Source organism: Thermochromatium tepidum ATCC 43061, from assembly GCF_009664085.1.
Lineage (GTDB): Bacteria > Pseudomonadota > Gammaproteobacteria > Chromatiales > Chromatiaceae > Thermochromatium > Thermochromatium tepidum.
Genome location: NZ_CP039268.1, coordinates 703,530 through 761,200 on the forward strand (window position 1 = coordinate 703,530; position 57,671 = coordinate 761,200).

At 63.5% G+C, this 57,671-nt stretch carries 45 protein-coding genes and 1 CRISPR repeat array (2 of these 46 cut by a window edge); of the genes, 27 read left to right on the forward strand and 18 right to left on the reverse strand.

Translation table 11 applies throughout. The features are described 5' to 3' along the window. From ubiV to E6P07_RS03235, 7 genes are all read left to right on the forward strand, one after another. A protein-coding gene (gene ubiV / locus E6P07_RS03210) for a ubiquinone anaerobic biosynthesis protein UbiV (RefSeq protein ID WP_153974281.1) crosses the window boundary here: on the forward strand, positions 1–456 show its final stretch. The gene continues 480 nt to the left of window position 1, outside the view; only the last 456 of its 936 coding nucleotides appear in the window; the start codon falls outside the window, past its left edge; its stop codon occupies positions 454–456. 605 nt (positions 457–1,061) lie between these two features. Continuing rightward, the gene (locus tag E6P07_RS13830; RefSeq protein ID WP_246172908.1) at positions 1,062–2,408 is read left to right on the forward strand and encodes a methyl-accepting chemotaxis protein; all 1,347 of its coding nucleotides are present in this window, start codon (positions 1,062–1,064) and stop codon (positions 2,406–2,408) included. A 45-nt stretch (positions 2,409–2,453) separates the two neighbouring features. Next, positions 2,454–3,167, forward strand: a complete 714-nt coding sequence (locus tag E6P07_RS13835) for a methyl-accepting chemotaxis protein (RefSeq protein WP_246172909.1) — start codon at positions 2,454–2,456, stop codon at positions 3,165–3,167. A 4-nt stretch (positions 3,168–3,171) separates the two neighbouring features. Continuing rightward, positions 3,172–3,909, forward strand: coding sequence for a TorF family putative porin (locus tag E6P07_RS03220; RefSeq protein WP_153974282.1), 738 nt, complete (start codon positions 3,172–3,174; stop codon positions 3,907–3,909). 12 nt (positions 3,910–3,921) lie between these two features. After that, the gene (locus E6P07_RS03225; RefSeq protein ID WP_153974283.1) at positions 3,922–6,519 is read left to right on the forward strand and encodes a transporter substrate-binding domain-containing protein; all 2,598 of its coding nucleotides are present in this window, start codon (positions 3,922–3,924) and stop codon (positions 6,517–6,519) included. After that, a complete protein-coding gene (locus E6P07_RS03230) occupies positions 6,512–8,755 on the forward strand; it encodes a two-component system response regulator (RefSeq protein ID WP_153974284.1) in 2,244 nt (747 codons plus the stop codon). The genes E6P07_RS03225 and E6P07_RS03230 overlap by 8 nt, the downstream gene beginning before the upstream one ends. Before the next feature lie 242 nt (positions 8,756–8,997). Next, positions 8,998–12,846 carry a DUF3683 domain-containing protein gene (locus E6P07_RS03235; protein WP_153974285.1) on the forward strand — a complete coding sequence of 1,283 codons (3,849 nt, stop codon included), beginning with the start codon at positions 8,998–9,000 and terminating at the stop codon, positions 12,844–12,846. A 130-nt stretch (positions 12,847–12,976) separates the two neighbouring features. Here E6P07_RS03235 and E6P07_RS03240 read toward each other — a convergent pair whose 3' ends face one another. Next, positions 12,977–13,912: a LysR substrate-binding domain-containing protein gene (locus tag E6P07_RS03240; protein WP_153974286.1), complete on the reverse strand. Its 936-nt coding sequence runs from the start codon at positions 13,910–13,912 to the stop codon at positions 12,977–12,979. A gap of 305 nt (positions 13,913–14,217) precedes the next feature. On the opposite strand from E6P07_RS03240, the gene clpB reads away from it, so the two are divergent. From clpB to mgtE, 4 genes are all read left to right on the forward strand, one after another. Beyond that, positions 14,218–16,815 carry an ATP-dependent chaperone ClpB gene (clpB, locus tag E6P07_RS03245; protein WP_153974287.1) on the forward strand — a complete coding sequence of 866 codons (2,598 nt, stop codon included), beginning with the start codon at positions 14,218–14,220 and terminating at the stop codon, positions 16,813–16,815. A gap of 179 nt (positions 16,816–16,994) precedes the next feature. Then, a complete protein-coding gene (locus E6P07_RS03250; protein ID WP_153974288.1) occupies positions 16,995–18,773 on the forward strand; it encodes an ExeA family protein in 1,779 nt (592 codons plus the stop codon). Next, positions 18,770–19,600 (forward strand): general secretion pathway protein GspB, encoded by an 831-nt coding sequence (locus E6P07_RS03255; protein ID WP_153974289.1) that lies wholly within the window; start codon positions 18,770–18,772, stop codon positions 19,598–19,600. The genes E6P07_RS03250 and E6P07_RS03255 overlap by 4 nt, the downstream gene beginning before the upstream one ends. An 81-nt stretch (positions 19,601–19,681) precedes the next feature. After that, positions 19,682–21,124 carry a magnesium transporter gene (gene mgtE / locus E6P07_RS03260; RefSeq protein ID WP_153974290.1) on the forward strand — a complete coding sequence of 481 codons (1,443 nt, stop codon included), beginning with the start codon at positions 19,682–19,684 and terminating at the stop codon, positions 21,122–21,124. Positions 21,125–21,273: 149 nt separating this feature from the next. On the opposite strand, the gene E6P07_RS03265 is transcribed toward mgtE, so the two are convergent. Together E6P07_RS03265 and E6P07_RS03270 are read right to left on the reverse strand one after the other, a co-directional pair. Then, positions 21,274–21,759 carry a peptidylprolyl isomerase gene (locus tag E6P07_RS03265; protein ID WP_153974291.1) on the reverse strand — a complete coding sequence of 162 codons (486 nt, stop codon included), beginning with the start codon at positions 21,757–21,759 and terminating at the stop codon, positions 21,274–21,276. 170 nt (positions 21,760–21,929) lie between these two features. Next, entirely contained in the window at positions 21,930–22,847 is a 918-nt protein-coding gene (locus E6P07_RS03270) for a LysR family transcriptional regulator (protein ID WP_153974292.1), read from the reverse strand. Between the two features lie 229 nt (positions 22,848–23,076). Between E6P07_RS03270 and E6P07_RS03275 the strand changes: the two genes are divergently transcribed. From E6P07_RS03275 to E6P07_RS03290, 4 genes are all read left to right on the forward strand, one after another. Further along, positions 23,077–24,495 (forward strand): form I ribulose bisphosphate carboxylase large subunit, encoded by a 1,419-nt coding sequence (locus E6P07_RS03275; protein ID WP_153974293.1) that lies wholly within the window; start codon positions 23,077–23,079, stop codon positions 24,493–24,495. Positions 24,496–24,611: 116 nt separating this feature from the next. After that, entirely contained in the window at positions 24,612–24,968 is a 357-nt protein-coding gene (locus E6P07_RS03280) for a ribulose bisphosphate carboxylase small subunit (protein ID WP_153974294.1), read from the forward strand. A 176-nt stretch (positions 24,969–25,144) separates the two neighbouring features. After that, positions 25,145–25,951 (forward strand): CbbQ/NirQ/NorQ/GpvN family protein, encoded by an 807-nt coding sequence (locus E6P07_RS03285; protein WP_153974295.1) that lies wholly within the window; start codon positions 25,145–25,147, stop codon positions 25,949–25,951. A 41-nt stretch (positions 25,952–25,992) separates the two neighbouring features. Continuing rightward, entirely contained in the window at positions 25,993–28,368 is a 2,376-nt protein-coding gene (locus tag E6P07_RS03290) for a nitric oxide reductase activation protein NorD (RefSeq protein ID WP_153974296.1), read from the forward strand. 16 nt (positions 28,369–28,384) lie between these two features. On the opposite strand, the gene amrS is transcribed toward E6P07_RS03290, so the two are convergent. Then, positions 28,385–29,479 carry an AmmeMemoRadiSam system radical SAM enzyme gene (gene amrS / locus E6P07_RS03295; RefSeq protein WP_153974297.1) on the reverse strand — a complete coding sequence of 365 codons (1,095 nt, stop codon included), beginning with the start codon at positions 29,477–29,479 and terminating at the stop codon, positions 28,385–28,387. A gap of 86 nt (positions 29,480–29,565) precedes the next feature. On the opposite strand from amrS, the gene tnpA reads away from it, so the two are divergent. Together tnpA and E6P07_RS03305 are read left to right on the forward strand one after the other, a co-directional pair. Further along, positions 29,566–29,979 carry an IS200/IS605 family transposase gene (tnpA, locus tag E6P07_RS03300; protein WP_153974298.1) on the forward strand — a complete coding sequence of 138 codons (414 nt, stop codon included), beginning with the start codon at positions 29,566–29,568 and terminating at the stop codon, positions 29,977–29,979. A 3-nt stretch (positions 29,980–29,982) separates the two neighbouring features. Next, the gene (locus E6P07_RS03305) at positions 29,983–31,128 is read left to right on the forward strand and encodes an RNA-guided endonuclease InsQ/TnpB family protein (RefSeq protein WP_153974299.1); all 1,146 of its coding nucleotides are present in this window, start codon (positions 29,983–29,985) and stop codon (positions 31,126–31,128) included. An 84-nt stretch (positions 31,129–31,212) separates the two neighbouring features. On the opposite strand, the gene E6P07_RS03310 is transcribed toward E6P07_RS03305, so the two are convergent. Beyond that, on the reverse strand, positions 31,213–32,160 hold the full coding sequence (locus tag E6P07_RS03310; RefSeq protein WP_153974300.1) for a DUF808 domain-containing protein: 948 nt from the start codon (positions 32,158–32,160) through the stop codon (positions 31,213–31,215). A gap of 132 nt (positions 32,161–32,292) precedes the next feature. Here E6P07_RS03310 and ubiT point away from each other — a divergent pair, with 132 nt between their 5' ends. After that, positions 32,293–32,763 carry a ubiquinone anaerobic biosynthesis accessory factor UbiT gene (ubiT, locus tag E6P07_RS03315; protein ID WP_153974301.1) on the forward strand — a complete coding sequence of 157 codons (471 nt, stop codon included), beginning with the start codon at positions 32,293–32,295 and terminating at the stop codon, positions 32,761–32,763. 84 nt (positions 32,764–32,847) lie between these two features. Here the strand turns inward: ubiT and E6P07_RS03320 are convergent, their stop codons facing one another. Together E6P07_RS03320 and E6P07_RS03325 are read right to left on the reverse strand one after the other, a co-directional pair. After that, positions 32,848–33,501, reverse strand: a complete 654-nt coding sequence (locus E6P07_RS03320) for a cytochrome b/b6 domain-containing protein (RefSeq protein ID WP_153974302.1) — start codon at positions 33,499–33,501, stop codon at positions 32,848–32,850. Continuing rightward, positions 33,498–35,141 carry a tetrathionate reductase family octaheme c-type cytochrome gene (locus E6P07_RS03325; protein ID WP_153974303.1) on the reverse strand — a complete coding sequence of 548 codons (1,644 nt, stop codon included), beginning with the start codon at positions 35,139–35,141 and terminating at the stop codon, positions 33,498–33,500. Before E6P07_RS03325 ends, E6P07_RS03320 begins: the two co-directional genes overlap by 4 nt. Positions 35,142–35,356: 215 nt before the next feature. Here E6P07_RS03325 and E6P07_RS03330 point away from each other — a divergent pair, with 215 nt between their 5' ends. After that, entirely contained in the window at positions 35,357–35,875 is a 519-nt protein-coding gene (locus E6P07_RS03330; protein ID WP_153974304.1) for a TIGR00645 family protein, read from the forward strand. A 51-nt stretch (positions 35,876–35,926) separates the two neighbouring features. Here the strand turns inward: E6P07_RS03330 and E6P07_RS03335 are convergent, their stop codons facing one another. Further along, a complete protein-coding gene (locus E6P07_RS03335) occupies positions 35,927–37,054 on the reverse strand; it encodes a GGDEF domain-containing protein (protein WP_153974305.1) in 1,128 nt (375 codons plus the stop codon). A 14-nt stretch (positions 37,055–37,068) separates the two neighbouring features. Continuing rightward, positions 37,069–38,184, reverse strand: coding sequence for a Holliday junction branch migration DNA helicase RuvB (gene ruvB / locus E6P07_RS03340; RefSeq protein ID WP_153974306.1), 1,116 nt, complete (start codon positions 38,182–38,184; stop codon positions 37,069–37,071). Between the two features lie 126 nt (positions 38,185–38,310). Here ruvB and E6P07_RS03345 point away from each other — a divergent pair, with 126 nt between their 5' ends. The 3 genes from E6P07_RS03345 (at position 38,311) to E6P07_RS03355 (ending at position 41,153) form a co-directional block, all read left to right on the forward strand. Beyond that, positions 38,311–39,834, forward strand: coding sequence for a DUF2491 family protein (locus tag E6P07_RS03345; protein WP_162008593.1), 1,524 nt, complete (start codon positions 38,311–38,313; stop codon positions 39,832–39,834). Between the two features lie 51 nt (positions 39,835–39,885). Next, complete coding sequence (locus E6P07_RS03350; protein ID WP_153974308.1) at positions 39,886–40,311, forward strand: DUF350 domain-containing protein; 426 nt, start codon at positions 39,886–39,888, stop codon at positions 40,309–40,311. Positions 40,312–40,376: 65 nt separating this feature from the next. Then, the gene (locus tag E6P07_RS03355; protein ID WP_153974309.1) at positions 40,377–41,153 is read left to right on the forward strand and encodes a hypothetical protein; all 777 of its coding nucleotides are present in this window, start codon (positions 40,377–40,379) and stop codon (positions 41,151–41,153) included. Between the two features lie 515 nt (positions 41,154–41,668). After that, positions 41,669–41,986: direct repeats of the CRISPR family, unit length 36 nt; unit sequence GTCTTAATCCCCTCAAAAGCGGGTCTCGATGCGAAC. Between the two features lie 202 nt (positions 41,987–42,188). Here the strand turns inward: E6P07_RS03355 and cas1 are convergent. The 4 genes from cas1 to csx16 all read right to left on the reverse strand — a co-directional run bounded on the left by cas1 (position 42,189) and on the right by csx16 (position 44,316). Beyond that, positions 42,189–43,226: a CRISPR-associated endonuclease Cas1 gene (gene cas1, locus E6P07_RS03360; protein ID WP_153974310.1), complete on the reverse strand. Its 1,038-nt coding sequence runs from the start codon at positions 43,224–43,226 to the stop codon at positions 42,189–42,191. Beyond that, positions 43,223–43,597 carry a CRISPR-associated endonuclease Cas2 gene (gene cas2, locus E6P07_RS03365; RefSeq protein WP_153974311.1) on the reverse strand — a complete coding sequence of 125 codons (375 nt, stop codon included), beginning with the start codon at positions 43,595–43,597 and terminating at the stop codon, positions 43,223–43,225. The genes cas1 and cas2 overlap by 4 nt, the downstream gene beginning before the upstream one ends. A gap of 26 nt (positions 43,598–43,623) precedes the next feature. Next, positions 43,624–43,908, reverse strand: a complete 285-nt coding sequence (locus tag E6P07_RS03370; protein WP_153974312.1) for a CRISPR-associated endonuclease Cas2 — start codon at positions 43,906–43,908, stop codon at positions 43,624–43,626. A 78-nt stretch (positions 43,909–43,986) separates the two neighbouring features. Beyond that, positions 43,987–44,316, reverse strand: a complete 330-nt coding sequence (gene csx16 / locus E6P07_RS03375) for a CRISPR-associated protein Csx16 (RefSeq protein WP_153974313.1) — start codon at positions 44,314–44,316, stop codon at positions 43,987–43,989. 448 nt (positions 44,317–44,764) lie between these two features. Here csx16 and E6P07_RS03380 point away from each other — a divergent pair, with 448 nt between their 5' ends. The 4 genes from E6P07_RS03380 (at position 44,765) to soeC (ending at position 49,838) form a co-directional block, all read left to right on the forward strand. After that, positions 44,765–45,040: a hypothetical protein gene (locus E6P07_RS03380; protein WP_153974314.1), complete on the forward strand. Its 276-nt coding sequence runs from the start codon at positions 44,765–44,767 to the stop codon at positions 45,038–45,040. 173 nt (positions 45,041–45,213) lie between these two features. Further along, complete coding sequence (soeA, locus tag E6P07_RS03385; protein ID WP_153974315.1) at positions 45,214–48,117, forward strand: sulfite dehydrogenase subunit SoeA; 2,904 nt, start codon at positions 45,214–45,216, stop codon at positions 48,115–48,117. After that, entirely contained in the window at positions 48,114–48,836 is a 723-nt protein-coding gene (soeB, locus tag E6P07_RS03390) for a sulfite dehydrogenase subunit SoeB (protein ID WP_153974316.1), read from the forward strand. Before soeA ends, soeB begins: the two co-directional genes overlap by 4 nt. 24 nt (positions 48,837–48,860) lie before the next feature. Continuing rightward, positions 48,861–49,838, forward strand: a complete 978-nt coding sequence (gene soeC / locus E6P07_RS03395) for a sulfite dehydrogenase subunit SoeC (RefSeq protein WP_153974317.1) — start codon at positions 48,861–48,863, stop codon at positions 49,836–49,838. A 17-nt stretch (positions 49,839–49,855) separates the two neighbouring features. Here the strand turns inward: soeC and E6P07_RS03400 are convergent, their stop codons facing one another. Continuing rightward, positions 49,856–51,997 carry a M1 family metallopeptidase gene (locus E6P07_RS03400; RefSeq protein ID WP_246172910.1) on the reverse strand — a complete coding sequence of 714 codons (2,142 nt, stop codon included), beginning with the start codon at positions 51,995–51,997 and terminating at the stop codon, positions 49,856–49,858. Between the two features lie 89 nt (positions 51,998–52,086). Here E6P07_RS03400 and E6P07_RS03405 point away from each other — a divergent pair, with 89 nt between their 5' ends. Continuing rightward, a complete protein-coding gene (locus E6P07_RS03405) occupies positions 52,087–53,040 on the forward strand; it encodes a 2-dehydropantoate 2-reductase (protein WP_153974318.1) in 954 nt (317 codons plus the stop codon). A 52-nt stretch (positions 53,041–53,092) separates the two neighbouring features. On the opposite strand, the gene E6P07_RS03410 is transcribed toward E6P07_RS03405, so the two are convergent. The 4 genes in view from E6P07_RS03410 to E6P07_RS03425 are tightly spaced (at most 38 nt apart) and all read right to left on the reverse strand, a layout consistent with a single transcriptional unit that may run on beyond the window. Next, entirely contained in the window at positions 53,093–55,603 is a 2,511-nt protein-coding gene (locus E6P07_RS03410) for a glycogen/starch/alpha-glucan phosphorylase (RefSeq protein WP_153974319.1), read from the reverse strand. A 38-nt stretch (positions 55,604–55,641) separates the two neighbouring features. Next, positions 55,642–55,944 (reverse strand): hypothetical protein, encoded by a 303-nt coding sequence (locus tag E6P07_RS03415; RefSeq protein WP_153974320.1) that lies wholly within the window; start codon positions 55,942–55,944, stop codon positions 55,642–55,644. A gap of 7 nt (positions 55,945–55,951) precedes the next feature. Then, positions 55,952–56,521 carry a DUF2939 domain-containing protein gene (locus E6P07_RS03420; RefSeq protein WP_153974321.1) on the reverse strand — a complete coding sequence of 190 codons (570 nt, stop codon included), beginning with the start codon at positions 56,519–56,521 and terminating at the stop codon, positions 55,952–55,954. Next, positions 56,514–57,671, reverse strand: the 3' portion of a protein-coding gene (locus E6P07_RS03425) for an ATP-binding cassette domain-containing protein (RefSeq protein ID WP_153974322.1). It continues 750 nt past the right edge of the window; 1,158 of the gene's 1,908 nt are visible here — the last part of the coding sequence; its start codon lies off the right edge, out of view; it ends in the stop codon at positions 56,514–56,516. The genes E6P07_RS03420 and E6P07_RS03425 overlap by 8 nt, the downstream gene beginning before the upstream one ends.

A 57,671-nucleotide genomic window follows, 5' to 3' on the forward strand; every position in this document is an offset into this window, starting at 1 on the left:
CGTCCACCGGGGGTCGAGTGCGAGCTCTTTGCCTTCGGTCGTCTGCCGCTGGCCTATTCGGCGCGCTGTTTTACGGCCTACAACCGGGGGCTGGGCAAGGACAACTGCGCGTTCTGCTGTGGCGACTATCCAGACGGACTGCTGGTCACGACCCAGGAGGGCCAAGAGTTCCTGAGCCTCAACGGCATCCAGACCCAGTCGGCCGGCACCCATAATCTGCTTCCAGCACTCGAGGAGGTACGCGCCCTGGGTGTGGATCTACTGAGGATCAGCCCCCAATCCAAACACACCGCCGCGATCGTCCGTACCTTCGCAGACTGTCTGAACGGGGATCTCGACCTGGCCGAGGGTACGGCGCGTCTGCGCAGCTGGGCACCGTCCGGCCTGTGCGACGGCTACTGGACCGGCGAGTCGGGCTACAGGGTCGGGATGTCGGTCCGGGGCCGGCTCGGCTAAAGAAACTCTGAATCAATCGCGTCTCACCGAATCGCGGCTAAGGCCGCTCCGACACAATCAATGGGTTGCAGGAGCAACTTTGGCCGCGAACAGAATCAATCAGCATCTCCCTAGAACACCCACAGACACGGCCCCTGAGCGTCACGCCTCAGACCGACACCTGCCGGGCGCGCGACAGGGTGTTGCGCGAGACGGGATCAGACCCTCCGCTCTATGACCTGGCGCGACCTGGGTTATCGCCTCGATCCATTGAACTTGCCATTCCAATGGGGCCCGCGTCGAACAGGGGGCTCGAAGACCAGGTTTAATATGGCCTTCATACTCGACGGCTAGACTCTGCCAGCGCAATCGACTGCGTTCGGTCAATGGGCCTGAGTCAGAGATCCCATCCTGTTCTTAGGCGATGACAGGGACCTGAACTCTACCTGTAGATCCCCGCTCTCCCTGTTTACAGGGGGGCGGGTGAGGCTGGGCGAAATCAATCGCTTATTGCCTTCAATCCGACCCTTTCCTTCCTTAGGGAAGTGCTGAATAAATCGCGTGCCTCTCAATCGCGGCTAAAGCCTCTCCTACAAAATCAATGGGTTACGTGAGAAAGTATCGCTATGCGGACACTCAGCCTACGCCTGAAATTGCTGCTGGCAACGGGGATGATCCTGGTGCTGACGGCAGGCACCATCATCCTGCTCGCGACCCGGATCTTTAGCGGGGCGATCCAGACCGCCACCGACTCCATGACCCTCAACCTCGCGCGACAGGCCGAGGCGCTCATGCACGAGACCGCGCTCGGCACCGGTCAGGAGATCCAGCGGCTCTTGGCCTCGGCCATCGCGAGCGCCTCGGTCCTGCAACACCAGATCGCAAGCTCTGCCCTCGGTGCAGGCGAGACTGCCCCCTATGGACGGGACCAATTGAAACAGATGGTGCGCGCTACCCTGGAGAGCAATCCCACCATCAGCTCTGCCTACGCCCAATTCGAACCAAACGGCTATGACGGCCGGGACAGCGAATACGCAGGCACCCTCGCCCACAGCTCCAAGACCGGCACCATCGAGCTCTATTTCACCCGCGAGGGCGACTCACTCACCTTCCATGAAACCCCAGACCCGGGCGAGAAATATCTCGAGACACGCAACGAATATGGACAGCGTGAGTCCGAGTGGTATCTCTGTCCCAAGGAGCGTCTGCAGACCTGTATCACCAACCCCTATCTCTATGAGATCAGCCCTGGTTACAAGGAGCTGATGATCAGTCTCACCCTGCCGCTCATCGTCAACCGGACCTTCATCGGCGTGGTGGGGCACGACATCAACCTCTCGGTGCTCCAGACCGCGTCCGCCGCGATCGCCAAACGGCTGTTTCGCGGTCAGGGCGATCTGATGCTGGTCAGTCAGCAGGGGTTGATCGTTGCGGCGACCCGCTTCCCGGATCAGCTCGGCAAGCGTCTGAGCGATGTCGCGCCCAAACTGGCGACCGCCGTCACGACCCCTGGCCAGAGCAAGAGCGGTGACCTCTGGCTGCACGTCCTGAGGATCCCGATCGCGAACGCCTCCTGGACCCTGGTCATCTCGGTCCCTGAGGCGGAGATCCTGGCAGCGGTCAGGGATCTGGAGCGCGACCTGCGTTCCGGTACCGGCCTGGCGACCCTGGGGCTGATTGCCGGTACCCTGGTCATGACCCTGCTCGGCCTGATCGTCATGGTGGTCCTGATCCGGACCATCACCCATCCATTGGCACAGCTCGCCCAGGGCATGCAGTCCTTGGCCTCAGCAGAAGGCGATCTGACCGTCAAGGTCAGGGTACAGCATCACCTCGAACTGATCGAATTGGGTAAGAACATCAACCGCTTCATCGATAAGCTGCGGCAGATGATCCTGGTCATGAAGGAACACAGCCGGACCCTGGCCCAGCGTTCTACCGACCTGAGCGACTATGCCCGTCGGGTCGGATAGGCCAGCGCGACCCAGAATGCCCAGATCGACAGCGTGGCGACCGCCATGACCCAGATGGCAAGCGCCTCCAGCGAGGTGGCCAATCTGGCCCACCAGACGGCGGATACCGCGCACGAGGCGGCGGACCATATCGATCGCACCCAACAGGCGCTCAATAGCACCAAAGACAAGGTCGGTCTGCTGTCGCAGTCGGTCGAGGAGGCCTCCAGTCAGATGCATCAGGTCGTCGAGCGCAGTCGGGCGATCGATGGGATCCTGGTGACGATTCGCGAGATCGCCGGGCGCACCAATCTGTTGGCGCTCAATGCCGCGATCGAGGCCGCGCGCGCCGGTGAACAGGGGCGGGGATTTGCCGTAGTCGCCGAGGAGGTCCGCCACCTGGCCATGCGTACCCAGGAGTCGACCAAGGACGTCGATGACCTGATCAAGGGGTTACAGGGCGATGTGCAGCGCGCAGAACGACTGCTCCAGGGCAGCCGCGGGGAGATGGAACAGACCCTGGCCTTCACCCATCGCAGTGTCGAGCTGCTCGACCGCGCCGTCCTGGACGTCAAGCGCATCGACGGCCATGCCCAGCAGGTGGCCACGGCCGCCGAGGAACAAAGCCAGGTCAGCGAAGAGATCAATCGCAGTCTCACCGCCATTGGGGACGCCGCGCGCGACCTGGCCCATCTGGCCCAGGCCTCCGAGTCGGCGGTCCTCGAGACCCAGGGGGCGATCCAGATGCTCGATGCCCAGCTCAATCTACTCCGGGCCTAAACCGATGAACCAACGCGCTCTATGGCTGCTGGCCGTGGCCGGATACGCCGGCACGGCCGGGGCGGACTGGTCCGTGACCCTCACCGGGGCCAGCGATTATCTGTTCAACGGGGTGACGCAAACCGGTCATCAACCGTCCGCCCAGGCCGGTCTGGACTGGTCCGGGGTTTCGGGCCTGTATGCGGGCCTTTGGGCCTCGAACGTCGATTTCGGTGACGACACCGCGGCAGAAGTGGATGGCTCGCTGGGATATCGCTTCGAGTTTCGACCCGGCTCCTCGGTCGATGTGGGGCTTGCCCTCTATACCTACCACGGTGGAGGCGACAGCTCGGAGAGCAACTACCCGGAGGTCTATCTCAAACTCGGGATCGCCGGGGTCAACCTGAACCTCTGGTATAGCCACGACTATTCCGGGCTGGGTGTCGGCCATCTGGTGGTCATGCTGCACAAGGACTTCGAGATCAACGACCGCTGGACGATCGCGGCCCAACTCAGCCGATCCACCAGTCTCGACGCCGACCGCTTTGCCTGGGACGGTGATCGGGACCACTATCTGCACTGGCAGGTCATGAATAAAACCGCCTACGCCGGCTTCGATCTCGCGCTGGGCCTCAGCGGCACGACCCTGGGCGATGAGTCCGGCGATCCCGTCCTAGTATTCACCATGGGTCGAACCTTTCGTTTTGAATGGCTGGGCCTTCGAGTCCGTACCAGGGCTGCGGATCCTCGAACCTTGAGTTGATCGAGGGTGTGCGTGAATCGACTCGCATCATGTTGGCTGTCTTGGGTCCTGCTGAGCATCCCGGCGCTGGGGATATCCAGCGAGGTCGGATCCGAGGCCCCGCTCGAGCTGACGGCGGACGAGCGCGCCTTTCTCCAGGCCCATCCGGTGATCCGGGTCAGCAATGAACGCGACTGGCCCCCTTACGATTATTTCGAGCACGGTCGGCCCCAGGGCTATTCGGTCGATCTGATGCAGCTGCTCTCGGCCCGGATCGGTGTCACCTTCGAGTTCGTCCAGGGCAAAAGCTGGGAGGAGCTGGTCGAGCGACTGTGCGCACGCCAGATCGATGTGCTGCACGCCGCTGACAGGCCTCAGAGATTGCTGGAGTGCGCGAACTTCTCGGTCCCCATCATCCGGGGCGTTAATCAGTTCCTGACCCGTCGCGATCACCCAGAGGTCCGCTCCATCGCTGACCTATTCGGTTCGGTGGCGGCATCGCCCAGGGGTTGGGAACAGACCGAACTTTTGAAGCGACGCTTTGGCGATCGATTCAGGATCATCGAGACCACCAACCTCCAGGAGGCCATCGCCTTGGTGGCGCAGTGCGAGGCCGATTTCACCACCGACTTCACCAATGTCCTGAACTATCACCTCGCGCGTCTCGGCTATGTCGGTCTCAGGGTCCAGGGGGTGTGGAGCCGGGAAGACAAGGGCGGTGAGCTCGCGGCCCTGTATGTTGCCACGCGCAACGATTGGCCGATCCTGCAGTCGATCCTCGATCAGGCCCTGGCCGCGCTGACGCCAGACCAGATCCGGCACCTCCAGGAGCGCTGGTTCGGTGCCGGCGATCGCTCTACTCAGGTCGCGCTCTCACCCGGCCAGCTCGACCTCCTCCAGCGCAGGGGCCCGCTCAGGTTGTGCGTCGATCCCGATTGGATGCCCATCGAGCGCATCAACGCGGAGGGGCGCCATGAGGGCATGGTGGCCGATGTGTTCGCCCGTCTCGCCGCGCTCTTGGACATCGACTTCGTGCTGACGCCGACCGCCTCCTGGGAGGAGTCGCTCAGCTTCATCCGGGAGCGACGGTGCGACCTGTTATCCGCGGCCATGGAGACCCCGGACCGGCGCGCCTTCCTGGATTTCACCACCCCCTATCTCTCCTTCCGTTCGGTGATCGCCACCCAGGACCATCAGGTCTTTATCAATGATCTCGAATCCGTCCTGGGTGAGACCTTCGGCATCACCCGGGGCCATGCCATGAGCGAGGTCCTGAGGGTGCGCTATCCCGGTATCCGGCTCCAGGAGGTCGCCACTGTCGAGGAAGGGCTAAGACAGGTCCAGCAGGGCCGGCTGTTTGGGTTCATCGATGCACTGCCGACGATCGCCTATCGCATCCAGACCCAGGCCATCCAGGGCATCAAGATCGCCGGCCAGTTGGAAGACAGCCAGCAGTTATCCTGGGACCTGTCCATTGCCACGCGCCGCGATGAGCCCTGGCTCAGGGGGGTCTTGCAGGCCGCGCTCGATGCCATGCCCCAGAGCCAGCGTCAGGCAATCGTCAACCATTGGCTCTCGATCCGCTATGAGCGGGTGTTCGACTATGTCCTGTTGTGGAAGATCGTCGCCGGGGTGATCGGCATCGCCGGCGTCATCCTCTGGATCGTCTTGACCTGGAACCGGCGTCTGGCGCGGCTCAATCATGAGCTCGCCCAGGCGCAGGCCAGGATCGCCGCCCACAACCTCGAATTGGAGCAGCGCGTGGCCGAACGCACGCGCGATCTGAGCGAGACCCTGGCCCGTCTCGAACGGGCGCAGGCCAGTCTGGTCCAGTCGGAGAAGCTCGCGGCCCTGGATGACCTGGTGGCCGGCATCGCCCATGAATTGAACACCCCCATCGGCAACGCCGTGATGCTGGCCAGCACCCTGTCCGACCAGGAGCGGGGGTTTCGGGAACAGATGGCGACAGGACTGAGCCGGTCGGCCTTGCAGCGCTTTGTCGATACCGTGCGCGACAGCAGCGACATCCTGCTGCGCAGCCTTCACCGCGCCGGCGAGCTGATCAGTAGCTTCAAGCAGGTCGCCGTGGATCAGGCGAGCTATCAGCGCCGGGTCTTTAGCTTGGACGAGGTGACACGCGAGATCGCCCTGAGCTTCCAGCCGCGTCTGCGCCGCTCACCGGCCAGGCTGGAGGTGGACATCGCCCCGGGGATCCGTTGCGACAGCTTCCCCGGCCCCCTGGGTCAGGTGTTCATCAATCTGGTGCAGAACGCGCTGATCCACGCCTTCGAGGGGCGCACCCAGGGCTGTATCCGGATCGAGGCCCGCCCCGCCGCGCCCGGTTTCATCCTCATCCGGGTCAGTGACGACGGCAACGGCATCCCGCCGCAAGACCTGGGTCGGATCTTCGACCCCTTTTTCACCACCCGTCTGGGACAGGGCGGTAGCGGTCTGGGGCTGCACATCGTCTATAACCTGGTGACCGGGCTCCTCGGCGGTTCCATCTCGGTCCAGAGCACCCCGGGTCAGGGCACGGTGTTTGAGATCACACTGCCCCTGGTCGCACCCCAGACCCTCGCCACCGACCCCGATTGCCCAAACCAAGCCCCCAGTGGAGCCCCCCATGAGTAACAACGCCCTTGCACTGGATGACGATCAGGTCGTCCAGTTCATCGCTGAGCCAGTGGATGAGGCACCCGAAGGCCCGATCGATCCCTGGCGGATCCTGATCGTCGATGATGAACCCGATGTCCATGAGGCGACCCTGCTCGCCCTGCGCGACCTGATGATCGAGGGTCGTCCGCTCGCCTTTCTCCGCGCCTATTCCGCCCAAGAGGCGCGCACCATCCTGGCGCGGGGCCCAGAGGTGGCCGTCGTGCTGCTGGATGTGGTCATGGAGTCGGAAGACGCCGGGCTGCGGCTCGTGCACTGGATTCGCCGCGATCTCGACAATCCGCTCATCCGCATCATCCTGCGCACCGGCCAGCCCGGTCATGCGCCCGAGATCGAGACCATCCGCTCCTTTGATATCAGCGATTACCGCACCAAATCCGAGCTGACGCGGGCGCGTCTGATCACCAGTCTGACGGTGGCCATCCGGTCCTATGCCCAGCTCCGCCAGATCGAGCTTGGCCGTCGGGGTCTGGAATTGATCATCGCGGCCAGTACGGACCTGATCCAGCGGCGCGCCCTGCCCCAGTTTGCCGAGGGGGTCATCACTCAGGTCTGCGCCCTACTGGATATGGCGCCCGAGGGCCTGATCTGCGCCACGTCCACTAAGTCGCCCTCCGGTGAGGCGGGTCCAGTGGTCATCGCCGCCCTCGGACGCTATCGAGCGATGCTCCAGCGCCCCCTGACCGAGCTGCCCGAGGCGCCCGTCCGCGAGGCGCTCCATCGGTGTCTGCGCGAGAGGCGTCACAGGTTCGACCCGGGGATCTGTCTGTACTTCGAGTCCGGCGAGGCCCAGGGCCTGGCCGCCTATCTCCCCCGGGTGGGTGAACCGAGCCGCCTGGATCGCCATCTGCTGGAGGTCTTCTGCGCCAATATCTCGGTGGGCTTCGAAAACGTCCTGCTGCACGACCGGCTGTTTCAGCTCGCCTATTACGACCCGCTCACGGGGTTGCCCAACCGGCATCATTTCATCCAGCTCCTCGAAGCGCGGGGCGGCGAGCCGGATATGGCGCTGGCGCTGCTGGACCTCGACGACTTCGCCCATATCGCCACCACCCTGGATCACCATTTCGGCGATGAGGTGCTCAAGGCCGTGGCCGAACGCCTGGCCCAGACCTTTGGCCCTGAAGTGGTCTTGGCGCGGGTGGCGGGCGATGCCTTTGGTCTGTTCGGGCCGGGCGACCTGATCACCCCCGAGCGGATCCAGCAGGTCTTCGGTGAACCGCTCAGGGTGCGTGATGAGACCCTGCGCCTCTCGGCCACCAGCAGTCTGATGGCGTTAAATGGCCAACCGGCCAAGGGCGGGGACCTGCTCAAAGATGCCGGGATCGCGCTCAAGCAGGGCAAGCGGCTTGCGCGGGGCAAGACGAGCCATTTTTCAGAGACGCTCGGCCAGGCCGCGCGCAAGCGCATGCGGATGCTGAGCGACCTGCGCGCCGCCTTTTCGTCCGAACGGCTCTCGCTCGTCTTTCAGCCGCTGGTCGAATTGAGCACTGGACGGGTAACAGGCACCGAGGCGCTGTTGCGCTGGGAGATCGAGCCTGGGCATTGGGTCCCCCCCGATCAGTTCATCCCGCTCGCCGAACAGTCTGGATTGATCGTGCCGCTCGGCGAATGGGTGCTCCGTACCGCCTGCCGAGAGCTCCGTCGTTTGAGCGAACGCGGTCACGCCGGGTTGCGGATGGCGATCAATGTCTCGCATGCCCAGTTTCGCGAACCCGGGTTCGTGCCCATGCTCAAGCACATCCTCACCGAGACTCAGGTCACCGCCAGCCAGATCGAACTGGAATTGACCGAATCGCTCGCCATCGAGCATGTCGAAGGGCTCAACGCCAAACTGGCCGAGATCCGTGGCCTGGGCATCAGGGTCGCCGTGGACGATTTCGGCACCGGCTATTCGTCACTGAGCGTGCTCAGGCAGCTCCAGATCGATCGCTTGAAGATCGATCGCTCCTTCATCAGCGAGCCTGCGGCGACGCCGACCCAGGGCGGGATCCTGCCGCTCATCGTCGCGCTCGGTCAGCAGTGCAACCTGACCCTGATCGCCGAGGGGATAGAGACCGAGGCGCAGCGCCAGCACCTCTTGTCCCTGGGCTGCCAGGAGGGGCAGGGGTTTTTGTTTGCGCGTCCCATGCCGATCGAGCGACTGGAGGACTGGCTGGCAGCGGCTGTCTCCAATCAGGATCAGCCGGTATAGTCGCGCCCGCACTGCACGGTTGTCCGGTGTGGGATCCAAGGGCGGCATTTCCGACGCTCGCGTCGGCCTAACACTTTGGGGGTCATCCCGAATGCTTAAAAAGGCCTGCTGGCGACCCTCAGGATTTGAAATAACCGCGATCGCCTGGCTGCTCGACAGATTGCCAAATACCCTGGCCGCTGCCCGAGGGATTTGCAGTAAGATTTGTGCACTGCAAAAATCCCAGCCTTGGTTCAGTCCCCATGCCAGATTCCGCCGCCCGTCTTCGCGAGATCCCCTACAACTACACCTCCTTCTCTGATCGCGAGATCGTCATCCGGTTTCTCGGTGAGCCGATGTGGCGTCTGATCGAGGAGCTGCGCGGCACGCGCCGCACCGGGCGCTCGGCGCGGATGCTGTTTGAGGTGCTAGGCGACATGTGGGTCGTGACCCGTAATCCCTACCTGCAAGACGACCTGCTCGGCGACCTCAAGCGCCGCCGCCTGCTGCTCCAGGCGCTCGATCATCGGCTCGATCAGTTCGAGCGGCGGCTGAACGGCAACCAGCGTGCGGCCGAACTGCTGGCCGCGACCCGCGCGGCGGTACGGCGTTTCGGCGATTGGTTCGAAGAGGAGAGGCGCCAGCGCGCGCGTCTGCGGCAGGCGCTCGCCGGGATCACGCGCCCCGACAATCTCGATTTCGGGGGCCTGGCGCGCGTCTCGCACGCCACCGATGCCACCGACTGGCGCGTCGAGCTGCCATTCGTGGTCATCACGCCCGATACCGAGGCCGAGGTCGCGCCCATCGTGCGCGCCTGTATCGACTGCGGCCTGACGCTCATCCCGCGCGGCGGCGGCACCGGTTATACCGGCTCGGCCGTGCCCCTGCATCCACTGACCGCCGTCATCAATACCGAAAAGCTCGACCGGCTCTCGGAGGTCGAGTGGGTGAGGCTGCCAGGCGTCGAGGGTCTGGTCCCGACGGTGCAATGCGAGGCCGGGGTGGTGACGCGCCGGGTGGCGGATCTGGCCGAGTCCCACGGGCTGGTATTTGCGGTCGATCCGACCTCGCAGGACGCCTCCTGCATCGGCGGCAACATCGCCATGAATGCCGGCGGCAAGAAGGCGGTGCTCTGGGGGACGGCGCTCGACAATCTGGTCTCTTGGCGCATGGTCACCCCCCAGGCCGAGTGGCTTGCGATCGAGCGTCTGGATCACAACCTAGGCCGGATCCACGATCAGGAGCGAGTGCGCTTCCGGCTCTCGCGCCTTGCCCCAGATGGCAAGACCCCGCGCGGCGAGCCCGAGATCCTGGAGATACCCGGATCGAGCTTCCGCACGGTTGGACTCGGCAAGGACGTGACCGACAAGTTCCTTTCCGGACTGCCTGGGGTACAGAAAGAGGGCTGCGACGGCATCATCACCTCGGCACGCTTCGTGCTGCATCGGATGCCAGGACAGGTGCGCACCCTGTGTCTGGAGTTCTTCGGCACCGACCTGGACCTGGCGGTCCCGGCGATCGTCGAGATCAAGGCCCTGATCGAGTCGCGTCCGGATGTGCAGATCGCCGGTCTGGAACACCTCGACGAACGCTATGTACGCGCTGTCGGCTATGCGACCAAGTCGGCCCGGCGCGAGCTGCCGAAGATGGTCCTGATCGCCGATCTGGTCAGCGACGACGAGGCCGCCCTCAGCGCCGCCGCCGAGCAGGTGGTCGCCATCGCCCGCCGCCGCCAGGGCGAGTGTTTTATCGCCATCAGCCCCGAGGCGCGCAAGCGGTTTTGGCTCGACCGTGCGCGCACGGCGGCCATCTCGCGCCATACCAATGCCTTCAAGATCAACGAAGACGTGGTCATCCCGCTCGAGCGGCTCGCCGACTACAGCCGGGGGATCGAGCGGATCAATATCGAACAGTCGATCAAGAACAAGGACGCCATCTTGGCGGCGATCCTCGCCTATCTGGACGCCGAGCTGCCCTCGATACCATTCGGGGATGATGAGGGCTCAGACGAGGCGCGCGCCATCTTGGAGTCCAAACGCAAGGCCGCGCACGACCTGGTGCAACAGGTGCGTACCCGTTGGCAGGCCATCTTGGACCAGCTCGACCGACCGGCCGCTGAGGTGCTCGATCTGCTCGACGCGACCGCACGGTCACGACTACGACCAGGCGACACCCTCGCGAATCTGATGCTGCGTCGCGATCTGCGCCAGTCGCTCCGCGCCGAGGTCAGAGGACCTTTGAACGAGATCTTCTCAGGTCAGGAGTGGGCCTCGGTACGCGAGCGTCTGCACGCCATCCATCGTCAGGTACGCGAATCGCGTCTGTTCGTCGCCCTGCACATGCATGCCGGTGACGGCAACGTCCACACCAACATCCCGGTCCATTCGTCTGATTACGCCATGCTCCAGGAGGCCGACCGGGTGGTGGCACGCATCATGACTCTGGCGACCGGACTCGGCGGGGTCATCTCGGGTGAACACGGCATCGGGATCACCAAGCTCCAATTCTTGGAACCGGAGAAGCTCGCGGCCTTCGTCGCCTATAAGCAGCGCGTCGATCCGCAGCAGGTGTTCAATCGCGGCAAGCTGATGCCGGGATCAGGGCTAGACAGGGCCTACACCCCCTCGCTGCGCCTGGTCGAGCAGGAGGCGATCATCCTGGAAGAGACCGAGCTCGGCGCGCTCAACGACGCGGTCAAGCACTGTCTGCGCTGCGGCAAGTGCAAGCCCCAGTGCATGACCCATGTCCCGCGCGCCAATCTGCTTTATTCACCGCGCAACAAGATCCTCGGCACTGGGCTGATCATCGAGGCCTTTCTGTATGAAGAGCAGACCCGGAGGGGGCTGTCGCGGCGTCATTTCGAGGCCATGAACGACCTCGCCGATCACTGCACCGTCTGTCACAAGTGTCTGCCCCCCTGCCCGGTCAAGATCGACTTCGGCGCCGTGACCATGCGCCTGCGCCGCATCCTGGTCGAACGCCATCAGATGCGCTTCAGTCCGGGTGCCTGGGCGGCGATGCAGTTCTTGAACCGCGCCGATCCGCGTGCGATTCGCTTGATGCGCCTGGGGCTGGCCGAATGGGGCTTTAAGGCCCTGAATCAGGCCCATCGTCTGGCCAAGACCCTGGGATTGACGCAGAAGCGTATCGCTCAGCCCGGCTCGACCACTGGGCACCCGGCGCTCGCTGGTCAGATGGTCGAGCTGGTCGGGCGCTCATTACACGTCCCCTTGCCCAAGCGCACCTTCCGCGAGGTGCTGCAACTGGAAGACCGCACCCAGGTGCCGATCCTGCGTGACCCGCGCCTGGCCGAGGAGGCCGAGGCCGTCTTTTACTTCCCCGGCTGCGGCTCGGAGCGACTGTATTCGGATATCGGTCTGGCCACGCTCGCCCTGCTCTGGGGGCAGGGGGTACAGACCGTGCTACCGCCAGGGTACCTGTGCTGCGGTTATCCGCAGGGCGCGGCTGGTCTCGAAGAACGCGGACGCCGGATCACCATGGAGAATCGTGTGCTGTTCCATCGCGTGGCCAATACCCTGAACTATTTGGATATCGACACCGTGATCGTCTCTTGCGGCACCTGCATGGATCAGTTGCTCACCTACGAGTTCGAGCGCATCTTCCCTGGGTGTCGCCTGCTCGACATCCATGAGTGGCTGATGGAACGGGGCGTCACCTTGGAGGGCACGATGGGCGTGCAGTATCTCTATCACGACCCCTGTCATACCCCGATGAAGACCTATGCACCGCTTAGGGTCGCGGCCAGTCTGATGGGCCAGCCGGTGCGGCTCTCGGATCGCTGTTGCGGCGAGGCCGGGACCCTCGGCGCCACCCGGCCCGACATCGCCAACCAGGTACGCTTCCGCAAACAGGAGGAGCTGATCGAAGGCATCCGGGCCCTGACCGGACGCGAGCGGGTCGAAGACGACTCGGTCAAGTTGCTTACGGCCTGTCCGGCCTGTCAGCAGGGGCTGGGACGTTATCAGGATGACACGGGGCTTAAGACCGACTATCTCGTGGTCGAGCTGGCCGAGCGTCTGCTCGGTGCCGGCTGGCGCGAGCGCTTCATCGCCCGGGTCCGGGCGGATGGGATCGAGCGGGTCTTGCTGTAGTCCGGGCTGGATGCCACACCCACATCGATGTCCATGATGCGTCATCTTGCCGGGATCGCTCCGTAAGCCAGAGGCACCGGCCAAGCCCGGTCGGGCCAGACCCGACCGACCACAAGTGGATGCTGGTCCGTTAGTCTGGAGGCTTAGGCGGCAGGGGTTTGACCGTGTCCGGCAGATGGTCGCGGATGACGGCGGCAAAGGACTCCAGTGTCTGGCGGCGCGGGAAACTCTTGCGGAAGACCAGCGAGATGCGCCGGTAGGCATCGGGCAGTGTGGCCAGTGAGCGGGTGACGATCCCGCTGTCGCCCATCCAGCCGCCACGTATCGCCAGCGCCGGAATGAGCGTGCAGCCGAAACCGGCGCGCACCAGCTGCAGCAGCGTCTCCAGGCTGGATGCGCGTAGATCGGCCATCTCGCCGCGATGGGGGCGCTCGCTCAGATGGCAGACCTCCATCACCTGATGGGTCAGGCAGTGACCGTCGGCCAGCAGCAGCAGCTCGATGTGTTCCAGATCCTGGGATGTGATCTCGGGGTGGTTTTGGAGCGGATGGTTGACGGGATGGGCCAACCAAAAGGGTTCCTCGAACAGCGGCAAGGTATTGAAGTCGTTTTCGTCGACGTCCGTGGCCAGGAGCGCGGCGTCGATCTCGTGGCGCGCCAGCCGACCGAGCAGTAGATCGGTGATCTCCTCGGAGAGGACCAGCCTGAGCTTGGGATAGGTCTGCTTGAGCGGTAGCAGGATCAATGGCATCAGATAGGGACTGAGCGTTGGGATGGCGCCGATACGCAGCGGCCCGGACATGGGATCCTGATGGGCGCGCGCCACCTGTTCGATGGCCTCGGCCTGTTCGAGCGCCAGCCGCGCATGGACGAGGATGGCCTCGCCGACCGGGGTGATCTCGACTGAGCGGTTGGTGCGCTCGAAGATGACGACGCCAAGCTCGTCCTCCAGCTTCTTGATCTGACCGCTCAGGGTCGGCTGGCTGACAAAGCAGCGTTCGGCGGCGCGCCCGAAATGGCGCGTCTCGGCCACGGCGAGGATGTATTTGAGGTCGCGTAGGTTCACGCGCGCATGATAGCGGAAATCGGCGTGGGTGCGCTCCCCCCATTGGCACCTGCATCCTCTATCATCGGATGCGACCCGGCGTCCCAAGCTATGCCGATTGGCTAACCTGGCACCGATGAGGTGCGTGATGAACTCATCCACGGTGTGGCCTGGATGATGGCCCTGGCGTCTCATGCCCCCAGCGAGCCGACTCCCTCCCGGTGCGAATCCGGCGGCGATCGGTGGAAGACGCCGGCTTGATTCGTGTGCCGCGGCGCCCCAATTCCCGGATCAAACGACCGGAATTTTTTTATGGAGACCTCATCGTGAGACAGGACAAACTGACCGCCAAGTTCCAACTGGCCCTGGCCGACGCCCAGAGTCTGGCCCTGGGGCGCGATCATCAGTTCATCGAACCCATCCATCTGATGGTGGCCCTCTTGGATCAGGAGGGCGGCACCGTCCGCCATCTACTCACCAAGGCCGATGTCAACGTCAACAAGCTGCGTTCGATGCTCGGCGAGGCGCTCGAACGCCTGCCGACCGTGCAGGGCGTGGGTGGCGACGTCCACATCAGCAACGACCTCGCACGCCTGCTCAACCTCACCGACAAGCTCGCCCAGCAGCGCAACGATCAGTACATCTCTTCCGAACTCTTTGTCCTCGCTGCGCTAGAGGACAAAGGCACCCTCGGCAACGCCTTGCGCGAGGCCGGGGCCAGCAAGACGGCGATCGAACAGGCCATCCAGACCCTGCGCGGCGGGCAGTCGGTGAACGATCCCAACGCCGAGGAACAGCGCCAGGCGCTCGAAAAATACACCATCGACCTGACCGAGCGCGCCGAGCAGGGCAAGCTCGATCCCGTCATCGGGCGCGACGATGAGATCCGCCGCACCATCCAGGTGTTGCAGCGGCGCACCAAGAACAACCCGGTGCTGATCGGTGATCCCGGTGTGGGCAAGACCGCGATCGTCGAGGGTCTGGCCCAGCGCATCGTCAACGGTGAGGTGCCCGAGGGCCTAAAGCACAAACGCCTGCTGGCGCTCGACATGGCCGCACTGATCGCCGGTTCCAAGTTCCGCGGCGAGTTCGAGGAACGGCTCAAGGCGGTCCTGAACGACATCGCCCGGCAGGAGGGCAATGTCATCCTGTTCATCGATGAGCTCCATACCATGGTCGGCGCCGGCAAGGCCGAGGGCGCCATGGATGCCGGCAACATGCTCAAGCCGGCCCTGGCGCGCGGCGAGCTGCACTGCGTCGGTGCGACCACACTCGACGAATATCGCAAATATATCGAGAAGGACGCCGCGCTCGAACGCCGGTTTCAGAAGGTGCTGGTCGATGAGCCGAGCGTCGAGGACACCATCGCCATCCTGCGCGGCCTGAAGGAACGTTATGAGGTCCATCACGCGGTCGAGATCACCGACTCGGCGATCGTCGCCGCGGCCACGCTCTCGCATCGCTATATCACCGACCGCCAGCTGCCAGACAAGGCGATCGATCTGATCGACGAGGCCGCCTCGCGCATCCGCATGGAGATCGACTCCATGCCCGAGGAGATGGATCGGCTCGACCGGCGTCTGATCCAGCTCAAGATCGAGCGCGAGGCGTTGAAGAAGGAATCCGATGAGGCCTCCAAGAAGCGTCTGGCCGACCTGGAGGGTCAGATCCAGCGTCTTGAGCGCGAGTTCGCCGATCTCGATGAGATCTGGAAGGCCGAGAAGGCCGCGGTCCAGGGCGCCGCCCACATCAAGGAGGCACTCGACCGGGTACGTCTCGAGATGGAGACCGCGCGTCGGGCCGGCGATTGGGCGCGCATGTCCGAGCTGCAATACGGGCGGATCCCCGAGTTGGAGAGACAGCTGGCCGCGGCGACCGCCGTCGAGCGCAGTGAGAACCGGCTCTTGCGCAACAAGGTCACCGAGGAAGAGGTCGCCGAGGTGGTCTCCAAATGGACCGGCATCCCGGTGTCCAAGATGCTGGAGGGCGAGCGCGACAAGCTGTTACGCATGGAGTCTGAGATCGAACAGCGCGTCGTCGGCCAGCGCGAGGCGGTGCGCGCGGTGAGCGATGCCGTGCGGCGCTCGCGCGCCGGGCTGTCCGATCCCGGGCGCCCGATCGGCTCCTTCCTATTCCTCGGACCCACAGGCGTCGGCAAGACCGAGCTGTGCAAGGCGCTCGCCGCCTTCCTGTTCGACACCGAGGAGGCCATGGTTCGGATCGATATGTCCGAGTTCATGGAGAAGCACTCGGTTGCCCGACTCATCGGCGCACCGCCCGGGTATGTCGGCTATGAAGAGGGCGGGTATCTCACCGAGGCCATCCGCCGTCGGCCCTATAGCCTGATCCTGCTCGATGAGGTCGAAAAGGCGCACCCGGACGTCTTCAACGTCCTGCTCCAGGTGCTCGACGACGGGCGTCTGACCGACGGTCAGGGACGGACGGTCGATTTCCGCAATACCGTCATCGTCATGACCTCCAATCTGGGGTCCGAGGTCATCCAGCAGCTGGCGGGCGAGTCGAGATATGACCAAATGAAGGCCGCAGTGATGGAGATCGTACGCCGCGCCTTCCGCCCCGAGTTCATCAATCGCCTGGACGAGATCGTGGTCTTCCACCCGCTGCAACCGGAGCAGATCCGGGCGATCGCACGGATCCAGATCCGCTATCTGCAACAGCGTCTGGCCGAGCGCGACATGACGCTCGAGGTCAGCGATGCCGCGCTCGATCATTTGGGCGCCGCCGGGTTTGACCCGGTCTATGGCGCGCGTCCGCTCAAGCGCGCCATCCGTGCCCAGCTCGAGAATCCGCTGGCCCAGGAGATCCTGTCCGGCAAATTTGGGCCGGGTGATCTGATCGAGGTCGGTCTAAAAAACAACCGGCTGACCTTCGAGCGGGTGTTGCGGGGTGAGCTGGTCGACTGAGGGGCCGCGAGGGCGGTTCGCTTGACGCCTCCAAGCCCCCTGACTAACCTCTCGCCAATCCACCGGGCGCGCCCTGATGGGTGCCCGGTTCCAGCCATCTGCGCCCCGCGCCAGACATCCAAGTCGATCAGCCAACCCGCTTATGGCGCGGGCGCGTATCCTACTATCGAGCGGCTAGCGTGTACCCGAAATATTTTGGGCTCAAGGAGCCCAGTTTCTCGATCGCCCCGGACCCGCACTATCTGTTCCTGAGCGACCAGCATCGGGAGGCGCTGGCGCATCTGCTCTATGGGGCCAACGAGAGCGGCGGCTTTGTGCTCCTGACTGGCGAGGTCGGCACCGGTAAGACCACGGTCTGCCGTGCCTTCCTAGAACAACTCCCCCCGGGTGTCGAGGTGGCGCTCATCCTCAATCCAGTCCAAACGCCCAACGAGCTCTTGACCAACATCTGTGAGGAGTTTCGCATCCCGCTGCCGCGCGGCAAACGCTCCAACAAGGTGCTGATCGACGCGCTCAATGGCTTTCTGCTGAACGCCTATGCCAATGGTCGGCGGCCGTTGCTCATTATCGACGAGGCGCAGAACCTGTCGCGTCAGGCGCTGGAACAGATCCGATTATTGACCAACCTGGAGACCACCAAGCACAAACTGCTGCAGATCTTCCTGATCGGCCAGCCCGAGCTGCGGCGCTTGCTGGAGACCCAGGCGCTGCGCCAGCTCAACCAGCGCATCACAGCGCGCTTCCATCTGACGCCGCTCGATCTCGCCGAGACGGGCGACTACATCCGCCATCGTCTGGCAGTGGCCGGCGTCGATCGTCCGCTGTTCACGGCACGCGCCATTCGGCGTATCCATGAATGTTCAGGCGGCATCCCGAGGCTGATCAATATCCTCTGCGATCGCGCGCTGCTTGGCGCCTGCGTGACCCGTGGCTCCCAGGTCGATTCGGACATCGTGACCACGGCGGCACGCGAGGTGCAGGGCGAGGCATTCGAGGGTTCGTCGCCGCACTCAACCCGACGTCTGCTGCTGATCGCACTGGCATCATTCAGCCTGGCGACCCTCCTTGGCTTACTGGCACAGACACTGATCACACCAGACTGGCGCGAGCGTCTGGCTGGCTGGTGGTCGGGTACGAACGGGTTCAGGGCGCTCATCGAATCCGTGTTCCAGCTGGGGTCCGGTCCAGCCTTGGATGGGGGCGCGACCGCCGCGGCTACACCCGTCCAGGTCGAATCGGTGCCGAGGACGGACGTGCCTGCGCCTCTAGACTCGTCCTTGCCGGCGGCGCCCGAGGAGCCCCCGGGCGCGTCGTCGCCGGGATCGATCGCGTCCCTGGCGCTGCCCGAGTCTGAGGCCATGCGCGTGCTGTTGCGCCGTTGGGGGCTGAATCTCAAGACGACAGTCACAGGTGATCTCTGTGCCCATATCCGCCCGCTCGGTTTGGGATGCGAGTCTGAACAGGGACGCCTAAGCCATGTGCGGTTCTTCAATCTGCCAGCATTGCTGCGTGTGGCCGATCAGGACGGCGCATCACGCTATCTCGTGCTGGGCGAGCTGGACGCCACGAAGGCTACACTCGATCAGCGCGATGGCCAAACGCGCGTGCCCGCGACCGAGCTGGAATCGGTCTGGAGCGGCGACTATCGCCTGGTCTGGCAGTTGCCGCCGGGCGGTACGACCCTGATCCGACCGGGGGCGGTTGGCGAGGAGGTGCGCTGGCTGCGCGATCTGCTCTCGCGGGTGCCTGGGCTGGCGATGCTGCCCGGACCAGCCGATCGCTATGATGTGACGCTGGAGAGTGCGCTGCGTGCCTTCCAGGCATCCAAGGGATTGACGGCTGATGGAGTCGCCGGCCCACGTACCTTTATCGCGCTTTATCAGTCGGCTGGATTGGATGGGATCCCCCGGCTCGACGAGCGCCTGGCAACCAAGATATCCATGGAGATCAGGCCATGAGCTACATCCTGGAGGCGCTCAAGAAATCCCAGCAGGAACGCGGACTGGGTCAGGTGCCAACACTGGATGCCAGTGGCCTGTTCGTCGAGGATCGCGAACCCCAGGTGACGCATCATTGGGCGCTGCTCGCCATCGGTCTGGCCGTATTGGCAGTGGTGATCGCCCTCTATGCCGCGTTCAGGGGGGCGCGACCTGTTCCAGTCCCCATGACGATCCTGGATGCGTCCAGGGTCGAGCCGGCGCTCCTGCCCCAATCGACACCCACCCCGCCCCAGGTGCCTCTGGTCGAGCCGCCGCCGCCCAAACCCGCGCCATCGCGTCCGAGCGCGCCTGAGTCCGAGTCTGCTCCTGTGGTGCGTGTCGAGCCGCCAAGCCAGACCGCCGCTCCAGACGTCGATCCCGAGTGGGAGATGAACCTGCTGCGTCAGCTGGAAGCCGAGCAGGCCGCGATGAAAGCGGCGCGTGAGGTCCTGGAGGAACCGCCCCGGGTGGCGCCGGTGCCGGACGACCTGATCCAGGACATCGAGTCCTTCAAGCAGCAAGTGCGGCGCGAGCAGGGCGTGGCGCCGACGTCTCGGCGCGCGCCGGTCGAGACCCAGGATGACCCAAGGCGCCTGAAGCTCACGCCCCAGCAGCAGGCCGCTGTACCCGCCTATCTGATGACCGTGCATGTCTATGACCCGGATGTCACCAAACGCTTCGTCGTCATCAATTCGCTGCGCTACCACGAGGGCGAGGAGACGCGTGAGGGTCTGCGCGTGGAGCGGATTCTCCAGGATGGAGCCGTGCTCAGTTATCTCGGAAATCCCTTTTTCGTGTCCCGTTGACCGCTGTGTCCACTTGAACCGTCCCGCACCCGATCGGCGGGGCGTCATACCAACAGATCCGACCTAAAACTGGGTGCCTCGATGACCGAGCCAATGCCCCAGGACTCAGACGTCCTGCAACGCCATTTACGCGATATCCGCGAACTCCTTTCGCGTCAGCGTCTGGTCGAGGATCTGATGCACCGCCAGCACGGTTCACACCAGGATCTGGTCGATACCATTACCCACCGTCAGACGCTCAGCTGGATCAGGCGCAAGCTCGATCGGCTGCATCCGGCCGACATCGCCTACATCCTGGAGGCCCTACCGCGCGATCAGCGCCAACTGGTCTGGGATCTGGTGCGCGCCGACAAGGATGGCGAGATCCTGCTCGAGGTCTCAGACGCGGTACGCCCCTCGCTGATCGAGACCATGGACAGCGACGAGATCCGCGCCGCGGCCGAGACGCTCGATGCCGATGAGCTGGCGGATCTAGTGCCTGATCTACCGCCCGAGGTGGTGGAGGATGTACTTGAGTCACTTGATTACGAGGACCGCGAGCATGTGCGAGCGGCCATGTCCTATCCGGAGGACTCCGTCGGGGCGCTGATGGACTTCGACATGGTCACGGTGCGCGAGGACGTGACCCTGGAGGTGGTGCTGCGTTATCTGCGTCGCTTCGAGGCGCTGCCGGATCACACCGACAAACTCATCGTCGTCGATCGCGAGGAACGTCTGCGCGGTATCCTGACCCTGGAGTCGCTGCTCATCAACGAACCGGAGCGGCTCGTCTCCGAGGTCATGAACGCCGAGTCGCTCCTGACCTTCAGACCGGAGGACGATGCGGATGAGGCCGCCGCGGCCTTCGAGCGTTATGATCTGATTTCAGTGCCGGTGATCGACGCCGAGCGGCGCGTCATCGGGCGGGTGACGGTCGCTGACATGGTCGATCGGATTCGCGAAGAGTCCGAGGCCGAGATCCTCAGCCATGCCGGTCTACGTGAGGAAGAGGACATCTTTGCGCCCGTGATGCGCTCGGTGCGCAATCGCTGGGCCTGGTTGGCGATCAATCTGGTGACCGCCTTCGTCGCCTCGCGGGTAATCGATCTGTTCGAGGACACGATTGCCCAACTGGTGGCCCTGGCGGCGCTCATGCCGATCGTCGCCGGGATCGGTGGTAATGCGGGGAATCAGACCATCACCATGATCGTGCGTGCGATCGCCATCGGTCAGGTCGATCCCTCGGCGCTGTGGCGGCTCCTCGGCAAGGAGGTCGGGGTGGCCCTGATCAACGGCCTGATCTGGGGCGGGGTGATCGGTGTGATTGTCTGGTTTCTCTATGGCAACTTGTCGCTCAGCCTGGTCATGACCGCCGCCATGACGCTCAATCTGTTGCTGGCGGCTACGGCTGGGGTATTGATCCCGCTGATGCGTCAGCGGCTCGGCCGCGATCCGGCACTCGGAAGCTCGGTGATGATCACGGCGCTGACCGACTCGGGCGGGTTCTTCATCTTCCTGGGGTTGGCGACGCTGTTTTTGCTTTGAGTGTGGAGCGCCGGGGAGGGGCGGGTCGGCTGGGGCGGCGACCGGGGGCGCCGTGAATCCTGCCCTGGCGGCTTGACGACCGCCGCCAGGCGGTCGAGACACCTCCACCAGCCGAACCGCCCTGTGGGCCTTGTGGCGGCTGCCGGGGGTCAGACGATCTCGGCCCTTTCGATGATCACGTCATCCACCGGCACATCCTGATAGCCGGCGCGGCTGCCGGTACGCACGCCCTTGATGGCGTTGACCGTCTCCATGCCCCCGACCACGCGCCCGAAGACGCAATAGCCCCAGCCATCCTGACCCGGATAGTCGAGGAAGTCGTTGTCGGCGACATTGATAAAGAACTGGCAAGTCGCCGAGTGCGGCTGCATGGTGCGCGCCATGGCGAGGGTGCCGGTCTGGTTCTTGAGCCCGTTCTTGGCCTCGTTCTCGATCGGGGCGCGGGTAGGCTTCTGGGTAAAGTCCGGGGTCATACCGCCACCCTGGATCATGAAGCCGTCGATGACGCGGTGAAACAGTGTGCCATCATAGTGGCCGTCACGGACATACTGCTCGAAGTTGGCACAGGTCTTGGGGGCCTTCTCGGTGTCGAGTTCGATCAGGATCTCGCCGTGGTTGGTGGTCAGTTTGATCATTCGATAATTGCTCCGAGTGGTGTGGATGACGGCTCAGGCCGAGCGCGTTCAGGGTGGGTGAAACCAAAGCGGATTTAAACCGCAAAGGCGGTAAGGATGCAAAGGAAGACGCGGGATCTCGCAATCGCCAGGCGTCGAGACCTTTGTGCCTTGGCTGTTTATGAAATTGTTCAGGGTCTGGGCCAGTATGGCGCGGCGATCGCCGGCGCTTCAGTCAGCACGAAGTCGCGGAAGGCACTGGCCGCCGGCGAGAGCCGCTTGCCGCGCCGATAGACCAGATACCACTGACGCCGATCCGGAAACCCCTCGACATCGAGGATCACCAACCGCCCGGTCTCCAGCTCCAGCTCGATGGTGTGTAGCGAGACCACGCTCAGCCCCAGCCCCGAGCGCACCGCCTGCTTGACCGCCTCGTTGCGCGTCATCTGCATCCCGTGTCGAATCTTCTGCCCGCGCTCGCTGAAGAAGCGCTCCATCGCCTGCCGGGTGCCTGAGCCTTCCTCGCGCATCACAAACACCTCATCGGCCAGCCGCGCCAATGGGATATTGCGCTCCCCGGCCAGTGGATGATCTGGTGGGGCGATCACCACCAGCGGATTGTCCATGAAGGCCTCCGACTCGACCTCGACATCCCGTGGTGGCACGCCCATGAGCACCAGATCCACCGTGTTGCTGTCGAGCATCTGCACCAGACTCTCGCGATTGGTGACATCGAGCCTGAGACTGACCCCCGGATGGCGCTGCTGGAAGATGGCCAGGAGACGCGGGGCGAAATAGTTGACCGTGCTGGCCACGGCGATGCTGAGACGGCCACGGTTCAGTCCTTTGAGCGACTCCAGCACCTCCTCCATCTCGCGCAGCGACTGGCCGATGACTCGGCTGTACTGGAACACCTCGCGTCCGGCCTCGGTGACGACGACCTGTTTGCCCAGCCGCTCGAAGAGTGCCAGTCCGATCTCGTCTTCGAGCTGGCGTACCTGCATCGAGACGGCCGGCTGGCTTAGGTGCAGCTCCTCGGCCGCGCGCGTGTAGCTCTTGTGGCGCGCAACGGCCTCGAAGACCCGCAGTTGGCGCAGTGAGACATGCATAGCGGCGGAAGACGCCTCAGAGGATCCGGATAGACAAACACAATGAAATCGATTGATCCATAGATCATAAGCTATGCTTTATATCTCACATAAGCAATATTTAGTAGTAATGATGTGGTTTCCTGCTCAATAATCGCGCCCAGGTTTCGACCAGCGCGCACGATGAAGACACCACGGCGCGGTCGATCCAGACCTTAAAGCGAGAACTCAATCCAGAGGACGATCCAGAATGGCTAAGACCTACAGCGCGGGCGTAAAAGAGTACCGCGAGACCTATTGGATGCCCAATTACACCCCGAAGGACACGGACATCCTGGCCTGCTTCAAGATCACCCCGCAGCCGGGTGTGCCGCGCGAAGAGGCCGCGGCCGCCGTGGCTGCCGAATCCTCGACCGGTACCTGGACTACGGTCTGGACCGACCTCTTGACCGACCTGGATTATTACAAGGGCCGCGCCTACGCCATCGAGGACGTTCCGGGCGACGATACCTGCTTCTATGCCTTCATCGCCTATCCGATCGACCTGTTCGAGGAGGGCTCGGTCGTCAATGTCTTCACCTCGCTGGTCGGCAATGTGTTCGGCTTTAAGGCCGTGCGTGCCCTGCGTCTGGAAGACGTCCGCTTCCCGATCGCCTATGTCATGACCTGCAACGGCCCACCGCACGGCATCCAGGTCGAGCGCGACATCCTGAACAAGTACGGTCGCCCGCTCTTGGGCTGCACCATCAAGCCCAAGCTGGGTCTGTCGGCCAAGAACTATGGGCGCGCGGTCTACGAGTGTCTGCGCGGCGGGCTCGACTTCACCAAGGACGACGAGAACGTCAACTCTCAGCCCTTCATGCGCTGGCGCCAGCGCTTCGACTTCGTCATGGAGGCCATCGACAAGGCCGAGCGTGAGACCGGCGAGCGCAAGGGTCACTATCTGAATGTGACCGCCCCCACGCCAGAAGAGATGTACAAGCGCGCCGAGTACGCCAAGGAGATCGGCGCCCCGATCATCATGCACGACTACATCACCGGCGGCTTCTGCGCCAATACCGGCCTGGCCCAGTGGTGCCGCAACAACGGCGTGCTGCTGCACATCCACCGTGCCATGCACGCGGTGCTGGACCGCAACCCGCACCATGGCATCCACTTCCGCGTCCTGACCAAGATCCTGCGTCTGTCGGGCGGCGATCACCTGCACACCGGCACCGTGGTCGGCAAGCTCGAGGGCGACCGTCAGGCGACCCTGGGCTGGATCGACCTGCTGCGTGAGTCCTACGTCAAAGAAGACCGTTCGCGCGGTATCTTCTTCGATCAGGACTGGGGCGCGATGCCCGGCGCCTTCGCTGTCGCCTCCGGGGGGATCCACGTCTGGCACATGCCGGCGCTGGTGACCATCTTCGGTGACGACTCAGTGCTCCAGTTCGGCGGCGGCACCCTGGGCCATCCTTGGGGTAACGCGGCCGGCGCCTGCGCCAACCGGGTCGCGCTCGAGGCCTGTATCGAGGCCCGCAACCAGGGCATCCCGATCGAGAAGGAGGGCAAGGAGGTGCTCACCAAGGCCGCCGCGCACAGCCCCGAGCTCAAGATCGCCATGGAGACCTGGAAGGAGATCAAGTTCGAGTTCGACTCCGTCGACAAGCTCGACGTCGCGCACAAGTAAGCGTCCGTCCGCCAGCTTTCAGCCACCAGCCAGGGCACCTTCTTCTCGCTGGAGGCTGATCGCTGGACGCTTAAAACCATCGAACCTGAACCCCAATAGTCCGGAGCACCCTACCCATGAGCGACATGCAGGATTACAACTCCAGCCTCGAAGACGTCAACAGCCGCAAGTTTGGGACCTTCTCCTACCTGCCGGCGATGGATGCCGAACGCATCCGCAAGCAGGTCGAGTATATCGTCTCCAAGGGCTGGAACCCGGCCATCGAGCACACCGAGCCGGAGCATGCCTTCGACCACTACTGGTACATGTGGAAGCTGCCGATGTTCGGCGAGACCAATGTCGATGCCATCCTCAAGGAGGCCGAGGCCTGCCACAAGGCGCACCCCAACAACCACGTGCGCCTGATCGGCTACGACAACTACGCTCAGACCAAGGGCGCCGAGATGGTCATCTATCGCGGCAAGCCGGTCTGATCGACCGATCGGTCGGGTACGCCATGCGTACCCGATCTCCGCCGGCAGCTTTAGGCACGCGCCCCTGCTTCCTCATCGAAGGGGCAGGGGCTTCGTTTTGTCCGGACTTTGCGCCGACTCGTCGGCCTGTTTCCACATGACTGGTGCGCCCATCGCACCGCTAGGGGATCGCTTCCATGTCAGACATCGACCGCAATCAATTCCTGATCGACCACGAGCCTTACTATCGACCAGTGGGTAACGAGGTGGCGCTCTACGAGGCGGCCTATTCCGCACGCATGCCGGTCATGCTCAAGGGGCCGACTGGGTGCGGCAAGACCCGGTTCGTCGAATACATGGCCTGGAGACTCGGACGTCCGCTGATCACCGTGGCCTGTAACGAAGACATGACCGCCTCGGACCTGGTCGGGCGCTTCCTGCTCGACATCAATGGCACCAGGTGGCAGGACGGACCGCTGACGGTGGCCGCGCGCATCGGTGCCATCTGCTATCTCGACGAGGTGGTCGAGGCGCGCCAGGACACCACGGTCGTCATCCACCCGCTCACCGACCACAGACGCACACTCCCACTCGAAAAGAAGGGCGAGCTGGTCCGCGCCCATCCCGACTTCCAGATCGTGATCTCCTACAACCCCAACTATCAGAGCCTGATGAAGGACCTGAAGCAGTCCACCAAACAGCGCTTTGGCGCGCTCGATTTCGACTATCCAAACGCCGAGATCGAGTCCGAGATCGTCGCCCACGAGGGTGGGGTTGACCAGGCAACGGCCGAAAGGCTGGTGCAGATCGCGCATCGCAGCCGCAACCTCAAGGGTCACGGGCTCGATGAGGGCATGTCGACCCGGCTCCTGGTCTATGCCGCACAGCTCATCGCCAAGGGCGTCGAGCCGCGGGCAGCGGCCCAGATGGCCCTGGTGCGTCCGCTCACCGACGATCCCGATATGCGCGACACCCTGGATGCGGCGGTCAACACCTACTTCTGACGACTGACGAGCGGCTGGACCTGGCCGGACGGGGACCCCTGATGACGATCGATTTCAGCCAATACCTTGCCTGCCTCAAGGCCGATCCAGCGCACGGGCATGCCCAGGCGCTGGAATCGAGCTATCACGAGGCCGCGCGGGTGATGTCTCCGCGCGGGCTCGAACACTATCTGACCGGCATCCGCGCCATGTGCGACCTCAACAAGGGGCCGGATCTGGTGCTGACCTATGTCCAGGAGATGCCGGGCGTGGCCAAGGAGATCGGCGAGGACATCATCCCGGATGTCGTCAGCGCCCTGATGAAACTGGCCTCGCACACCTCGGGCACCGTGATCCTGATGATCATGGCGACCCTGCCCTTGGCGGCCAGCCGCCTGGGCGACATCGAGTTGATGCGCGGCTATCTCAATCTGCTCCATCAGCTCGCGGGCAAGGCCCCGCGGGGCTTGCGACCCATGATGGAGAACATCGACGAGCTGCTCTCCAAGCTCACGCTCGGCGGCCTGAGGCGCTGGGCGCTGTGGGGGGCGCAGGCCCATGCGCGCGACCTGGATGGTCAACTGGCCTATTTCGGACTCCAGACCGAATCCTCGCGTGCGGTGTTACAGAAGGAGCGGCGCGGCACGCTCTTCGTCGACAACCAGCGCAAGCTCAATTTTTATCTGCGCGCGCTCTGGGGACGGGCCTTCTTCATGCGTCCGACCTCGGGCGACTATGAGTCGCGCGTGGGGCTCAAGCCCTTCATCGAGGATTTTCAGATCCATCTGCCCGACGCCTTTGATACCTGGCGCGGGATCCCGGGGATGGAGATCTATCGCGCCGCCGCTGCGCACTGCGCCGCGCACCTGGTCTATACCACCGCGCCCCTGAGCGCCGAGCAGCTCAATCCGGCGCAGCGCGTGCTCATCGGCCTGTTCGAGGACGCGCGCATCGAGGCGCTGGCGATCCGCGATTTTCCTGGATTGAAGAAACTCTGGCTCCAGTTCTTCACGGCGCCCGCCGCGGGCGATGAGCAGATCGCGCGCCATCCGCTGCTGGACCTGATGATGCGGCTGGCGCGGGCGTTGCTGGACGCCGACTCTCGCGACCCCGAGCCGCTCGTCAACGCCTCGGCCGAGGCCTTCCGTGCCGCCTTCGCCGCGTCGCCTGAGGACAACCGGATCAGTTGGATCGCTGGGGTCGAGTTCTATAACCGCGTGGTCCAGGTCTGCCCCTTGCCCAGTCTGCGCATTCTCGAAGACTGGCCGATCCCCTATCGCGACGACAACGACTATGTCTGGGACTTCGACGAAAACCTGTTCATCGCGCGCGGTCTGGGCCCTCTGCCGGCCAGCCAACATCAGGTGCGGCGCAATGTCAGCGTCATGGAGATGGTCAATGAGGTCGATTGCGAGCTGGCCGGCGACGATGCCCAGGAGATCTGGACCCTCTCTACACCCTTCTGGCTCGATCAGGAGGGCTGCACCATCAATGAGCTGGAAGGCCGTGAGCCGGTCTCCGACCCCTATCACTATCCGGAGTGGGACTATCAGGTGCAGCTCTATCGCCCGGATTGGGCGACCGTGATCGAGCGTCGTCAGGGGCGCGGCGACCCCAAGACCATGGAGGCCATCCTGACCAAGCACAAGCCGGTCGCCAGTCGTATCCGCCATCTGATCGATGCCCTCCAGCCGCAGGGCATCGTGCGCCGGCGCGGCTATGAGGAAGGCGAGGAGCTGGATCTGAACGCCGCGGTGCGCGCCATGATCGACATCCGGCGCGGGGTGATGCCGGATCCGCGCATCAATATCCACATCACCCGCCATGTGCGCGATCTTGCCATCCTGGTGCTGATGGATCTGTCGCAGTCGACCAACGAGAAGGTCGGGGTCAAGGAGGGCGAACCTGGCTATGACGAGGCGCCGAGCATCCTGGACCTGACGCGCGAATCCACGGGGCTTTTGGCCTGGGCGATCGATTCCATTGGGGACAGCTTTGCCGTGCATGGCTTTGCCTCCGACGGGCGGCACGACGTCCAATACTACCGTTTCAAGGACTTCGATCAGCCCTATGACGACGCGGCCAAGTCACGCCTGGCCGGGATGAGGGGTGGACTCTCGACCCGCATGGGCGCGGCCCTGCGTCATGCCGGTTGGCATCTCGGTCGGCAGCCGGCGCAGAAGCGGCTGGTACTGCTGATCACCGATGGCGAGCCGGCCGACATCGACGAGCGCGATCCGCAATATCTGCGTCACGATGCCAAGAAGGCGGTCGAGGACCTGCGCATGAAGGGGATCCACACCTACTGCCTGACCCTCGACCCCGAGGCCGACCGCTATGTGGCGCGCATCTTCGGCGAAAACGGCTATGCGATCGTCGATCATGTCCAACGGCTGCCCGAGCGGTTGCCGGCGGTGTTCGCGGCCCTGACGGGATGATTCGTTCGGATCGAGGTCAGGGCGCCCCCAGGCCAATCCCAGCCACCGGGGTTCGGCAGTCCGGACAGACGCCGTTGCGGATCCGGTTCTCTAAGAGTTGAAAACCATGACGGCGGATGAGTCGCGCGCCACAGCCAGGGCAGTAGGTGTCCTCGCCGCCGCCGGGCAGATTGCCGACATAGACATACCGCAAACCAGCCTCCAGGCCGATCCTGGCGGCGCGTCTCAGGGTCGCTGCAGGCGTTGGGGGGGTATCGGTCATGGAATAAGCCCCATGGAACCGCGAGACATGCCAGGGGATATCGGGCGAGAGTGAATAGATGAAGTGTGCGATGTCACGCAGTTCCTCGTCGGAGTCGTTGATGCCAGGAATCACCAGGGTTGTGATCTCGATCCAGACCCCGAGCGCATGATAGCGCGTGATGGCATCGAGCACCGGTTGGAGCCGGATGCGGCTGAGATGACGATAGCTCTGGTCGCGGAAGAACTTAAGATCCACATTGGCTGCATCCAGCACCTTGGCCAGTTCGCGCTGTGGGGCCTCGTCGATATAGCCGTTGGTGACGAAGAGATTGAGCAATCCGGCTTGGCGGGCGAGACAGGCCGTCTCATAGGCCAACTCATAGAAGATCGTTGGCTCGGTATAGGTGTAAGCGATGGAGACTGCCCCGGACGCCTGGGCTGCGCTCAGGATCTGCGCTGGCGTCACTGGCTCGCCCGGCACGCGGTCGCCGAGTCGCGCCAGTTGGGGACAGAGTGGAGTCTCCTGTGTCGCTAGGGTCTCGCCAGAGTCCAGATGTTTGGGCAGACACTCGCGCGGCCACTGCGAGATCTGCCAGTTCTGACAGAACTCACAGCGTAGATTGCAACCGACCGTGGCGATCGAATAGGTGCTCGAACCTGGATACACATGGAACAGCGGCTTCTTTTCGATCGGATCCAGGCAGCGCGAAACGACCCGATCGGCCACCAGTGTGAAGAGCTCGCCCTGACTGTTGTAGCGCACGGCGCAGACACCGCGTCCGCCATTGGGAATGATGCAGTCGTGTGGACAGAGTCGGCACCGGACGCGCTTGGCGTCAAGCAGGTCGTAAAAGCGTGCTGCCTTCATAGACCCTCCGCAAGGAAACCCGCGACTTGAGTCGCGGGAGGAATGGCGGGTGCGCGAAGCGCGCCATGTGGTGTATAATACACCGCATGGTTGACATAGTAACCAACAGGAACTGCGTCTATCAAACGGCATACCATGTGATCTGGTGTCCGAAGTATCGGCGAGATGTACTGACGGGACTGGTGGCAGAGGAAATGGGGGCGATGCTGGATGCGATTTGCGCGGAGCGCGGCTGGCCGATGATCTCCAAAGAGATTCAGCCCGACCACGTTCACCTGTTTGTCAGCATCCCGCCTGCCATTGCTGTGGCCGATGCCGTAAAAATCCTGAAAGGGACAACGGCGCGCAAGCTGTTTCAGCGGTTTCCGTGGCTCAAGAACCGCCTTTTGGACGGGCATCTGTGGTCGCCCTCCTACTATGTCGGCACGGCAGGTAACGTCAGCGCCGAGACGATCCGGCGCTACATCGAACGATCCGAACACGTCACCAAGCGGCGATAACCCATGCTGCGCACCGCCTCGATTCGCCTGAATGTTCGCCCGGACCAAGTGGCGGCCTTGGGGGCTCTGCAATCGGCTTATGCCGATGCCTGCAACCGCTTGGTGCCGACGGTGATCGAACATCGCTGCTGGAACCGCGTGGCGCTGCACCAGTTGGCCTATGCCCGGCTGCGCGAGGAAACACCGCTGGGCTCGCAAATGGTCTGCAACGCCATCTTCTCGGTCTGTAAGTCCTACAAGGCGCAAAAGGAACTCGGTCGCATCAAGAAGGACGAGCCCGCACCTGTAGTGCACTTCGACCGCGCCAGTGTCCATTTCGACAAGCGAACATACTCCATCAAAGGGGAGTGCCTGAGTCTCTACACCCTTTCTGGCCGCATCGCCGTCCCGATGGTGCTGGGCGAGCATCAGCGCCGCATCATGGCCTCGGGCAAGGCCAAAGAAGCCGAGTTGGTTTGTCGCAAGGGTCGCTGGTATTTCAACCTCGTCGTCGAGTCCGACGATGCGGACCCCATTGCATCCAGCCCCGTCATGGGCGTGGATGTCGGAGAAAACAATCTCGCTGCCACCAGCACGGGCAAGGTATGGGGCGGCGGGCAACTGCGCCACAAGCGCAACTGCCACCTTGCCCTTCGTCGTCGTTTGCAGTCCAACGGCAGCCAAAGCGCCAAACAGAAGCTGCGGCAGGTCTCTGGCAAAGAGCGGCGACGTGTGACGCACATCAACCACGAAACGAGCAAAGCGATCGTTGCCGAAGCGCGGCGCATTGGTGCTTCCAAGATCGTGATGGAAGACTTGTGCCATATCCGCGACCGCATCCGGGCTGGCAAGCGCGTGAGAGCGAGACTGCATCGCTGGGCTTTCCGGCAACTTCAGACCTTTGTCGAATACAAGGGTAAGGCTGCCGGAATCGCGGTCGAATACGTCAATCCGGCCTACACCAGCCAGACGTGTTCTTGCTGCGGGGCGTTGGGTCGGCGCGTCAAGCATCGTTTCGTGTGCGACAAGTGTGGTCTCCGGGCGCACGCCGACTGTAACGCCAGTCGAAACCTGGCCCGGATTGGCAGTGGAGCCCCGCTGCCAAGGGCGGCTGTAAACACGCCCAATGTTGGGGATGCGGTCAACCATGTTTGCTGCGTCTTACAATAAAGCCTTCGACTTCAGTCGAGGGTTGTTTACCCGTGATCGGTAAAGGCCTGGTCAGGGTACGCCTGGTCGATCGATCCATTCAGCTCAGGCTGCTCTGGCCCTGTCGAGTCGGGCCTTGATCCAGATCCAGACCGCCAGCACGACCGTGCCCGCCGCCAGGCCGACCAGGGCGTTTGCGACCAAGGGCATCAGCGTGCCGAGCAGCGGCCCGACGGAGTCGAGCGTGCCGAGTGCGTCTGCAAGATGCTCGATCGCATGATGCAGAATCTGAACCCCGTGGACCAGGATGCCGCCGCCGACCAGGAACATGGCGAGGGTACCGGCAACGGCCAGCGCCCTCATCAGCCAGGGCGCGGCCTGAAGCATGAGATCACCGAACGCGCGGGTCGCGACCGCCCACCAGCCCGTGCCGGGCGTGTGGCTGAGAAAGCGTCCGGCGTCGTCGAGCTTGACGATCCCGGCGACCAGGCCATAGACCCCGAGGGTCATGAGGATCGCGATCCCGGTCAGCACCAGGCTCTGGATGAGAAGGCTCGCCTGTTCGACTGTCCCGAGGGCGATCACGATGATCTCGGCCGAGAGTACGAAATCGGTGCGGATAGCGCCCCGGATCTTCGCGCGCTCAACCTCCGCCAGATCGGCGGTCGGGTCGATGAGCGCGGCGGTCAGCTCGGCGCGATGGGCCTTGCGATCTTCGCCCTGACCCAGGCGGTGCGCGATCTTCTCGGCCCCCTCGTAGCACAGATAGAGTCCGCCGATCATCAGCAAAGGCAGGATCGCCCAGGGGGCAAGCGCACTGATTGCCAGGGCCAGAGGGACCAGGATCAGCTTGTTGACCGCCGATCCCTTGGCCACGGCCCAGACCACGGGCAGCTCGCGCTCGGCGCGTACCCCCATCACCTGCTCGGCATTGAGCGCCAGATCGTCGCCGAGCACGCTGGCCGTCTTGCGCGCCGCGACCTTGGTAAGCAGGGCCACGTCGTCCAAGACGGTCGCAATGTCATCGAGCAGCGCCAATAGACTCGTCGCCATCGTCAAACTCCGGGTGTCTTGAGCAAATTCGTCTTGCCGCTATTTCAGCCTCGGCGCCTGCTTGTGTCGAGCGGGGTCGAAGGAGGAAAATCGCGTGCCATCTTCGCAACGTCTTCGATCGGGATCTCCGCCATGTCAGTCATCCAGCGTCTTCTCTACCCACTGGCCTTCCCACTGCGTCTGGTGCCCGGCACCCTACACAGCCGTGCGCTGGCCGCCATCCTCAATCAGGTCATGAACGAGGCCCTGGCCGAGGGTGAGCTCGATTTTCTCAAGGGTCGGCGGATCGCGATCGAGATCGATGACCTCGGGCTGCGCTATCGGCTGGGACTGGAGAATGGGCGCATCAGGGGCTATGGCGACGAGCGCCCGGCCGATGCCAGCATCGCCGGCGGTCTGCACGAATTCTTGCTGTTGGCTGCCCGGCGCGAGGATGCCGATACGCTCTTTTTCCAGCGTCGGCTGCGCATGTCGGGTGATACCGAGCTTGGGCTGTATCTTAAAAACTTCCTCGACGCCTTCGAGCCACCGGCGCGTTGGACGCCGCTGATCCGCGCCCTCGAACGCCTGGCCGATCTACGCCTGCCGGGGCGCAAGGCGTAAGCCGCTCACTTCCCCCACGACCAGGGCGGTCCAGGATACTGCCGATCCCGGACGCCCGCACGCCTCCATCCGCTCCCTAAGCGCTTAGCGGATGTTCTCAGGTTCGTCCTTCAACAGATAGGCCTCTTCCTCGGGGGTCAGGTCCACGTCGTCGAAGCCATTGATCATGGGCTTGAGATGGGCGATGAATGAATGACCGGTCGTCAGCATATAGACATGCACCAGTACGAACACCAGGATCGCATAGGCGGCGCCGGTGTGGACATAGGCGAGCCCGGTCAACCAGTCGCTGGCATGGGGCAGGTCGCGCCACAGAAAATAGCCCAGATAGGCCAGTCCCGTGATCCAGATGAGCGGAAAGATCAGGATCTTGAGCATCAGATAGGCGAACGCCTGAAGCGGGTTGTGTTTGCGCCAGTAGGCCTTGCGATAGGGGTGGTGCTCGCCCTTGAAGATCCCGTAGCTATAGAAGCGCAGTACCTGCCACATCCCGGAAAAGGTCGGGATGAAGTGACGCCAGGTCTTGGTCGTAAACAACCAAAATACGCTAAAGGCCCACAGCAGCAAGAGCAGCAGGGCCGCCAGGGTGTGTAGGGTGACGGCGGTCTCGAAGCCGATCAGACGATGAAAGCCGTGTATCCCGAAACCAGAGAACAGAAGCACCAGGATGAGCGCCATCTGCGACCAGTGCCAGAACCGCTCGAACAGGCTGAAGATCTTGACGCGCCGGATGGTCATGACTGCGGCCCTCTAAACGATGTACGGATACGGATCAGGGCGTGTCCGAGGATGGCGGCCAGGGTGCCAAGGACTGCCAGGATGCCGATCAGGTCGAGCCGGCGATTGTGATCCCGCCCCGGGAGATAGAGTCCCTCGAGCCCCTCCAGGCGTCCGCCTCGGGTATGACAGGACTCGCACCCGAGCGCGTCCTCCTTGGGCGCAACCATGTGGGTAATGGGCCAATAGGAGACCGTTTCAACAAAGCCGTATTGGCCGGAATAGGGCAGTCCCGCCTTCTGCATGCCGACCGCGATCGCCTTGCCCATGTCGTAGTTGCCCCAGTAGGCACTGTCGTCCTCACCCCAGAGATGGGTATAGACCAGGGTGCCACGGCCCAGGTCGGCCGGCATCCAGGTGTGCATCACCTTAAACGGCCAGATGCGCGAGCGTCCATCCTCGCGACTGCCCCTAAAATCGTTGATGGCGATCGGCTGCTGATCGATGTCGAACGGGGTCTCGATGGTGGTGTAGTGCATCTGGCCATCAAACCAACGATAGATCGGTACCAGGTTCTCGCCATAGGTAAAGCTGCCCTTGATCGACTTGTAGGTGTAGCGGTGCTCGCCGTTGCCCTGGATGTAGCCATGCTCGTGATAGCCGACACCGTCGCGCGTTCGTCCAGCGGTGCGCCAGTCCCAATGGGTCATGGTCGCCACGCCGCCGCGCGCGTATTCGGGGATGTGACAGGTCTGACAGGCGAGGCTTGCGATATGATCGTTGCGCTTGAAGGAGGCGATCGAATCGACCTTGTGCGGGGCCAGTCCGTGGCAGGACTCGCAGCTGGCCACATCGCGACGCTGGCCGGGCAATCCAGTACCTTCCAGATCCTTGGCCACGACCTGGTAGCGACTGCCGGCCCACAGGTGCTTGTTGGTGATGTGACAGGCGGTGCAGGCGAAGTTCAGACCATCGACGCCCATGTGCACATCGAGCGTGCGCGGCGGATTTTTCAGGGCCGATGAGAGATCACCGTGTTTGACGTTGTCCCCGCCGCCGCCATTGAAGTGGCAGGTGCCGCAGTTGGCGCGCTCGGGCAGACCGACGCTCTGGGCGATCCGGGTCAGATCCATGGCAGGTTTGCCCTCGAACATCACCGAACAGGCGGGGCTCCCTGGGCTGTTGGGCAGCTTGTAATAGGTCCCGGTGCGATCGTGACAGACCAGACAGTCGATCTTGGTCTCATCGCTGAAGTCGAAGCGCTCGTCCTTCCAGCCATAACCGGCGTGACACTGGGCGCACATGCCCTCATTGCCGCGCGCATTGGTGCAAAAGTTGTTGACCAGGTGCCTCTTGCCGAGCCGCTGGCCGGTCGCCGGATGGATGTATTCCCAGGTCCAATGGATGTTCTTCATGAAGTGCTTGCCGGTCTCGGTGTGACAGCTCAGGCAGGCCTGGGTGACCTCGGATCCGGTGGCAAAGGGCTGCTTGAGGATCTCGAACTTGGTGTGATCGGCGGTCCCTCCGGTCAGGGGGCCTGAGACCTGTTCCGAGGCCGGTCGGGCCAGGGGCGACAGCGGATGGCCCTGGGCATGCGCACCTGTTGCACCGCACGCACCGGCAAGCAGCAGGATCAAGGCGAGTCCAAGCAAGGCTGGCATCGGGTTGACTCCGGGGCTTTGAATGAAACAACCCAATCTTGGCGATAATCCGATCCATCCGCCATGATCTGGGACAAAAAACCTCATTTCTAGTCTTCAGCCAGACTCGTTCTCACCCGGATCTTGGAGCTAGACGCGCCCGAAAAGCCGCTTAGAATAGGCGCGCCGACGCCGCGCCAGTCACCCATCCCCACACTAAACCCAGGAGTCACCGCGTGCTCGAACGCATCATCGAACGTCTGCTCTACGCCAGCCGCTGGCTGCTGGCACCCGTCTATCTGGCGCTCTCGCTGGTGCTGATCGCGCTTGCCATCAAGTTCTTCCAGGAGATCTATCACCTCTTTGAACACATCCTGGAGATGAGCGAGTCGGACATGGTGCTGCGCATCCTGGCGCTGATCGATCTGTCGCTGGTGGGCAGCCTGTTGGTGATGGTGATGTTCTCGGGCTATGAGAACTTCGTCTCGCGCATCGATGTGCGCGAGGGCGACGACCAGCTCGACTGGCTCGGCAAGCTCGACGCCGGCACGCTCAAGCTCAAGGTCGCCGCCTCGATCGTGGCCATCTCCTCGATCCATCTGCTCCAGGTCTTCGTCAACATCCCTCAGATCGAGAACGACAAGCTGAAGTGGTACGTCATCATGCATCTGACCTTCGTCGTCTCGGCGCTGCTGATGGGGATCCTCGATCGTATTTCGCACCGCGGCCAGGGCGATAAACTGGTCGGGCATTGAGCTGCCGCGCGCAAGGTTCGGTGCCGGGCCTTCAAGGTCGGCCCCCTCAGTCTAAACCGTAACGATCCGATCGCGTCCGCCTTGCTTGGCGGCATAGAGTGCACCATCGGCGGTCTTGAGCCAGTGCTCAGGGCTGGGGTGCGCGCCGAGCTCGGCGAGCCCGATCGAGACCGTAATCTCGAGCTCCAGGCCCTCGTGCTCGATGCGCATGATGCGCACCGTATCGAGCAGGCGCTGGGCGAGCGGCAGGGCGTCCTTGAGCGCCGTATCCTGCAGGATGGCGGCGAACTCCTCGCCACCATAGCGTGCGACGAAATCGCTCTTGCGTGGAAAGGCCTTGGTGCAGCAGTTGGCGAGCTGTTTGAGGACCGTATCGCCGGCCGGATGGCCGTAGGTGTCGTTGATGCGTTTGAAATGATCGGCATCGATCATCAGTAGACAGGCCGGCTGACCCGAGAGCTTGCAGAGCTCGAATACCCGTTCAAGCTGGCGGTCGAAAGCCTTGCGGTTATAGAGTCGCGTCAGGCCATCGAGATTGATTTCGCGTTGGGCCGCGTCCAGCTCACCCTGGAGCGATTCGAGCTTGCCGGTCAGGTCTTGGAGCAGTCCCTGGTTGCGCCGTGCGCGCTCGCGGGTGATCTCGGTGATCGACTCGAGGGCATGCATCGCCGTGCGGCTTAGGATCTCGAGCGGGGCATTGGTCTCGATCGTCGTGCGCAGCTGCTCGATCACCTGCATGACCTTGGCCTGATCCTCTTTGTCGTCGGCGAGCACCTGTCCCAGTGTCTGCAAGAACTCGCCCATGACCTGGCGGATCCCCAGGATCTGGCGGTTGACATAGGACTGCTCACCGCGCCGGACCCGGGTGACGAAGTCGCGCAGACCGTTCCAGTCGCGGCGTGCGCTCGGATGTGCGACCTCCTCGGACCTGGCCTGGCCCTGGGCGGCATCCAGTGACACAGCGGTGAGGACATGCTGGCTCCAGCGTTCAAGCTGTTCGGCCAGGGTTGTGGCCTTGATGTCGTCGAGATCAAAGGCATATTTGGCCCAGATTCGCAGCACCAAGGCGAGCTGATCGAGCGCCGACCGTTCTAGCTCGGCATGGGTCTCTGGGTCGGGTGGCGTGGGCGGTGTCTCACTGGTTACCGTCTTGGGTTCGCGTTTCCAGAACCTAGCCATGGCTGCGATCGACTCTATGACATCTGTTCAAGGTTTTGGGATGGCACAGGGTAACGAGTTTCCGGCGGCTCGGCGAGGGTTTCAGACGGTGCGTCAAAGAGATCTGTCGTGACACCCGGCAGCGGCGCCCGTGCTGGACTGAGCCCGAGATGCCGGTAGGCCGACTGGGTGGCCATGCGCCCGCGCGGGGTGCGGATCAGAAAGCCCTGCTGGATGAGGAAGGGTTCTAGCACGTCCTCGATGGTGCCGCGCTCCTCGCCGATGGCCGCTGCCAGGCTCTCGACCCCGACCGGGCCGCCGTCGAACTTCTCGATTACCGCTGAAAGCAGGCGGCGGTCCATATGATCGAAGCCCAGTGCATCGACCTTGAGCATGGTCAGGGCCTGGTCGGCGATCGCGGCATCGATTCGGCCATCGCCGCGCACCTGGGCATAGTCGCGAACCCGGCGCAGCAGCCGGTTGGCGATCCGCGGTGTACCGCGCGAACGGCGGGCGATCTCGGCGGCGCCTTCGGGTTCGGCCTCGATGCCGAGGATCTGGGCCGAACGGCGCACGATCTGGGTCAGATCCGCGGACGAATAGTATTCGAGCCGCTGCACAATGCCGAAACGATCGCGCAAGGGCGAGGTCAGGAGTCCGGCGCGGGTCGTCGCGCCGACCAGGGTAAAGGGTGGCAGGTCGAGCTTGATCGAGCGCGCCGCTGGGCCCTCGCCGATCATGATATCGAGCTGATAGTCCTCCATCGCCGGATAGAGCACCTCCTCGACCACTGGACTCAGGCGATGGATTTCGTCGATGAAGAGCACATCGCCTGGTTCGAGGTTGGTCAGGAGCGCGGCCAGGTCGCCGGGCTTTTCCAGCACGGGTCCCGAGGTTTGACGGAGGTTGACCTGCATCTCCTGGGCGATGATGTGGGCAAGCGTGGTCTTGCCCAGTCCAGGCGGGCCGAAGATCAGCACATGGTCGAGCGCCTCCTTGCGCGCGCGTGCGGCAGCGATGAAGATCTCCAACTGTTCGCGCACCGCCGCTTGACCGACATAGTCGACAAATCGCCGTGGACGGATGGCGCGGTCGATGGCTGTATCTTCGCTGATGACTTCGGCGGTGATGAGTCGGTCGGGTTTATTCATGGCGGTTGCATCAAGCCGCTCACAGGGAGCAAATGGCCGGGTTCGTGATTGTGGTCAGCTTAACCGGATTGCGCCCATAATGTCTGTAATCAACGTGCCAATCTTTGGCCCCAGGTCTTGATGACGATGCACCGTCTGACTCCGACGCTCGTCCTGATACTCATCCTGGAGGTGACCATCGGGTTGCTGAACCCAGTGGATGCCTGGGCCAAGAAGGGCCCTTCCAGTAGCGGCTATTCGCACCCCTCATCGCGTCTGAGCCAGCGCACGCCCTCGACGCGCCCAAGTGCTACCTCACGCACCCCATCGGTCAGCGGCGGTTACAGCCGTCCGACCCCCGTATCGACAGCGACTGGCGCCAATCCGGCACCGCGGGGCAGTGCCGTCGATCAGGCCCTCTCGCGTCAGGGTTCCCAGCCCGCGCTCGACGATTTCCGCCACCGGAGCGAGCCCAAGGGACCGGCGATCGAAACGATCTGGAATCGTCCCTCGACCTCGACGACGCCGAGCGCGCCGCGCCGACCCTCGACTCATGACCCGATCCTTGGCAGCGCCTCCTGGTCTCGCCGTACGTCCTCTGCCTCAGAGGCGCGCCATCCGGTTCCGGCCAATTGGTTGGCAAACTCCTCGCCTCACTTCGGACCCTGGAGTGCCGTCCTGCTCTGGGGGCTGCTCGAAACCCTATCGCAACCCGGACATGCCGAATTCTTTTACCATCACGCCCAGGATCCAGGCTATCTTCAGTGGCGCGCCGAGGCCGAGCGGCTGGCACTCGATGATCCAGAACTGGCACATCGTCTCGATGAGCTCGACAACCGGCTGGATGACATCTCGGGACCGCGCGATCCCAATTACCCGGCCCCAAGCCTCGAATCCACATCGACTGAATTTCCATTCGGTGCACTGCTGACGGCGTTGTTCCTCCTGCTCATCGCTGCCGTGCTCGTCATCCTGCTCTGGCGGCGCTTTTTCGGCGATGTCGCTTTGCGTCGGTCCGTGCTAAAACCGACTGGACGCAGGGGTGCGCAAGCGGCCTATCGTCCCGACTGGTTCCGAATCGGCATGACCCTACCGGTCGATCCGTCACTGTTCATCCTGTCTGAGTCCTTCACCAAGGTACGAGCGCCGCAGGCGGCGAGCGGCAGTGGTCTGATCTCGGTCGAGCGTCTGGGTGAGGTCAGGGGGCCAAGCGTGACCTGGTATCGGCTCTATATCTCGGGCGGCGCGGCCTTCTTCCAGGTCCATCTGGATGGGAAGGGTCAGCCGGATGAGTGTCGCTATTTTTCGTGGCTCGATGAGGTCACGCCGGCCAACGCCGATGAATGGGCCGTCTGGCTCGATCGCTTTGAGGGGCTGATCGGCTGGCCGGAGTTTCAGACCAAAGACGGTCAGCTCTATCGGCGTCTGTGGTCGCCCGGCGAGACGCGCCTTGAACCCTATGTGCTGCGCGAGACCCTGGATACTACCGACGGCACTGAAATCGAGCCCTGCCGCCAACAGGCCATGCTCTATGCGCGCGCCACCGGCGCCCAGCCACCGGCGCCCATGACCGAATATCTGCTGGTGGCCGCCAACGAGCAGGGCGATGCCGCCTGGGTGTCGCTGCATGTCGGCATCGATATCCCCGTCGCCGGCCTGAACCTGAGCTGACCACCGCGCTCGTAACGAACCTCCTGCCCGCAACATCCTGGAGTCCCTCCCGTGACCGAAACCCTCGATATCCTGTGGCAGACGCTCAACAGCGGACTGCCGATCCTGTTACTGCATTTCCTCACCACGCTGGCGCTCCTGGTGGTGGGTGTGGGCGGCTATGCCCTGATCACGCCCTATCACGAGCGCGCCCTGATCCGGCAGGGCAATGCGGCGGCCGGTCTGACGCTCGGCGGCGCCTGGGTGGCGCTGGCCATCCCGCTGGCCGCGACCCTGGCCACCAGCGGCGTCTGGCTCGACATCCTGCTGTGGGGGAGCGTGGCGGTGCTGATCCAGTTGCTGACCTTTGGGGTCTTCGTCCTCCTGTTCCGTGATCTGCGCGCATCCATCGAGTCTGGCAATGTCGCGGCGGCTGCCTTGCTGGTCGGGGTACAGGTAGCGGTTGCGCTGTTGAACGCCGGCGCCATGGCTGGTTGAGCGGACCCCAACCCCTGTCTTTCCATCCTCAAACAACCGATCTGAATCATCAGGAGCGACCGTTTATGTTCAATTTCATCCGTCACTTTGCCGGGGTCAAGGCCGATCAGGTCGTCCAGAGCGGGATCGAGGCCCTGGTACGTTGGGATCCCAAGGGCGCGACCGAGGCCGAGCTGCGCGCCATGGAAGAGCATCTCGACGCACTGGGTCTGGAGGTCGCCCAGGCGCGTGCAGCCTATGAGCGCGAAAAGCAGGAGGCCGACGCCATTCAAAAACTGCTCGATCAACGCCTGGCTGCCGCCGAGGTGCTGCAAGGTCAGATCGCCGCCGAGATCGACCCGACCCGCCGCGCGGGGCTCGAACAAAGCCTAAACACCCTGCTCGATCTGCTCGAACAGATGGCGCCGGACGTGGAACGTGAGGCCAGCGAAGCCAAGGATGCCCAGGAGTTTCTGGCGATGCTGGAACAGACCTACAACGAGGCGGGTTCCAAGCTCAAGGAGGCGCGTCGCCAACTAGAACGTGCCGAGCGCGACATGCGCCGTGCCGAACAGCAACGCGAACAGGCCGAGCGTCAGGCCGAGGCGGCGCGCCGTGCCGCCGGACTGAGCGGCGCCACCAGCGGCCTGAGTGTGGCCTTGAAGGCGATGAATGAGGCCGCCGCGCGCGATCTGGCTCAGGCCGAGGCGGCGAGCCTGAAGGCCAAGCTCCTTGCGCCCACACGCCCCGAACAGGACGATCCTAATATCGCCGCGGCCCTGGCAGCGGCCAGCGGCAGGGGGCCGGCTCCGCAGTCGGCCAGTGACCGTCTGGCGCGACTGAAGGCGCGGATCGGGAGCTGATCCGTCCATCCCTGGTCGGATCGGGGCGAGGATTCAGGAGCCATCCTCGCGGAAGTTGCACGCGCCATCGGGTCTGCAGGGACAGATGGCGCTCGTGGTGTCGATCTTGGCAGTTGATATCGCTACCCCGCGAACGCATCCGTAGGAGCCGGCTTTAGCCGCGATCTTGGCAGTTGATATCGCCACCCCGCGAACGCATCCGTAGGAGCGGCTTTAGCCGCGATCTTGGCAGTTGATATCGCTACCCCGCGAACGCATCCGTAGGAGCGGCTTTAGCCGCGATCTTGGCGGCTGATATCGCCACCCCGCGAACGCATCCGTAGGAGCGGCTTTAGCCGCGATCTTGGCAGTTGATATCTCGCCTGAAGGCGCTCCTACAGACCTGCCGACCCGCTTTGCCGAGATCCACTTTTGACAGAGCCAGGGCTTGAAATCGTTCTATCGTTCGCGCCTTCCCGGAAGACTGCTCGAGGCGTGTTGCAGTCTTTTGGCCCGATGGTCTTTATGGGCCACCTTCAATAATCCCCTCAAAAGCGGGTCTCGATGCGAACGGGCGGAGCGGATCCATTCCATTAATGCATCCCGGTCTTAATCCCCTCAAAAGCGGGTCTCGATGCGAACGGATAGGCAATGTCAAATTGAGGTCGTGACCAATGGTCTTAATCCCCTCAAAAGCGGGTCTCGATGCGAACTTTATATGGAGTCAAAGTCTGGGCTGGCGGTAAAGTCTTAATCCCCTCAAAAGCGGGTCTCGATGCGAACTCTTGCCGTCCGCCCCGATCAGGGCGCCGCCAGTGGTCTTAATCCCCTCAAAAGCGGGTCTCGATGCGAACCCCTTGTGGATAACTTTTGCTTGAAAAATCAATCTGATAGACAAGCTCAAGCATACACAGAGAGTCGGCAAAAAAGTTAGGTCAAGTTTTGACCAAAAATACAACAGATTTCGGGGTCAGAGTGGCCGTGTCAGCCGCGCTCGATAATATCGAACTTGGGGCTTGAATCAAGTCTTTTAACGCTCGCATCCCGACCTCCCTTTCAGAACTCCAGGCTGAATTCATCGCCCTGGCTGTATTGCGTCATGACCGGCTTGAGTACCTGATGCAAGACCTCGGTCTGACGACGGCACAGTTGTGTGAGGCTGACCACGGTCCTCGCGCGCTCATCTTCCAGCGTCGCCTGTAGATCGGGCCAGTCCTGCCGGGCCTGTGCCCAGGCTTGGTAGAAGCGCCGGCGCGCCTCCTTCGATAACCGGCATCCGTCCTCAGGGCTGTTGGTGAAATCCTCGGGGGTGAGCAGACGATCCAGCATCCCAAGAATCACCAGATCGACAGAAGGACGGAGGGGTTCGATCAGATCGAGCACCAGGGATTCGCGTCCGGGAGCCAGCTCATGCAGCAGTCCGCGCGCCGGGTCGAGTCCCTGTTGCTGAATGACCGCCAGCATCTCCCCGCTGAGCAGGGTATAGCCGAGCGAGAGTAGGGCATTGACCGGATCACGGGGCGGACGGCGATTGCGCCCCTTGAATCCCCACCTCGGCGACAGCCAAAGCGACAGCCACTGGAACCAGGCCGCGGCCGCCGCGCCTTCAAGTCCCATGACTTCCGTTGTGCTCGATGCCTGACCCAGTCGGGCAAGCGCCATGTCTTGCTGACGACGCACCGCCGCCCGGGCCTCGGGCGGATCCGAGGCCAGGGGCAGACGTTCGATGACGCGCGCCTGAGCCAAGAGCTTGGCCGCGATCAGATCCCGCGCCAACATCAGGCGCCGCTCGATCTGTTCAGCCGCCCGATGCTGGGCCGCGCGCACGACGCCCGTCGCCCCCAGTGCCGGCCCCATCCAGGCACAGGCCCCAGATCCGCGCCCCGGTTGCAGGACAGCCGGAATCCCGCGCTCGGCCAACGCCCGCCAGACATCGCAACCGACCAGGGCGCGTCCATGCACCACCACCAGCCCGAGCACGCCAAGCGGGATATGGCGCGGCTTGGCGCCGGGCGTGGCTAAGCGAAGGGCGCCGCCGTCGAGCGTCAGTTGCGTGTCGCGGTGGTCGATGACGAGCAGCAGTTGGGCGTTCATGTGGGGCTCCGGGTGAACGGAAGTAGGGGAGGTGTCGGCGTGGTCAGTGTCCGCCAGCCGGGCGCGCTGGGGCGTGATTCGGCGGTAGCCGCTTCGCCATCGCCCAACAGATGCCCCTGGACGACGCACTGTCCGCGTAGCCAGAGCGCCGAGGGCGCGGCGACCGGATAGGCGCGCAGATCGTCCTCGGCCACATCCATCAGGGCCTCCAGCCGATCGATCAGGGCCTCGATCGCAGACTCGGTGCCCTGCACCAGAAAGACCGAGCGTTGCAGCGCGATCCCTTCGCGACGCACGGCCCGATGCAGCCGCTGCAAGCGGCGTGGATCGGCGATGTCGTAGGCAAGCAGATACCAACCGCACTGGGACATGCAACGCCTCCAGACAGTGGATAGAGTCAGGCGGCCAGCAGTAGGCCATCCTGAAGCGCCGTGGTGCGACCCTTGCCACGGGCCAACACGGCGCGATGCCCTTCGACCCAGGTGAACAGCCAGGCATCCGTGGCCGGGTCGAGTGCATTGCTGAGTTGCTCGAACAGCCGCCGTGCCTCAATGGCGTCGACCTGACACTCATGCACCGACAACTGCCCATCGAGACGCCATTCACGCAGGGTCTCGAGCGCGTGCCGACGCACACGATCATCGCGGATGTCATAGGCAAACACGGCCAGCCGGCTCGACATCGAATCCCCCACCGCCTGAACCGGCGGCCAAGAACGCGGGCGTTGTTCAGTGTGCCTAATTAACGGTGTTTTCCCGTCTCAGGCGGGCGTCACAAGCTTGCAGCGGCTTCCATCGGCATCAACGCGCGTGATGCGGTATTCCTCGATCCGCGCGCCACAGGCGCGTATCTGCTCGGTGCTCAGTTCCTGACCGCGGAGCTCGGGCGGCAGATCCAGCGATAGATTCAGGTAACGCCCGCCGCGCGCGCAGACCTCGCCGGCCAGATTCACCGGCAGCGTCCCGATGACGATGTCGCCCGGCTGGATGATGGCCGGGTCGAGGTGCGGGATGACCGCATCGACCTCGAGGCCTTCCTTAGCGGCCCAGTCATGGGCGCCAGGATGGCGGGAGACGAAATAGGTGGCCATGGAGTCTTCCGTGTGGTGTGGATGCTGGATTTCAGCGGGGGTCACGTACCTGAGTGGTCAAGGCGGCGGGACAGGCGCCGGTCATCACTGTCTGGCCTCAGGCGCCTTGGCACTTCAAGAGGCACCGAGGGCCGTTCGAGGGGTCGCTTGAGGTGTTGCAAAAAAACACGCATCCCCACTGCGCCAATTGCTGTTGTAAATTCTACACAAAGCATGCTGGCTTTCAAAATCGTCTAAAAGATCACGTTTTTTGCACAAAATCTGGACAGAGGGCGGTTGTTGTGTGCTGCATTCATGTACTAGAATGAAGACATGGATTGCTGTATGCAGCTGAAATGAGACACACGCTGTTGCGTGCATGACTCGATCTCAGTGCGATGAACCCCATCAGTGGTTTATGTGTGGATACCAGCAGTCTACAGATGATTTTTGCGACGAAGGCCAAGACATGTTCGAATCCAACCAAAATACGATCCGCTACAAGTGGGATCCCGAGACCTCTACCGGCTATCAACTACGCTTCGATGCCGAGAGCGCGGCCAAGGGTGGCCACTACTGCTTCCATGTCGAGGATTGGAACTGCCGCACCGTCACCAACGAGTGGCCGTGCCAGGATCTGACCGAGGCGCTGGAGGTCCTGAATCATTTCTTCACCGTTGACATCGAGCAGGAGCGCGAACGTCTGAGCGCCTGGCTGCCCCCCGAGTACCGCGCCGCCGCCTGATCCGCCCCCTTTGCTTCCTCCGCTCGAAAGAGGCCGCCGTGTGCGGCCTTTTCATTGCGTGCATCGCCAGATGCTCGAAATACTGAGTATTGCATGGGTTTGAAACCACGGATGTTTGACGATTAGAATGCGGCGATTGTCTCGTCTGTCATCCCCCGTGAAAGGTGCTCCCCATGCAGGATCCAGCCAGTTACTCGGACAGCCTCGTTGGTCGCGTCGAGGTCAAGGAGACGACCTGTTACATGTGCGCGTGCCGGTGCGGGATCCGGGTGCATCTGCGCGATGGCGAGGTGCGCTACATCGACGGCAACCCCAAGCATCCGCTGAACCAGGGTGTGATCTGTGCCAAGGGCAGCTCGGGGATCATGAAGCAGTACTCGCCGGCACGGCTCACCCAGCCGCTACGCCGCAAGGCCAATGCCGAGCGCGGCACGAGCGCCTTCGAGGTCGTCTCTTGGGACGAGGCCTTCAGGATGCTGGAGGAGCGGCTGGCCAGGCTGCGCGCCGAAGATCCGAAGAAGTTTGCCCTCTTTACCGGGCGCGACCAGATGCAGGCACTCACCGGTCTGTTCGCGAAGCAGTACGGCACGCCCAACTATGCCGCGCACGGCGGATTTTGCTCGGTCAATATGGCGGCGGGCCTGATCTATACCATCGGCGGTTCGTTCTGGGAGTTCGGTGGCCCGGATCTGGAACGCGCCAAGCTGTTCGTGATGATCGGCACCGCCGAGGACCATCACTCCAATCCGCTCAAGATCGCCATCTCGGCGTTCAAGCGCCGCGGCGGGCGCTTCATCGCGATCAATCCGGTGCGTACCGGCTATGCCGCCATCGCCGATGAATGGGTCCCGATCAAACCCGGGACCGACGGGGCCCTGCTCTTGGCCATCACCCGCGAGATCCTGGACAAGGGGCTGTTCGACCGCGAGTTTCTGGTGCGCTATACCAATGCCGCCGAGCTGGTGATCGACGACCCGAGCCGCGATGACCACGGCCTGTTTTATCGTGCCGAGATGCACGTCGAGCCCGATTGTTTCGATCCGCAGAACAAGCTCTGGTGGGATCGCGAGCTCAATGGCCCAATCAGCACCCATACCCCAGGCGCCGACCCGCGCCTGATGGGCCGCTATGTCCTGCCCGATGGCACCCCGGTCAAGCCGGCCTTCCAGTTGCTCAAGGAGCGTCTGGAGCAGTACACCCCCGAATGGGCGGCGCCCATCACCGGCATCCCGCCCGAGACCATCCGCCGCCTGGCCCACGAGATGGGCGTGACCGCGCGCGACCACAAGATCGAGCTGCCGATCAAGTGGACCGACTGCTGGGACGAGGAACACGAGTCCGTCACCGGTAACCCCGTTGCCTTCCACGCCATGCGTGGCCTGGCGGCGCACTCAAACGGCTTCCAGACCATCCGGGCGCTCGGCGTGCTGATGACCGTGCTCGGCACCATCGACCGTCCAGGTGGATTCAGACACCGGGCGCCCTATCCGCGTCCGATCCCGCCCTGTCCGAAGCCGCCGCATGGCCCCGCGGCCGTCCAGCCAAACACCCCGCTCGACGGCATGCCGCTCGGCTGGCCGTCCAAGCCCGAGGATCTGTTCGTCGATGCCGAGGGCGAACCCTTGCGCATCGACAAGGCCTTTTCATGGGAGTATCCGCTCTCGGTGCACGGCCTGATGCACAATGTCATCACCAATGCCTGGCGCGGCGACCCTTACCCGATCGATACCCTGTTCCTGTTCATGGCCAACATGGCCTGGAACTCGACCATGAACACGGTCGAGGTGCGCAAGATGCTGGTCGACAAGCACCCGAATGGCGAATACAAGATCCCGTTCCTGGTGGTGTGCGACACCTTTGCCTCCGAGACTGTGGCCTTTGCCGACCTGGTGTTGCCAGATACCACCTATCTGGAACGCCACGACGTGCTGTCGATGCTCGACCGCCCGATCTCGGAATACGACGGCCCGGTCGATGCCGTGCGCATCCCAGTCCTGCCGCCCAAGGGCGAGTGCAAGCCGTTCCAGGAGGTGCTGATCGAGCTCGGCTCGCGTCTCAAACTGCCGGCCTTCACCAATCCGGACGGCAGTCGCAAGTATCGCAACTATCCGGATTTCATCGTCAACTATGAGACCTCGCCCGGCTCAGGCATCGGCTTTCTGGCCGGCTGGCGGGGCAAGAGCGGTGATCAGTTCCTCAAGGGTGAACCCAATCCGCATCAGTGGGAGATGTACGCCCAGAACGGTTGCGTCTTCCATTACGAGCTGCCGCGCAGCTATCAATACATGCGTAACTGGAACAAGGGCTATCTGCACTGGGCGCGTGCCCACGGCATGATCCGCTATGCCGAGCCGATCACCCTGCATCTGTATTCCGAGGTGTTGCAGCGTTTCCGGCTTGCCGCCCAGGGCAAGCGTCCCGGTCGGCAGCCGCCCGAGCGTCTGCGCCAGCGGGTCGCGACCTATTTTGACCCCTTGCCCTTCTATTACGAACCGCTGGAATCGCGCTTCACGGATACGCAACGCTATCCGCTCAATGCGATCACCCAGCGCCCCATGGCCATGTATCACTCCTGGGACAGCCAGAACGCCTGGCTCAGACAGATCCATAGCCACAACTATCTGTTTCTGAGCCCGACGGTCGGTCTGGCCAACGGCTTCAAGGACGGCGACTGGGTCTGGGTCGAGTCGCCGCACGGCAAGGTGCGCTGTCTGTGTCGCTTCTCCGAGGCCGTGGAGCCGGGGACCGTCTGGACCTGGAACGCCATCGGCAAGGCGGCGGGCGCCTGGGGGCTGGCGCCGGATGCCGACGAGGCGCGCAAGGGCTTCCTGCTCAACCATGTCATCAGCGAGGAGCTGCCCGCCCACGAGTCCGGTGAACACCTCTCCAACGCTGACCCTGTGACCGGCCAGGCGGCTTGGTTTGACGTGCGGGTGCGGGTCTACAAGGCCGCCCCGGATGAACCCAGGCTCACCGCACCCCAGTTTGCGCCCATGCCGCGCCTCCCGGGTCAGGAAAAGAAGCGCGGCAAGTGGCAGGCCTATGTCGCCGGTATCTTCGGGAAGCAGACCCCATGACTCAACTTGCCCTCGTCATCGATCTCAACGTCTGCGTCGGCTGCCATGCCTGCGTGACCTCATGCAAGGAGTGGAACACCTCGGGCTGGGCCGGTCCGCTGAGCGATTACCACCCCTATGAAGGATCACCGACCGGCACCTTTTTCAATCGGGTCCAGACCTTCGAGGTCGGCAACTTCCCCCATACCGAGACGGTGCACTTCCCCAAGAGCTGTCTGCACTGCGAAGAGCCCCCCTGTGTGCCCGTGTGTCCGACCGGCGCCTCCTACAAGCGCCCGGACAACGGCGTGGTGCTGGTCGACTATGACAAGTGCATCGGCTGCAAATACTGCGCCTGGGCCTGTCCCTACGGGGCGCGCGAGCTCGATGCCCAGCAGCGGGTCATGAAGAAATGCACGCTCTGCATCGACCGCATCACCGATACCAAGCTCCCCGAGCGCGATCGCAAGCCGGCCTGTGTGTTGGCCTGTCCGACCAACGCCCGCCTGTTCGGCGATGTGCACGATCCAGACTCCGAGGTCTCGATCGCCATCCGCGAGCGCGGCGGTTACCAGCTCATGCCCGAATGGGGCACCAAGCCGGCTAATCACTATCTGCCGCGCCAGAAGACCCGGATGCACATCGATCCCGAGGAGCTCACCCGCGTCGATAACCCCTGGCGCAAGGAAGACCTCACCCCCTACACCGGCGAGGAGACGCTCGATGATGTGGCCTGGTAAATCAGCTGTTCAGGAGCAAATCTCATGCATCCAGCCTTTTCAGTCATCTTTCTGACCACGCTGATCGGTGCCGGCCAGGGTCTGTATTTGGCGATGGTCACGGGTCAGCTCTATGCCATTGCCCGCTTCCTGCCCGCCCAGTCTGAACACTTCTATGCCTTAGGCAGCCTGGTCGCCCTGCTGCTCCTGGGGGCCGGTCTTGCGGCCTCCTTCTTCCATCTCGGGCGACCGGAACGGGCCTGGCGCGCCATCGCCATGTGGCGCACCTCCTGGCTGTCGCGCGAGGTCATCGTGCTGCCGATCGTCATGGTACTGGTGTTTGCCTATGGGATGGCGCATTGGCTCAACTGGACCCGCCCGCTGTTTCAGCTCGGTGAGGCGTTGCAGGTCGATCTGACCCTGCTGCTCGGGGTGTTGGGAACACTGGCCAGTCTGGCGCTCTTTATCTGTACCGCCATGATCTATGCCGCGGTGCGCTTCTTGCAGGAATGGCATACCCCGTTCACGGTCACCAATTTCCTGTTCTTGGGGACGGCCTCGGGCTTCATGCTGGCGGCAGCCTATTCGGCCTATCTCGGCAATCCACTGGTGACCTTCTACGGCACCTGGGCCGTGATCCTGACCCTGGCCGGGCTGGTCTCGCGCCTGGCGCACCTGCATCGCAACGCCCGGCTCAAGCCGAAGAGCACGCCCCAAACCGCCATCGGCGTGCGCCACGCCACCCTGGTCCAGAAGGCCCAGGGGGCCACGGGCGGGAGTTTCAATACCCGCGAGTTCTTCCATGGCCAAAGCCAGTCACTGGTCGAGCGGTTGCGCGTCCTCTATCTGGTGCTGGTGTTCCCGGTCCCCATCCTGCTCATCGGCCTGTCTTATCTCAGTGCCTCGTCGAGCCTGCCCATCATCGCCTTCTGTATCCAATTCCTCGGCCTGTTGATCGAACGCTGGTCATTCTTTGCCGAGGCGCGCCATCCCCAGAATCTCTACTATCAATCCGTCGCCTGATCGTGGCGCCTGCCGCCTCAAGGAGGCGGTCGACGATAGCTGAGGGCCGAATCACCCGCCGGCCATTGCCCCTTGAACCTGTTGGTCGCCTCCGGGCCGCTGAAGACCAGAATGCTGGATTGGCCGTAGTGCGGCAGCTTGCGCGCCAAGGCGGGCAGGGCCGCGGGAAGGCGCGTGGCCATCCAGGCTAAGGGTTGATCGGCGATCTGACGGGTCAGCACCAGGCTGTCGCGCGCCGGATCGATCTGTGCCTGGGCGCCGTTGAGCTCGAGACGTGGGGCCTGCTCGGCGTCCAGGGTCAGGCCAAAGTCGCTGGACCCCTGGGCAAAGGCGGGGAGATGGCGGTTCTCCCAGCCGAGCAGCCAGATGGGCCGATCGTGCGGCAGGCGCTTGAACTCCAGATCCTCGGCGATGTGCCAGCCGGGATGTCCAGTCTGCCAGCGCTCGGCCAGGCGGCGATAGCCCGAACGGAGCGCCTCGGGGGCGGCGGCTGGGATCAGGATCAGACCCTGTTCGGCCCCAAAGAGTGCGCTCAGGGTCACGGGCAGCTCGCCCGGGGCCAGGGCGCGAAAGACCTCGAACTCGGGGTCGAGGCGCAGACGCACCGGCTCAGACTGGAAGGCGAGGTCGAAGCGGGTCGCGCGCGCCTGACTGGGGATCGTTTCGGTGATGGTGTCGCCCGAGGCGAGCTCGATGACGAGCGGCAGACGCAGGGGGAAGGGCGGTTCGGATTGGGTCTGGCGGATCAGACCGCGGATCCGATAGCCTTCGGGGGCGCTTTGGATCTCGACCTCCTCCAGCGCCAGCCGCGGTGCGCCGGTGTGCTCGGTCCAGGCGGCAAAGAAGGCGCCCAGATCGCGCCCACTCACCCCCTCGAAGGCGCGGCGCAGATCGGCATAGCCGGCGACCCGAAAGCGGTGGTCGGCATAGAAGCGCCGCAGACCCTGGATGAAGGCGTCATCCCCCAGCTCGCGCTTCAGCATGTGGAAGACCATGGCCCCCTTGTTGTAGCCGATGGCCTGGGTGTCCGCCCCATGCCGCTGCACGAACGCGGTGAGCGGAAAGTCCCGCCCCTGGCGCACAAAGTCGGCAAAGCCCTTGAGCATAGTGCGCCGCGCCTCGACCCCGCGTCCGGCCCGCTCCATGAACCAGTAGTCGGCCAGATAGTTGGTCAGCCCTTCGCTCCAATTGCCTGCGTCATAATCCACATAGACCCCGTTGCCCCACCAGTTGTGTAGGATCTCGTGCGGGTAGGAGGTCTCGAGGATGAACGGCAGACGGATGACCTGGGGACCGAGCAGGGTGAAGGATGGCATGCCGTAGCCCGATTCCCAGACGTTTTCGACCAGGGCGAATTTGGCGAAGGGGTAGGGGCCGATGAGGTCGGAATAGAAGGCGAGATACTCCAGCGTGGCATCCAGATAACGCTCGGCGAGTGCCGGGTCTGGTTCGCGCAGATAGACCTGGGCCTCGGCCGGTACGGCCTCCGAGCGCCTGCGATAGATGTTAAAACGACCGGCGATCAGATAGAGGTCGTCCTGGGGTTGCGACTCGGACCAGTGTGAGCGCCCGGTCGGCGGATCTGTTGTGCCCGCACCCTGACTGATCGCCGACCAGCCCTCGGGCAGGCTGACATCGAGCACGAAGGCGTGCTGGGCTTCGGGGAGACGCGGGTACCAGCCGCTGGTGCCGGCGAGAAAGACGCCCTCCGGGGCGATGGTCCCGCGCGACCACGGATGCGCGCGCCCGAGGCCTTCGTTGATCTGTTCCAGGTCATGGTGGATACGCCCGCCATAGGCGAGGGTCACGGGGCCGGGTGTCTTGCGGTGCAGGCGATATTCCGTCAGATGCTCGAACTCGGTGACACGGGTCAGGTCGGCCTCGCCGGCGACGATCTTCGGATCGAGTCCGGTATGCAGGATCAGCGACCAGGTGTCTTTGGCGGCGGGGAGCTGTATCCGGTCTCTGGCCTCGATCCGTCCGTGCTCGGGGTCGATCCGGACCTCGAGCTGGTGCTGGATCAGGGACTCAGAGGCGAGCACCCGGCTAGACAGGGTCGGCTGGCTGACAAGCAGTGGCGGCATCAGCCAGAGGGCGCGCGCCATGCGCGCACCCCACAGCCGCAGAACAGACCAAGCGCATCGGATGTCATCTGCCATGATGGAGCCTCTGTTTAGGTGTGTTGTCATCTATCCGTCTCCACATCTTTCGTGCAAGATGGCCCCTGATTTGACCACCCAGGATTGCGATGTCTGACTCAACGCCTCTGAGTTTCACGATCTTAGGTACGGGCGCGCTTGGCGGCTTTTATGGTTCTCGGTTGCTCCTGGGTGGCGCGACCGTGCGTTTCATCGCCCACAGCGATGTCGATTGGATTCGCGCGCACGGACTGCGCGTCGATTCGCCGCTCGGCGACCACCTGTTCCATCCGGTTGAGGTCTATGCCAGCTCAGATCTGATCCCGCCGAGCGCGGTGGTCTGTATCGGGCTCAAGACGACCCTGAACGATCGGCTGCCCGAGCTGCTCGCACCCCTGGTCGGCGCGGGGACGGTCATCCTGAACTGGCAGAATGGTCTGACCCTAGAAGAGGAACTGGCGGCGTGCTTTCCACAGGCCGTCGTGATCGCCGGGCTCTGTTTTCTGTGCTCGAACAAGGTCGGGCCCGGGCATATCGTGCATCTGGACTATGGTCGCATCAGTCTAGCGGCCCGGGATGAACCTGGGCTCGTCTGGCTGCCGCGGCTGCAAGCGGCCTTTGGTGCCGGCGGCATCGAGACCGATGTCCAGCCCTCGCTGCCGGCAGCGCGCTGGCGCAAGCTGGCCTGGAACATCCCGTTCAACGGGCTATCGGTGCTGCTCGACCGCAACACGGATGCCATCATGGCCGATCCCGAGGCGCGCGCCCTGGCCGAGCGTCTGATGCATGAGGTCGCCGCGGGCGCAGCGGCCTGCGGGGTCCCCTTTGCGCCCGACTTCATCCCCCAGCTCCTTGCGGCCACCGAGCGCATGGCCCCCTATGCGCCGAGCATGCGGCTCGATTTCCTGGCCAAGCGCCCGCTCGAGGTCGAGTATCTATACCGCCGTCCACTGCGTGAGGCCGCACGGCACGGCGTGCGGATGCCAGGGGTCGAGACCATCGCCGCTCAGCTGAGCCTCCTCGATCGGGCGAATCGGGGCGATTCGGCAAGCGGCGCCGAGTAGTGTCCTCTCTTCGCACGGGAGAGGGGAGAGCGGCCCGTACAGGAAAAGGGCTTCAAGCCACCGGCCTCGGCGCTACGGGCTGCAGACGCCAGATGTCGCGGTTGTAGTCAGCGATGGTGCGATCCGAAGAGAAATACCCGCTGTGCGCGGTATTGAGGATGCTCATGCGTACCCAGCGTTCGCGATCGCGATAGGCCAAAGCCGCGCGTTCCTGGGCCTCGATATAGCTCCTGAAATCCGCCGCCGTCATCCAGGGGTCATGCGGATTGCGAATCGAGTGGATGATCGGGTCGAAGAGCCCGCCCTCGAATTGGTTGAAATACCCGGACTCAAGCAGGTTCATCACCTCTCGTAGTGCCGGATCATTGGCGATGATGACATTGGGGTCATAGTGTCCGCGCAACGACTCCACGCCCTCTGCCGTCAGACCGAACAAAAAGAAATTGTCCTCACCGACCTGGTCGCGGATCTCGATATTGGCCCCATCGAGCGTGCCGATCGTCACGGCACCGTTCATCATGAACTTCATGTTGCCGGTCCCAGAGGCCTCCTTGCCGGCGGTCGAGATCTGCTCCGAGAGATCCGTCCCGGGCGCGATCACCTCCATCAGCGACACCCGGTAGTCGGGCACGAAGGCCATGCGCAGCAGACCAGAGGTGGCTGGATCCTTGTTGACGACGCGCGCGACATAGTTGATCAGCTTGATGATCAGCTTGGCCATGAAATAGCCGGGCGCCGCCTTGCCGCCGATCAGTATGCAGCGCGGCGTCCAGTCTGCGGTGTCGCCGTGTTTGATGCGATTGTAGAGATGGATGACATGCAAGACGTTGAGCAACTGGCGCTTGTATTCGTGGATGCGCTTGACCTGGACATCGAACATGGCCTCGAGCGGGAAATCGACGCCGCAGAGGTCGTGGATCTGCTCGGCGAGCCTGGCCTTGTTGGCCTGCTTGATCGCGTGCCAGCGCGCGCGCAAGGCGCTGTCCTCAGCATAGTGGGCTAGACGCGATAGCTGTTCCAGATGGCGCGTCCAGCCCGTCCCGATGGTTTCGTTGAGCAGGTCGCGTAGGCCGGGGTTACACATCGCCAGCCAGCGGCGCGGCGTGACCCCATTGGTCTTGTTGTTGAATTTCTCGGGCCAGAGTTCATAGAAGTCGCGAAACAGTCCCTCGACCAGCAGCCGTGAGTGCAGCGCCGCCACGCCATTGACCGAAAAGCTGCCGACGATCGCCAGATAGGCCATGCGCACCTGGGGGTCATGTCCTTCCTCGATCAGCGACATGCGCCGCAGACGGTCGATGTCGCCCGGCCAGCGCAGGGCGACCTCGTCGAGGAAGCGGGCATTGATCTCGAAGATGATCTCCAGGATCCGCGGCAGGAGCTGGCGGAACAGCCGCACCGGCCAGCGCTCCAGGGCCTCGGGTAGAAGCGTGTGGTTGGTGTAGGCCAGGGTGCGGCGGGTGATGTCCCAGGCCTCGTTCCATTCCAGATGGTGTTCGTCCAGGAGCTGGCGCATCAGTTCGGCCACGGACACCGCCGGGTGGGTGTCGTTGAGCTGGAAGCAGTTCAGCTCGGCGAAGCGGCTGAAGTCATGTCCGTGCAGACGGATCCAGTCGCGCAACACGTCCTTGAGGCTGGCGCTGGCGAGGAAATACTGCTGACGCAGCCTGAGTTCCTTGCCGTTCTCGCTGGCATCATTGGGATAGAGCACCATGGTGATGTGCTCGGCGGCGTTCTTCTGCGCCACGGATTCGGTGTAGCTGCCGGCGTTGAACTCGTCGAGGTCGAATTCGTCAGTGGCCGCCGCCTTCCACAGTCGTAATGTATTGACGGTGTCGTTGCGATAACCTGGCACCGGGACATCATAGGGGATGGCCAGCACATCATGGGTGTCGACCCAGCGCACGACGATGCGCCCGTTCTGGTCGCGATGGGTCTCGGTACGACCGCCGAACTGGATGCGTTGGGTGAACTCGGGGCGCTCGATCTCCCAGGGATGGCCTTCGCGCAACCAGTGATCCGGCTCCTCGACCTGAGCGCCGTTCTCGATCACCTGGCGGAACATGCCGTATTCGTAGCGCAACCCGTAGCCGCGTACCGGCAGTTGCAGGGTGGCGCAGGAGTCTAGGAAGCAGGCCGCAAGCCGGCCCAGACCGCCGTTACCCAGACCCGGATCCGGCTCGGTCGAGGCGATCTCTTCCAGTTCCAGCCCCAGGGTACGCAGACCGCGTGCCACCGCTTCGTCGAGATCCAGGTTGAAGGTGGCATTGGACAGCGCCCGCCCCATCAGGAATTCCAGCGACAGGTAATAGGCGCGCCTGCAACCGGACTCGTCATAGGCCTGACGTGTGGTCTTCCAACGCTCCATCAATCGATCGCGCACTGTCGTGGCCAGTGCCTGATAGGGGTAATGGGCCGATAAGCACTGACGATCGCGTCCGAAGGTATGGACGTAATAGTGCTTGAAGTCGTGCGCGATCCCATCGGCGTCGAGCGACAGCGGTGGCAGATCAAAGGTAGAGTCGTTGGGGCAGTTCTTGATGAGCTTGGTCGATGAAGACATGCGCTGGAATCCTGGTTGCGAAGTGCCCTTTTGGGCGTTCAGTTGGAGGCCGTCGGGGTCTCGGGTTGGAGGCTCGGCAGAGGAGAGTGTCCCTGTTTGAAATCCTCGCGCAGGCGTTTGAGCAGACGTCGGCGCTCGTCGGGTCCGGCCACCATCAGGGCCGCGAAGGCCGCGCGCCATTGAACCATATACTCATAATCAGCCGGGCGATCGGTATAGAGCATGATGGCGGTGCAATAGTCGGCTGCCTTCAGATAGTCCTTAAAGGGCGTCTCGGTCGGAACCAGCAGTGAGGCGACGACCCGACGGGCCCGATTGGAGGCCTTGTATTGAACGCTCATGGGGCTTTCAGTCGTACATCAGGGTAACTTGCCAGGCGAGTCCTTTGAGTTGGAGTCTCAGGTTGAGCGGCGATGCCAGGGGTGCGCGCTCGATCCGGATCCGCAGATCGTCCGGTGCGCTGAAGAAGATCTCCGAGATCGACGCCCAGATCCCCGGTCCCTGGAGTGTTGGGATCAACAGAAACTGCTCGCGTACCCAGTCGAGCGTCACCAACCGCTGGAGCGCCGCGACGCCATGCTGACGGATCCCTGCCTCCAGCCAGTCGATGAAGCTGTCCGAGACCGCCTCGATGAGACTGCTCCGGTCCTTGTCGAGCCGGCGGGCGATCTCGTCGCGCACCGCGCCCAGGTCCACCAGGGCAGCGACCTTGGCCTGATCCCCAGCCAGGACCGCATGCTCTAGACGCCGGAGGGTGCCATAGGGCCAGAGACCATAGCCCAATGTCAAGACCAGGATCAGGATCGCCGCATGCGTCAGTGTAAGACGCACGCGCGACCAAATCTGTTGCAGCCAGGACCAGTGCGATCTGTGCCCGCTGAGGACGAGGGTAGGCCGGGGCGCGGTGGTCTCAGGCATCGTCGGTCTGGAAGTTCTCAATGGCCTCGCTCACCTCCAGCCAGGCCGTCTCGGTATCCTCCAGGTCGGCCTGGAGTCGGCGTTGTTCGTCCAGGAGCCTGAGCAGGCGATCCTTGGCGGCTGGTTCGTAGAGTTCGGGCGCGGCCAGCTCCTGTTCCAGCGCGGCACGGCGTTCGCCCAGCTCGGCGAGCCGTCGCTCCAGGGCCTTCTCGCGCGTGCGCAGGGGTTGCAGTGCCTTGCGCGCCTCGGCGGCCTGACGCCGCTGCTGCTTGCGCTCGCTGCCGCGTTCGCTCGGGCCTGAATCCTTCGATCGCCGTTGCTGGTCCTGGAGCTGGCGTCCGGCAAGCCAGGCCGGATAGTCGTCGAGGTCGCCGTCGAACGGACGCACTGCACCGCCGTCGACCAGCCAGAGCGTGTCGCTCGTGACGCGTAGCAGATGGCGATCGTGTGAGACCAGCACCAGTGCCCCATCGAACTCCTGGAGCGCCTCGGCTAGGGCCTGACGCATCTCCAGATCCAGATGGTTGGTCGGTTCGTCCAAGAGCAGCAGATTGGGGCGCTGCCGGATGATGAGCGCGAGCACCAGCCGCGCCTTCTCCCCGCCCGAGAGCGGCGCGACCGGTTCCAGGGCCCGATTACCGGCGAAGCCGAAGCCGCCGAGATAGTCGCGCAGGGCCTGTTCGGTCGCCTGCGGGTCGAGACGACGCAGATGGGCGAGCGGGCTGTCGTCGGGGCGCAGTTGATCGAGCTGATGCTGGGCGAAATAGCCGATCTTGAGTTCCTGGGCGCGCTCGCAACGCCCAGATTGAAGCGGCAGGGTGCCGGCCAGGACCTTGATGAGTGTGGACTTGCCGGCGCCGTTGCGTCCGAGCAGACCGATGCGGTCGCCGGGGGCGAGGCTGAATCCGACCCCATCGAGCACAGTCCGCTCGCCATAGCCGGCGACGGCCGCCTCGAGCCGCAGCAGTGGGCGTGGTAGATGGTCGGGCGGCTCAAAGCCGAAGCGGAAGGGTGAGTCGACATGAGCCGGGGCGATCCGCTCCAGGCGTTCGAGTGCCTTCAGGCGGCTCTGGGCCTGACGCGCCTTGGTCGCCTTGGCGCGGAAGCGCTCGACAAAGCGGCGCATCTGGGCGATCTGGTGTTGCTGGCG

What these genes read in the sequence shown, in the direction of transcription:
- E6P07_RS03320 (WP_153974302.1), bottom strand. Translation starts at nt 33,501, where the DNA reads ATGACCATCCGGCGCGTCAAGATCTTCAGCCTGTTCGAGCGGTTCTGG.
- E6P07_RS03370 (WP_153974312.1), bottom strand. Translation starts at nt 43,908, where the DNA reads ATGTCGAGCCGGCTGGCCGTGTTTGCCTATGACATCCGCGATGATCGT.
- E6P07_RS03235 (WP_153974285.1), top strand. Translation starts at nt 8,998, where the DNA reads ATGCCAGATTCCGCCGCCCGTCTTCGCGAGATCCCCTACAACTACACC.
- soeB (WP_153974316.1), top strand. Translation starts at nt 48,114, where the DNA reads ATGACTCAACTTGCCCTCGTCATCGATCTCAACGTCTGCGTCGGCTGC.
- ubiT (WP_153974301.1), top strand. Translation starts at nt 32,293, where the DNA reads ATGTCAGTCATCCAGCGTCTTCTCTACCCACTGGCCTTCCCACTGCGT.
- E6P07_RS03280 (WP_153974294.1), top strand. Translation starts at nt 24,612, where the DNA reads ATGAGCGACATGCAGGATTACAACTCCAGCCTCGAAGACGTCAACAGC.
- soeA (WP_153974315.1), top strand. Translation starts at nt 45,214, where the DNA reads ATGCAGGATCCAGCCAGTTACTCGGACAGCCTCGTTGGTCGCGTCGAG.
- ruvB (WP_153974306.1), bottom strand. Translation starts at nt 38,184, where the DNA reads ATGAATAAACCCGACCGACTCATCACCGCCGAAGTCATCAGCGAAGAT.
- E6P07_RS03355 (WP_153974309.1), top strand. Translation starts at nt 40,377, where the DNA reads ATGTTCAATTTCATCCGTCACTTTGCCGGGGTCAAGGCCGATCAGGTC.
- csx16 (WP_153974313.1), bottom strand. Translation starts at nt 44,316, where the DNA reads ATGGCCACCTATTTCGTCTCCCGCCATCCTGGCGCCCATGACTGGGCC.
- E6P07_RS03410 (WP_153974319.1), bottom strand. Translation starts at nt 55,603, where the DNA reads ATGTCTTCATCGACCAAGCTCATCAAGAACTGCCCCAACGACTCTACC.
- E6P07_RS03230 (WP_153974284.1), top strand. Translation starts at nt 6,512, where the DNA reads ATGAGTAACAACGCCCTTGCACTGGATGACGATCAGGTCGTCCAGTTC.
- E6P07_RS03380 (WP_153974314.1), top strand. Translation starts at nt 44,765, where the DNA reads ATGTTCGAATCCAACCAAAATACGATCCGCTACAAGTGGGATCCCGAG.
- soeC (WP_153974317.1), top strand. Translation starts at nt 48,861, where the DNA reads ATGCATCCAGCCTTTTCAGTCATCTTTCTGACCACGCTGATCGGTGCC.
- E6P07_RS03305 (WP_153974299.1), top strand. Translation starts at nt 29,983, where the DNA reads ATGCTGCGCACCGCCTCGATTCGCCTGAATGTTCGCCCGGACCAAGTG.
- E6P07_RS03345 (WP_162008593.1), top strand. Translation starts at nt 38,311, where the DNA reads ATGCACCGTCTGACTCCGACGCTCGTCCTGATACTCATCCTGGAGGTG.
- E6P07_RS03335 (WP_153974305.1), bottom strand. Translation starts at nt 37,054, where the DNA reads ATGGCTAGGTTCTGGAAACGCGAACCCAAGACGGTAACCAGTGAGACA.
- cas1 (WP_153974310.1), bottom strand. Translation starts at nt 43,226, where the DNA reads ATGAACGCCCAACTGCTGCTCGTCATCGACCACCGCGACACGCAACTG.
- tnpA (WP_153974298.1), top strand. Translation starts at nt 29,566, where the DNA reads ATGGTTGACATAGTAACCAACAGGAACTGCGTCTATCAAACGGCATAC.
- cas2 (WP_153974311.1), bottom strand. Translation starts at nt 43,597, where the DNA reads ATGTCCCAGTGCGGTTGGTATCTGCTTGCCTACGACATCGCCGATCCA.
- E6P07_RS03310 (WP_153974300.1), bottom strand. Translation starts at nt 32,160, where the DNA reads ATGGCGACGAGTCTATTGGCGCTGCTCGATGACATTGCGACCGTCTTG.
- E6P07_RS03420 (WP_153974321.1), bottom strand. Translation starts at nt 56,521, where the DNA reads ATGCCTGAGACCACCGCGCCCCGGCCTACCCTCGTCCTCAGCGGGCAC.
- E6P07_RS03285 (WP_153974295.1), top strand. Translation starts at nt 25,145, where the DNA reads ATGTCAGACATCGACCGCAATCAATTCCTGATCGACCACGAGCCTTAC.
- E6P07_RS03270 (WP_153974292.1), bottom strand. Translation starts at nt 22,847, where the DNA reads ATGCATGTCTCACTGCGCCAACTGCGGGTCTTCGAGGCCGTTGCGCGC.
- E6P07_RS03275 (WP_153974293.1), top strand. Translation starts at nt 23,077, where the DNA reads ATGGCTAAGACCTACAGCGCGGGCGTAAAAGAGTACCGCGAGACCTAT.
- E6P07_RS03405 (WP_153974318.1), top strand. Translation starts at nt 52,087, where the DNA reads ATGTCTGACTCAACGCCTCTGAGTTTCACGATCTTAGGTACGGGCGCG.
- E6P07_RS13835 (WP_246172909.1), top strand. Translation starts at nt 2,454, where the DNA reads ATGACCCAGATGGCAAGCGCCTCCAGCGAGGTGGCCAATCTGGCCCAC.
- mgtE (WP_153974290.1), top strand. Translation starts at nt 19,682, where the DNA reads ATGACCGAGCCAATGCCCCAGGACTCAGACGTCCTGCAACGCCATTTA.
- E6P07_RS03325 (WP_153974303.1), bottom strand. Translation starts at nt 35,141, where the DNA reads ATGCCAGCCTTGCTTGGACTCGCCTTGATCCTGCTGCTTGCCGGTGCG.
- E6P07_RS03255 (WP_153974289.1), top strand. Translation starts at nt 18,770, where the DNA reads ATGAGCTACATCCTGGAGGCGCTCAAGAAATCCCAGCAGGAACGCGGA.
- E6P07_RS13830 (WP_246172908.1), top strand. Translation starts at nt 1,062, where the DNA reads ATGCGGACACTCAGCCTACGCCTGAAATTGCTGCTGGCAACGGGGATG.
- E6P07_RS03290 (WP_153974296.1), top strand. Translation starts at nt 25,993, where the DNA reads ATGACGATCGATTTCAGCCAATACCTTGCCTGCCTCAAGGCCGATCCA.
- amrS (WP_153974297.1), bottom strand. Translation starts at nt 29,479, where the DNA reads ATGAAGGCAGCACGCTTTTACGACCTGCTTGACGCCAAGCGCGTCCGG.
- E6P07_RS03415 (WP_153974320.1), bottom strand. Translation starts at nt 55,944, where the DNA reads ATGAGCGTTCAATACAAGGCCTCCAATCGGGCCCGTCGGGTCGTCGCC.
- E6P07_RS03265 (WP_153974291.1), bottom strand. Translation starts at nt 21,759, where the DNA reads ATGATCAAACTGACCACCAACCACGGCGAGATCCTGATCGAACTCGAC.
- E6P07_RS03220 (WP_153974282.1), top strand. Translation starts at nt 3,172, where the DNA reads ATGAACCAACGCGCTCTATGGCTGCTGGCCGTGGCCGGATACGCCGGC.
- E6P07_RS03400 (WP_246172910.1), bottom strand. Translation starts at nt 51,997, where the DNA reads ATGGCAGATGACATCCGATGCGCTTGGTCTGTTCTGCGGCTGTGGGGT.